This window comes from Staphylococcus pasteuri (genome assembly GCF_003970495.1).
Lineage (GTDB): Bacteria > Bacillota > Bacilli > Staphylococcales > Staphylococcaceae > Staphylococcus > Staphylococcus pasteuri.
Map to the genome: position 1 here is coordinate 1 of NZ_RXWW01000062.1, position 46,092 is coordinate 46,092.

Here is a 46,092-nt window from a genome sequence, read left to right on the forward strand (position 1 = left end):
TTTGTAGAATAAGCGTTTTGATATAACCACTAGATTGTAATAAATGTCTATCGAAATAGCACTGGAAAAAGTCGTCATGCTATTAAACTATTAATGACTACTAATTTATCAATTAACACTATATCAGAAGAATCTGGGTTTAGTAGCCATACTAATTTTACAAATCAGTTTAAAAACTATTTGAATTTTAGCCCAAAACAGTATCGCTCTTATATAGTCAAAATGGATACTTTGCCTCATTTAAATATAGAAGATAAGGATTATTCACCTTTTTTACCATTAATTAATCATTTTGATTTTAATAATCAATTAGCTACAGAGATTACTGAAATCAATATAGATAACTTTGATCCTAAAGATTATTCCAAACCCTCAAAAGCATTTATTAGACTTGATAATTTTAATGAATTATTTCATTTTACATTCAATGAATATTTTGATATTGATTTTTCATTTTTACCTGAACCAGTCATTCTTATTGAAAATGTTAGCGACGTAACTTCTAATCAAATTAACTATCATTTGTTACATAGATGCCTTGATAAATTATTTGAGAGACATATTGGTTTAGCAATAAAAATTAAATCTACAAATCAATTTAATGTAGTTAATCAATTTATTTTGAAGTTTTTACAAGGACATAATGACTATAAATTAAATAAAAAAGTCGTAAAATTAATGCTTATTTTTGATTCATCTAAAATGTCTACACAAGATATACATCTTTGTCATTTAAAAATTAAAAACAAAAATAAAGATATCCAATATGGTATGACTGTAGACGGTCTATTACGTCAAAATCAGACTGTAGAAAAAACATACGATACTTTAAAAAGACTTAATTTTGATTACTATTTAATTGATATTGAAAATATTGAAACGAAATTATCTTTGATTAATAAAAGAAGAACATATAATCATTCAACGACACATTTCGAAAATTATAAGCAATTCATTTTGGATTCAGGCATAGACTCCACTCATTTCGTGTATGATTATTTATCTTTGAAATGTTTCAAATATGCTAGCAATAGTTCTAATCCTTTACAATTAGCTGATTTAGTTTGTCATATCATTGCTTTACTACGCTATGGTGGTGGTATCAGTTACCAACTCATTGCAGACGAAACGAAGTACTTGTCATTATTTAATGAATTCGGTAATGCATTACCTCTGATTCACATTTATAAAATGACTCACCCTTTTGTAAATGAAGAATTACAAATTTGTAATAATTACATTATGAGTCGTAAAGATGGCAATTATCACTTCATATTATTTAACAAAATAAACGATCGCTATTTATCTGATAGTCAACAGAAATTTATTTTCAAAAACACATTGAAATCACATTCATTAACAATAGTTCAAACTTTGAATAGTGAGCATGGGACAATAGATAATTTATTACCGCAAACTAAAGAACAACTGTTTCTTGATAAAGATATTATTAATCAATTGGATCAATGCAATCATCCAAAAACAGAACTATTTATTCAAGAAAATGATAATCAAGATGTTAATGTTGTTCTCAAACATGATGAAGTAAAATATGTATGTTTCAAACCTATTTAGCCATCGATTGTAGAATGATGTTGTCATAAGTTTAACAATCTCTGATTAAGGATATATTTAGTATTAAGGAGATGATAGGATTGGATAATCAAAAAGCAACTGAAGCAATTGAAAATGTATTAGACCATTCAAAAGTGGGTGTATTATCAACCGCTTATAATAATAAACCTAATAGTAGATATATGGTATTCTATAATGATGAATTGACACTATATACTAAGACAAATATTAATTCTATAAAGGTTGAAGAAATTGAAGACAATCCTTATGCTTATATTTTATTAGGCTATAACGAAACGACTAACAATAGTTTTGTTGAAATCGATGCAACTATTGAAGTTGTTAAAGATGAAAAAACAATTGACTGGTTATGGGAAACTCAAGATAAATCATTTTTCGATTCTAGTAAAGACCCTGAATTATGTGTATTAAAAGTAAATCCTAAATCAATTAAATTGATGAACGACAAAGATTTAGACACACCCTTCACAATTGAGTTATAAATGAATGATTAATCTCAACTTAAATAAGTTGGGATTTTTTGATGTGATACAAATTCGTATATTTGATGAAAATTTCAAATTATAATATCCACTTATATTTTAAATTTAATTGCAAATCACTCTATTTTTCTGTATAAATAAAATAGTAGATAGATAAACAATATCAAAGGAGATTTTGCTAAATGAAAGGTAAAAAAGGACTCGCTTATAGCCTTATTGCAATCATGGTCATTATATGTATTATTCTAGTTATTGCTATGATGGCAGGCGGTAAAAAAGAAACATATTATGGCGTAATGAAGAATGGTACAACAATTGATAAAATGATTAGTGAAAAAGACGAAAAAATCGAAAAGAACGTTAAACTTCCATCAGATGCTGATGTATCTGTTAAAAAAGAGGATTTCGTAAGAATTACTAAAAATGAAAAATCTGGCAAAATTGCTAGTGTTAAAAAAGTAGATCATGATGATGTACCACATGGATTAATGACTCAAATCCATGATATGGGCGATATGCATATGTAATTTTAAAAGAAGCAAGTCGATAATGACTTGCTTCTTTTTTATGTTATACGAACGAATATGTTAAGTTATAATCTATCAACCACTGCCTCTAACCATTAAAATGGAAGTACTTTTAAGGGTCACAGTAGCTTTCGCTACTGCGTAAGAAGTACTAACCATTAAAATGGAAGTACTTCTTTATAATCGCTAAAGCGATTTTCTTCTTGGTTCGCCTTAGCTTTGCTAATGCATAAGAGCCCCTAATCGCTAAAGCGATAAGGGGCTCTAAAATGTCAGATTTATTATTTTATAATGTTTTTAAGTACTCTTGACCTTGTTTTTTATCATAAACGTTTTCCCATTTAGCAATGACAACTGTAGATAAAGCGTTACCCATAACGTTAACTACTGTACGTACCATGTCTAATAAACGGTCAACCCCTATAATTAAAGCAAGTCCTTGAGCTGGTAATCCCATTGCACCTAATGTTGTTAATAACACAACGATTGAAGTACCTGGAACTGCTGCCATACCTTTTGATGTAAGCATTAACGTTAACATTAAAACTAATTGTTCAGTTAATGTTAAATGCATGCCATACATTTGTGCTACGAATAATGCAGCGATAGATTGATATAAAGCTGATCCATCTAAGTTAAATGTATAACCAATTGGTATAACAAACGATGTAATATCTTTCGGCGAACCGAATCTTTCCATCTTTTTCATCATTACTGGTAATACTGCTTCTGAACTTGAAGTTGAGAAAGCCAAAAGTATTTCGCTTTTTAGTATTTTCATAATAGAGAAAATACTAATGCCACACATTCTAGCTACAATTCCTAATACTACAACTATAAAGAATACCATTGCGAAAATTACAACTAATACTAGTTTTAGTAAAGGAAGTAACGCTGATGCTCCGAATGTAATGATTGTTGTACAAATAAATGCAAAGACACCAAGTGGTGCTAATTTTAATATTTTATTAATCATCCAGAAAACTGCTTCTAAAGTTCCACTTAAGAAAGATTTTACTGGTTCTGCTTTTTCGCCAACGGCAGCTAAACCTAAACCGAAAAATACAGCAAAAAAGATAATAGGTAATAATTCACCTTTGTTTAAAGCTTCAAAAAAGTTTGTTGGTACAATGTTTACTATAGTATCAATAAAATGATTACCATATGTAGTTTGTTCTGCAGCATGTGCAGATGTTTGATATTTAGAAATATCGCCCTTTGGTAATTTTGATGGATCTAATCCAGAACCTGGTTTAAATAGGTTTCCGAAAATTAATCCAAGACCAATAGCGATTGTTGTTATAATTTCAAAGTATAATATTGTTTTCCATCCGTAGCGACCTACAGTTTTCGATTCCCCAACGTTCGAAATAGATAGTGCTAAAGAACAGAATACAACTGGAATAACAATCATTTTAATTAAGTTTAAAAAGATGTCTCCAAATGGCTTTATGTAGTTAGCCGCTTCTTCATTTCCATATAATATAAGTCCAACGACAACACCTAGAACCAATGCAATTAATACTTGCACAGGTAGACTGATTTTTCTCTTAAACAGAGCCATATTGCAAACTCCCCTTCATCTGACATCACTTAATTATATCAGATAAGTTAAAAATAGCTATAATTATTTATATAACAAATATAAATAATTGTATTGAAATGTTTTAACTTTTATGAATCAAGAGTAGTTTACTATGTTTATTTTTTATTTATTTTTAAAGGTTCTTCATTTCTATTCTTTAATTTTAACTGATACCCAAAATAAAAAAGTTACCAAATGTTTTTCAACTTGGTAACTCATCTTATTGCAATTATTTTGAAGGTTTATAGTTTTTATTAAAGTAATTATGCTTAGCACTTTTTATACTTTTCTTAGTTTCAGTATCAAAACCTTCGGCAAAAACACCTTTTCTAGTACTAATAGGTTGAATGACATAAGTTATTTTAGGTTCATCTTTAAAAATAACTTCCTTATAATAAACACCCTTTTTAGCGCTATAAAGAGTTTCTTGTTTTTTAACTTTATCTTTTAAATGGTGTTCTTTTAAATAACTATCAACCATTTCAATATTTTTGTGACCTTGATATGATTTAAGCGCGAAGAAAAACGCAAACGCAATCACTAATGAAATAATTAATATAATAATAATTCTGATTAATTTCTGCTTCTTACTCATTTTATAGACTCCTTTTGCCTTATCTTAATTAGTATGAACGAAATTTATGCATTTTTAAAGTCTTATAAAAATTTTGTAACAAAATATTCTTAACTCATTGATATAATGCAAAGATGATTCATATGTTAATTAAAGATACTGTCTTACATCGTCGAGTGGTAAACGTACTGATTCATGGGCTTCTTGTGTACCTTTACCTATAGCAATTGCTACAACTGGTACAAATCGATCGCTATCTATCCCTAACACATTCGCAATATTAGCTTTATCAAATCCGCCTATAGCATTAGTATCGTAGCCATGCGATTTAGCCACAAGCATTAATTGCATTGCCATTAAACTACTATCAATATTAACGATATCTTTCATACCTTCTCTAGATAATCCTTTATAATGAGGCAATACCCAACTTAACATCTTATCTTTAATTTCTTCTGTCATATGATTCTTGCTTACTGCGTCACCGTATATCTGTTCAGCTTTTTCATAATTTTTCAAGTCTCCAAATATGATTATCATAGCTGAAGAAGTATTGACTTGTCTCGAATTCTTACCGAAAGATGGTAATATTTTCTCCTTACCTTCATCAGAATCTACAACTATTAATCTCCATGGTTGCATATTCACTGAAGATGGTGCTTTTGTTGCTTTTTGAATGATATCATCCATTTCTTCATGGCTGATTTTATGTTCTGTATCAAATACTTTTACTGATCTTCTTCCTTTTAATACATCGTCAAATTGAGTGATTTTCTCCATTATATATACTCCTTATTTTTTATAAGTCATTGGATTTTTCAAATCAATAATCTTTAATTATGATTTTCTAATATTTAAATGAAAAGCAATTTAACTTTACTATCAAAATAGGCACTTGACAAGTCACACACTTCATAATATGGTTACCTTAACAAGGAGTGATTTAATGTATGTCGAAAATAGTTATTTAAGCAAACAATTGTGCTTTTTATTCTATGTTTCATCAAAAGAAATTATCAAAAAGTATTCCAATTATTTAAAGGAATATGAACTCACGTACACTGGTTATATAGTGCTAATGGCGATTGAAGAAGATGAGAAACTTAACATCAAAACTTTAGGTGATAGAGTTTTCTTAGATTCAGGCACTTTAACACCATTACTAAAAAAATTAGAAAAGAAAAATTACGTTGTTCGAACTCGTGAAGAAAAAGATGAACGAAATCTTCAAATTTCACTAACAGAACAAGGTAAAAGTATTAAAAAACCTTTATCAGAAGTTTCGCAAAAGGTATTTGGCGAATTTGATATAGATGTAAATGAAGCTAAGGAATTAGTTAACCACCTTCAACTTTTTGTTTCTAAAAACTTCGATAAATCCTCAGAAAAATAATCTTATATAGAGAAAAAAGGCAAAAGTAAACTTGCCCACTTTCATCCCTTTCTTATGCGTTGATAAAATCAAGTTTTGTAAACTTTTGTCTATATTCTCTAGTACGAATTATCACTCTATTAATAATCCATTTTACTTTACCTCATAACAAACACTTCATATAATGAATTTACAATAAAATATAGTTAATTTATAACTGTAAAAGGAGCTAATAATATGCCAAATAATGACTTCTTTAATAATTCATTTTTGAAAAATGATCCAACTGATTTATTTAGAGATTTAGGTAAACAAGTATTCAATCAATTTTCATCTCAAGCTTTCCCTGTTAATTTATATAATGAAAATGATCATTACTTAATTGAAGCTGAACTTTCAGGTGTGAAAAAAGAAGATATTTCATTAACTTTTGAGCAACATACGTTAACTATTAAAGCTAATAAATATATTGAATCACATAATGGACAAACGCAATTAAATGAACGTTCTAGTGGTGAATTGGTGCGCAGATTTGAATTCGAGGATATAGACAAGTCTCTTATCAAAGCAACATTTGAAAATGGCATTTTAAGCGTACGCTTGCCTAAACAACAGCAAGAAGCTGAAGATGCAACAACAATTTCAATTTCATAATATAAAATATTAGACCTTGTTATGGATTTACCATAGCAAGGTCTGTTTTTTTTAATTAATTGTTTTCGCGTCTTTTTTATTAACTAAAAACATTGTAATTACAGCAATAATAGCAAATATTGCTAATAATATAAATGCGAGATGGCTTGTACCAGTGATACTAGATACATAAGTGATTACTATTGGTGGGAAGAATCCTCCTAAGCCACCCATCATTGATACGATACCATTTGCTGTCCCAGCTTCTTTTGAAAAGTATGATGGTACAAGTTTAAATATTAATCCGTTACCAATACCTGCACATATACTAATTAATAAGCAACCTATTGTAAATAATACAATGTGAGAAGAAATGCCCAGGATTACTGCGCCTATAATCATAGCAATGAAATCTATAATTAATACTTTAACAGCATTTAATTTATCACCAAGCATGCCTCCGATTGGTCTAAGGAATGTTGCTAAGGCGATAAAAATACCTGACCGAATTCCTGCATCTACTTTATCAATACCAAAATGATTAACTAAAAAGTTAGGTAAGAATAGACCAAATGCTACAAATGAGCCAAATGTTATAAAATACCATAAGCTTGTATAATATAATTTAGGATTTTTAGCTAATATTTTAGTTTGTGCCACTAAAGGTACTTTAACTTTTGTTTCTTTATTATCACCAAAAATAAACATTAATATAGCAAATAAAGCAATAAATATTAAATACATTCTTACTGTTGTTTGCCAACCGATAATCCCGGCAATAGGTGGTGCTAAAAATGATGAAACTGCTGTCCCAATGTTCCCCATGCCGTATATACCATTTGCTAAACCTACTTTTTCTTTAGGGAAGTATTTAGGAATGGAAGTGACACCTACTGAAAATATAGCGCCCCCTACTCCTAAAAAGAACCCTGAAAGCATTAGCATTCCCGGAGATTTAGCTTGAGCTAAAAAGAATATAGGGAATAATAGTATTATGAAAGTACAGAAGAAAACCCATTTAGCTCCAATGATATTTGTGAGATATCCAAACGGAACACGTAAAATGGATCCTAAAATTACAGGTATTGCTAAAATAATCGATAGTTGTGATGCTGGAATTTTAATATCTTGTGATATGTAAGGCATCAAAGGAGATATGATACTCCAAGCCATAAATCCAACTACTAAACTTAACGTTTGTAAACCTAGTTGAAAACCACCTTTTCTTTTGTCCATGTCTTCACCTTCATAAATTATAATTATTTAGTACTTTAATGAATAAATCATTTAATAATTGTGAGTGTTACTACTTCTATGCAAAGTACTAACTATAACTATATTTTATGATGTTTGTGAAAAATTGAACATTAGTGTAATCCCTTATTTGTTTACCTTTTTCCCCTATAAAAATAAATGAGTTCGTTAAATTTTAAAGCATTTATTAATAGAACATATGAGGCATGTTCATGCGTTGGAAATACTAGTGGTTATAGTGGAGCACATGAGGTGAACTCATGTGTAAGAAATACTAATTTCTAAAGAAAAAGTATTTCTTTATCGTCTTTTCTCCCCGGCAAAGTTGACTAGGTTAATCATGAGTTTTATGAAATGAGTAACCAGTCAACCACTGTCTCTAACCATTAAAATGGAAGTACCTTTAAGGATCACAGTAGCCTTCGCTACTGCTTAAAGGATATATAGTTACTCTCCTGAATTAATTAGTCACTTTTAATCTATGGTGTTTATTAATGGAACACATGAGATGAACTCATGTGTAAGAAATACTAATTTCTAAAGAAAAAGTATTTCTTTAAATGCATAAGAGCCCCTAATCGCTAAAGCGATTTTCTTCTTCGGTTCGCCTTAGCTTCGCTAATGCATAAGAGCCCCTAATCGCTAAAGCGATAAGGGGCTCTAAAATTCTAATAGTTTCTTTTTCATAGCGTATTCAACTAATTCTGGTTTTGTTTTTAATCCTAATTTGTTCATAATATGTGTTTTATGTGCTTCTACTGTTTTTACAGAAACAAATAATTTTTCAGCAATTTCTTTATTACCGTACCCTTTAGCTATCAACGGTAATATTTCTAATTCGCGTTTTGATAAAATTTTAAAGGGATCAGACCCATCTGTAGGTTCTTGGTTGTTGTTATTAACGAATTCATTAACAAGTGATGTTGTTAATTTCATATCGACATAAGTATCTCCTTGATAAACAGTTCTAATCGCAAGAATTAATTGTTCATCAGGCGCATTTTTTAAAATATAGCCCTTTGCACCATTTCTAAGTACATGAAATAAATATTCTTCGTCATCATACATTGTTAATATTAATATTTTAGTCTCCGGAAAACTTTCATTGATTTTGCTTGTCGCTATTAAACCAGATTCACCTGGTGGCATACTTAAATCCATAAGAAGAACGTCTGGTTTATGTTCTAACACCTTTTGATATGCTTCAACACCGTCAGCAGCTGTAGCCACTACTTCCATATATTGTTGATAGTTTAATATCATGGAAAAACCTGTTCGAACAACTGCATGATCATCAGCTATCACAATTTTCAATTTAATTCCCCCAAAAATTTTCACAAAGGTACTTCTAATGTAACTATTGTACCTTTATCAATATGTGTTTCTATATCTACATGCCCGTACACTAATTCAGCACGCTCGCGCATACCGTATAAACCTAGTCCAGATCCTTTTGGTTGAGAATTTGGATTAAATCCGTATCCATGGTCAATAATTTCTGCAATTAAATTATCATTATTTTTTTGAATCATTACATCTACTTCACTAACCCCTGCATATTTTAACGCATTATAAATCGCTTCTTGAACTACACGATAAACAACTGTTTCAACTTCACTATCAAAACGTTGCTGTGAAATATTAGATGTGTAATTGATTTGAATTCCGAAATTTTCTTCAAACTGTTTAAAATAAGATTTAAATGCGGCTTCTAAACCTAAATCATCTAACGAAGCTGGTCTTAATTCAACAGATAAATTTCTAACGTCATCGACTAATTGAGACATGATGCCCTCAATATTTTCAACATCATTCAATATTTTTTCTCTATCCTGTTGATACTTTAATAAGCGTAATTGAACGTTTATATTTAATAGTTCTTGAACTAGACTATCATGTAATTCTCTCGAAATACGTTTACGTTCATTTTCCTGTGCAGAAATGGTTTTTCTCATCATCCTACGTTGGTTCATTTTTTCTTGACGTTCAATCTGAGGTGCAACATCTTGCAAAGTAAATGCATTGATACCTTTTTCTTTATCAATTGTTTGATATGTAGCAGTAAATGGTGCAATTTCTCTTTGATTAGTTTTCATAAAAACTTGAAATGTAGATCTATTAGGTTGTTCTACATCTAAAAAACAATTTTTACATGATTGCAAATCAAATTCATTGGTATAACCTTCACATCTACGACATATTGCATTGGTCATCGTACTATAATTATCTTCCATTGAAATCACTTCATTAGCTGCTTCATTCATAGCTATTACTTTGCCATCATTATTAACAAACACAATTTTCTCATTTGTGCACTCATAATATTTTTTCAATAAAGTTTCAAGTTTGATATCATCATGTCCCAACAATTTAATCACCTAATATCTTCTTTTAATTCACCTAGTCGCTCATTGATAATAATATTTTCTATATTATCAGGCAATGGTTTGTGATTTCTTTGGCCAAATAGTATTACACCATAAACTTGGTTATTAAAGCAAAGTGGTACTGCTATCACCGCTGTTAAACTTTCACTTAATAAAATGGGATATTTTACTTTTTCATCTGGTGACAGCGCCATATCTACATTAGAAATTAGCATTCTTTTCCCTGTTTTCATGACGTTACCAGCTAATCCACGACCTTTTCGTAGAACGATAAGTTTATATCTATCGTTGTTATTTCCGGATACATATTGCCATTTTATTGGGGAATAAGTACTTGAATGCTCACAAAATGCAATCGCTGCAAAATCGACGCCTTCTTCTTCTCTTAATTTATCAATATTGTATTGAATATTTTGCAGTTTCATATTTAAACCTGGAGTCATTATCATTCCACCTTTGGATTATTACAATTTATTTTTTCGATATATAATATATCTTCTATTAGTATAAGATAACGGTACACTCCATACATGAACTAAACGTGTGAACGGCCAACATGCTAATATTGTGAATCCTAATAATACATGAATTTTAAATTGAAGTGGTACCTCTAACATTAATTCGGCATGAGGTCTAAATAAAAATAACTGTCTAAACCACACTGAAATTGTTTCACGATAGTTAAATCCTTCATTTGTTATATTAGTGACAAGCGTTGAGTAACATCCCATAAAAATAATTAAAAGTAATAAAAAATTCACGAAAATATCAGAAAATGAACTCAAGCGTCTTACATTTTCAAATGTTATACGTCTTGCTGTTAACAATAACATACCAATCAATGTCATTATACCAAAAATACTTCCTATATAAACGGCACCAAAATGATAAATTCCTTCAGTAACACCTAATGCTTCCGTCCATGATTCGGGTACTGCCAATCCAACAACATGTCCAAAAAACACAGGAATAACTCCTAAATGAAATAATAGACTTCCCCATTTAAGTTGTTTCTTTTCAATTAATTCACTAGACTTGGCTGTCCAAGAAAATTGATCATATTTATATCTTGCAATATGTCCTATAATAAAAATCATCAAACATAAGTAGGGATAAATGACCCACAAAAATTGACTAATCATGTTGCGTCACTCCTTCTGGTGACTTTAGACATAATTTTAATGTCTTACGTAATGCTTGGATAACATATCCATAAGGATGATTATGTTTACCAAGCTCATTTGCCAATGCATACGTACCGTCTTCAATAATCATAATTACAAGTTGAATATTTTCTTCCGCTCTATCATCGCCATACCATTCGATAGTTTGTAGAAATTCTAACATTAACGGTAGATAATCAGATAATTCATTATCTACCATTTTTAATCCAAACATTTCGTATAATACTTTAAGTTTGGCTAACATTTGTCCTCGTTCTTTTTGAGTTTCAAATTTATTATATGTCATATATAATGGAGAATTTTTACTGAAATCAAACGTATCAGTATAAATTTGTTTTGCTTCAGACAAAGTATAATTCATCATAACTTCTCTAAAATTAACAATATCTTGATAACCAGGGTGTTGTGAAGTAATGGATTCATTAAACACATTTTCATTAAATGTTAATTTTTCTGGAAAGCTTAATAACATTGCTATATAACCAAAACTATCTTGATATTTTTTTAAATTATCGAAATTAATCACGGAATATCCCTCCATAAAAGCTTTCGTTATATATTTCTTGGCCTGTTTTTCCAGAACCAACTGCAACGCCGCATCCTTCACAATTTGCACCGAAGTTCTCTCCACCATATCCTTGAGATCCTTGAGCATGATAAGTATCTAAATATGTTTCTTTATGTGATGTTGGTATTACAAAACGTTCTTCATATTTTGCTAAACCTAATAATCGATACATATCAGAAACTTGTCTTTCAGTAAGATCTAAAGCATCTAGCTTTTTAACATCAAATGGTCTATTAGTCACTTTAGCTCTCATATAGCTACGCATCATTGCCATTTTTTGTAATGATTTTTTCACTGGTTCAGTATCTCCAGCAGTAAACATATTAGCTAAATATTCGATAGGTAATCTCATTTCTTCAATTGCTGGGAAAATCATGTCTGGATCTTGTTGTGTATTTTTACCTTCGAAATAACTCATGATTGGGCTTAATGGTGGACAATACCAAACCATTGGTAAAGTACGATATTCTGGATGTAATGGGAATGCTAATTTATATTCAATAGCCAATTTATATATTGGTGATTGTTGTGCTGCTTCAATCCATTCGTGGTTGATACCATCTTTTTCAGCTTGAGCAATAACATCTTCGTCATATGGATCTAAAAATAATTCTAATTGTTTTTCATATAAGTCTTGTTCGTTTTCAGTTGATGCGATTTCTTCAACGCGATCAGCATCATATAAAAGTACGCCTAAATATCTCATACGACCTGTACATGTTTCTGAACATACAGTAGGCATACCTGCTTCAATTCTTGGGAAACAAAATGTACATTTTTCTGCTTTATTTGTTTTCCAGTTGAAGTAAACTTTTTTATAAGGGCAACCAGTCATGCAATATCTCCAACCTCTGCATGCATCTTGGTCAACCAATACAATACCATCTTCATCTCTTTTATACATTGCACCTGAAGGACATGATGCTACGCAACTTGGGTTTAAGCAATGTTCGCAAAGTCTAGGTAAATACATCATAAATGTTTCATCAAATTGGAATTTAATATCTTCTTCAATTTTTTGGATGTTAGGGTCTTTAGGGCCTGTAACATTAGCACCTGCTAAATCATCTTCCCAGTTAGGTCCCCATTCAATATCCATATTTTTCCCAGAAATAACGGAATACGCTCTTGCTACTGGTGAATGGTTACCTTGTTTAGCTGAAGTTAAATGTTCATAGTTATAATTCCATGGTTCATAATAGTCTTGTATTAAAGGCATATCTGGGTTATAAAAGATTTTACCTAAAGCAATCTTAGACCATTTACTACCTGATTTAAGTTGTAATTTTCCTTTTTTATTTAAAACCCAACCACCTTTGTAATGTTCTTGGTCTTCCCATCGTTTCGGATATCCTGTACCTGGTTTAGTTTCAACGTTGTTAAACCACATATACTCAGCACCTGGTCTATTTGTCCATGTGTTTTTACATGTAACACTACAAGTATGACATCCTATACATTTATCTAAATTCAACACCATTGCGATTTGCGCTTTAATCTTCAAGCCAATTGACCTCCTTCATTTTTCTAACTGCAACGTAAACATCTCTTTGATTTCCTATCGGACCGTAGTAGTTAAAATGATAGCTAATTTGAGCATATCCGCCGACTAATTGTGTCGGTTTCAAATGTATTCTAGTTGGTGCGTTATGTGAACCACCTCTTGTATCTGTAATTTCAGATCCAGGTGTTTGAATATGTTTATCTTGAGCATGATACATAAACATTGTTCCTTGAGGCATTCTGTGAGAAATAACCGCTCTAGCAGTAACAACACCGTTTCGGTTGTAAACTTCTAACCAATCATTATCTTTAATATCATGTGCCTCAGCATCTACATTCGAAATCCAAACATTTGGACCACCTCTGAATAGTGTCAACATATGTTTATTATCTTGATACATTGAATGAATATTCCATTTACCATGTGGTGTAAGGTAACGTAATACTAATGCATCCGTGCCACCTTTAATTTTTTTATCTCTTGTACCAAATACCATTGGCGGTAAAGTTGGTTTATATATTGGTAGACTTTCACCAAATTGTTGGAACACTTCATGGTCTAAATAATAACTTTGTCGTCCAGTTAATGTTCTAAATGGTACTAAACGTTCAATATTAGTTGTAAATGGAGAATAACGTCTTCCATTTTTATTTGAACCTGGAAATACCGCTGTTGGTATAACTTCTCTAGGTTGCGATGTAATATTTAAAAATGTAATTTTTTCAGAAGCTCTTTCACTAGATATATCTGCTAATTTCATACCTGTTTGTTGTTCTAAATCTTGGTAAGATTTTTGAGATAATTTCCCATTAGTAGCTGATGAAATATTTAGCATGGCATCTGCAACATTTCGTGCTGAATGAATACGTGGTTTATCATTTTTAATTGAGTCTGGATCGGTATCATTCCATGTACCTAACATACTTTTAAGTTCTTCATATTGATCTTTAACGCTAAAGCTAACTCCATGTGCGCCTATTTTACCTGTCTCAAGTTTAGGTCCTACTGTAACGTATTTATCATAGATTAGTGTGTAATCTCTTTCTACGATTGAAAAGCTAGGCATTGTTTGACCAGGAATCGGATCAATTTCACCTTTAGACCAATCTTTTACAATTCCGAGTGGCGTACCTATTTCTTGTTTTGAGTCATGACCTAATGGTGATGTAACCACATCTTTAAATGTACCTGGAAGATAATCTTTAGCCATTTCAGATACTGCTTTAGCTAATGTTTTATAAATATCCCAATCTGAACGTGATTCCCATAATGGATCAATAGCCGGATTAAATGGATGAACATATGGATGCATGTCTGTTGATGATAAATCGTGTTTTTCGTACCAAGTCGCTGCCGGTAAAACAATATCAGAATATAATGGCGTTGCTGTCATTCTAAAATCAAGTGATACTAATAAATCTAATTTTCCTGTTGTTTCTTCTCTCCATTTGATTTCTTCAGGTTTGTCATCTTCGTTTGGTGAAGCTAATAAACCTGATTTCGTACCTAATAGATGTTTCATGAAATATTCTTGTCCTTTAGCAGAACTTGATATTAAATTTGAACGCCAAACAAACAATGTTTTAGGATGATTTTTTCTTAAATCTGGATCTTCTACTGCAAATTTAGTTTTCTTAGATGTCACTTCATCTATAGCGCGTTTAAGAATTGCTTCATTTGAATTGTCACCATTTTCTTTAGCTTCTTCACCAAATAACAAACTATTTTTGTCAAATTGAGGATATGATGGTAACCAACCTAATTTTGCTGCTGTCACATTATAATCAGCAGGATGTTTATGTTTAATATTTTTAGCTAAAGGTGATTTTAATTTATCTACATCTGATTCTTCGTATTTCCATTGATCAGTAGCAAAGTAAAACCAACTAGTTCCATTTTGTAAACGTGGTGGTCCTTGCCAGTCTTTTGCAAATGCAAGTGTATTCCAGCCTTCTATTGGACGACATTTTTCTTGACCAACGTAGTGAGCCCATCCGCCTCCGTTAACGCCTTGGCAACCACATAACATAACTAAATTGAGTATTGCACGATAAATAGTATCTGAATTGAACCAATGGTTTACGCCAGCGCCCATAATAATCATTGAACGACCTTCAGTATCAATAGCATTTTGTGCAAATTCTTTAGCTACTTGAGTGACTAAATTACTTTTAATACCTGTTATTTCTTGTTGCCATGCTGGAGTATATTTAGAATCTTTATCTTCATAACTATCTGCTTCTAAATCATGGTTAAATCGACGTACGCCATATTGACTTGCCATTAAATCAAATACTGTTGTGATATATGTTTCTGTTCCGTCAGCTAAAGTGACTTTTTTAGTAGGAATAGGTCTTTCAAATATTCCATCACCATTACTATCAAAATATGGAAATTGAATTTGCTGTAATTCATATTCACTATCAGCCATGGATAATGAAGGATCTATTTTGTTTCCTTCATCATCTTCTAATTTAAGATTCCATTGTTTGCCTTCTTCCCATCTTTGTCCCATTGTGCCGTTAGGTACTGTTAACTCATTTGAAATTTCATCAAAAATTAATGGTTTCCATTCCCCATTTTCAGTTTGTTGACCTAAATCAGTAGCTCTTAAAAATCTGCCTGCTTTAAATCCATTTTCATCTTTATCTAACATCAATACGAAAGGCATATCAGTGTATTGTTTAGCGTAATCGATGAAACGTTGGTTTGGTTTGTTTATATAATATTCTTGTAAAATGACGTGTGTCATTGCTTGCGCCACTGCTGCATCTGTACCAGGATTAGGCGCTAACCAATTGTCCGCAAATTTAACGTTCTCTGCATAATCTGGTGCTACAGAAATAACTTTAGTACCTTTATATCTAACTTCTGTCATAAAGTGAGCGTCCGGTGTACGTGTTAAAGGTACATTTGAGCCCCACATAATAATATATGATGCGTTATACCAATCACTTGATTCAGGTACATCAGTTTGTTCTCCCCAAATCTGTGGAGAAGCAGGTGGTAAATCTGCATACCAATCATAAAAGCTAAGCATTTCGCCGCCGAGTAAATTAATAAAACGTGCACCTGCAGCGTAACTCACCATTGACATTGCAGGTATAGGCGTAAATCCTGCAATTCTGTCAGGTCCATCTTTTTTTATTGTGTATAATAATTGAGCTGCTATGATATCAGTAACATCTTTCCAATTAGATCTTACATGGCCACCCATACCTCTTGCAGATTTATACTGTTTAGCTTTTTCTTCATCTTCAACAATAGATGCCCATGCCGCAATTTTATTACCTTGATTTTCTTCTAGTGCTTCTTGCCAGAGTTCTAATAATTTTCCTCTTATATATGGATACTTAACTCTTAAAGGACTATATTCGTACCATGAGAATGATGCTCCTCTTGGGCAACCTCTAGGTTCGTATTCTGGCATATCAGGACCACAGCTTGGATAGTCTGTTTGTTGGTTTTCCCATGTAATAACACCATTTTTAACAAATACTTTCCATGAACATGATCCAGTACAGTTAACACCATGTGTAGTTCTAACTTCTTTATCATGGCTCCAACGTTCTCGATACATTTTCTCCCATTCTCTGCTTTTACTTTCTAATACTGACCAGTTCCCGTTAAATTTTTCTGTTGGTTTAAAAAAATTCAATCCAAATTTCCCCATATATATCCTCCTACACTAGCAAAGTGATTATCTATGTCCGTTAATTAATTTCGCTACTTTTTCTTATATTCAAATTGTATATTTTTTCACAAACTTTTTATATTAGGGAAAGTCCTAATTGAAGGTATAAATCCCCTATGATTTTTTATAATCTTTCAATATTCTTTTTAATAAAAAAAGACCACCTCTTATAGGTGGCCATACTGAAGTCTAAGACAAAGATATAATGTACTCTCTTTTTATTATTGAGTTAGTCATATTTAGGGCTAGCTCCCAAAGGAACAATATAGAATCTAGACTTTAATAAATTGATGATAATATTGATTTTTGATTTTTTCATATAATTGTTGTTGTGAAATATGGTATTTGTCTTTATTTTTTACTTCAATTATGCAACCATATCCTTCATCACTTAATATTTCGCATTTTTCCATTGCTCTTCCTTTTTCCCCTTGGACAATGTAAAAAGGTTGGTCTGGTTTACTATCAATTTTAGATTCCACATAGTTAACGATATCTCCAATAATACAAACGCCTGGCATACCTTCAAGTTGATGAGATTTTATCTTTTGTTGAATATCGCTTAATGTTCCAATAATTACTTTTTCATCAAATAAGGAAGCTCGGAAAATAATAGCGATTGGAAAATTGATATCACTGAATTGTTGTATCTGATTTATTATTTTTGGAAGTCGTTTCACTCCCATATATATTGCTAATGTACCTTTATTAAGGAGCGGAGTAATATCCAACTGATTTTCTTGATTATCTTTAAAATGACCAGTTGAAAAAGTTACGTTTTTAGCTATACTTCTCATCGTCAACCCAATATTCATGGATTGTGCAGCAGCACTTGCAGAAGTTACTCCTGGAACTATTTCAAAATTGATATCTAAATCACTTAGTGTCTCAACTTCTTCATGTAAACGTCCAAATATCGCTGGATCTCCGCCCTTAAGTCTCACAACATGATTGTGTTCTGAAGCTGCTTTAACCATGAGTTGATTAATATTATCTTGTTGAATATGTTTGGTATAAGGTTTCTTTCCTACATCTACAATTTCTATTTCAGGTTTAGCATACTGTAAGATTAATGGATTTACCAATCTGTCATATAGAATAATATCTGCATTTTCTATAAGACGTTGTGCTTTCTTAGTTAGAAAATTAGGATTACCTGGTCCAGCACCTACTAAATATACTTGACCATAGTTACTTACAGACATATGAATATATCTCCATCGATAATTTCCACAGGATAAGTTTCTACACAACCGGTATCTGGTTCTTGCACATTACCAGTAGTTAAGTCTATTTTTTGGTCATGTAATGGACAATAAACAAAATCTCCACTTACTGTGCCTTCTGATAATGGTCCTTGTTTATGTGGACATACATTATTCACTGCAAAAATTTTACCTTCATTCGTTAAAAACAAACCAATTTCTTTATCTTTTACAATTACTTTTTTTCCAATGAGTGGTGTTAATTCATTCAAATTAGAAACTTTAATCTTTTCCATACTTTTCATAACTATACCCTCTCAACTTCAAAGATTTTTTGTGATGCTTTGTCATTTGCTATTGCTTGCCATGGTTCTTCTTTAATTGCTTGTTTAGCATCCATCACTCTATCGAATAAAGCTTGTTGGCGTTCAGGGTCCAATAAAACTTCTTTTACATTTTCAAATCCAAGACGTTCTAACCAAGGCGCTGTTCTTTCAGCATATATACCAGTTTCACGATAATATTGCATTAACGCACCGCACACACGTATTACGTCATCTTCGGTTTCTACCGTAGTTAAGAACTGTCCTTTTGTTACTTCAGTTCCTCCATTGCCACCAATATATAATTGGTATCCATTTTCAACAGAAATGACACCAAAGTCTTTCACACCAGATTCTACACAACTTCTAGGACATCCTGATACGCCCATTTTAAATTTATGAGGTGTATCAATATATTCAAAGGTTTTCTCTAATCTGATACCTAATCGTGTTGTATATTGCGTTCCAAAGCGACAAAATTCTTTACCAACACAACTTTTAACGGATCTTGTTTTTTTACCATATGCTGAAGCAGAACGCATACCTAAATCTTTCCATACTTGTGGAAGTTCATCTTTTTTCAATCCATATAACCCAACACGTTGTGATCCTGTTACTTTTACAAGAGGTACATCATATTTTTTAGCAACTTCACCAAGTCTAATTAATTGATCTGCATCTGTCACACCGCCACGCATTTGAGGTATTACAGAGAAAGTACCATCATTTTGAATATTTGCATGATATCTTTCATTTGCAAAACGTGATTCTTTTTCATCTTTATGTTCATATGGATATACCATATTCAAATAGTAATTAATAGCTGGACGACATTTAGGACATCCATTTTTATCTTTGAAATCAAGGACATGTCTAACTTCTTTTGATGTTTTTAAACCTTTTGCTCTAATTTGAGTTACAATTTGATCACGTGTTAAATCTGTACATGCACATATTCCTGAAGGTTTAGCGGCAACAAAATCATCACCTAAAGCATATTGTAAGATTTCTCCTATTTGACCTTTACATTTACCACATGAATTACCTGCTTTTGTTGCTTTAGTTACTTCATCTACAGAAGTTAGTCCGTTCTCTTTAATAGCTTTGACAATAGTGCCTTTGTCTACACCATTACATCCACATATTGTTTCATCATCAGCCATATCTTCTATAGAGTTACTAGCTTCCTCTCCACCTTTAGTTAATAATGAAACTAATGTATAATCTTCAATTGATTCGTGCTTTTTCATCATATTGTAAAATCGTGAACCATCATCTGTATTTCCATATAGTACTGCACCAACGACTTCGCCATCTTTTAGAAATACTTTTTTATAGTTATTATCTACACTATTAAAAATTTCAATGCCTTTAATTTCAGGTGATTCAACTATTTGACCGGCGCTGTATAAATCACAACCAGATACTTTTAATGACGTAAATGTTGTTGAACCTTTGTAACCTTCTGTGTCATTATCAGTTAAATAGTCAGCAAGTACTTTACCTTGTTCATATAATGGTGCAACTAATCCATAAACTTTACCTTGGTGTTCAGCACATTCTCCTACAGCATATATATTAGGGTCGCTCGTTTGCATCATATCATTGACTACAATACCTCTATTTACTTCTAAATCACTTTGTTTAGCTAATTCAGTATATGGTCTTATTCCAACAGCCATAACAACTAAATCCGCTTCTAAAACACGTCCATCAGCTAAACGTACAGCTTCAACATCTTCTTCACCTAAAATTTCTTTTGTATTAGCTTGTAATTCAAAATTCATGCCTTGCTTTTCTAAGTCAGCTTTTAACATTTGTCCAGCTTTTGCGTCTAGTTGCATTTCCATAAGCCATTCAGCTAGATGAATTACCGTTACTTCCATACCTTGGTCTAGTAAACCTCTTGCACATTCTAAACCTAAAAGTCCCCCACCAATAACAATTGCATGTTTTTTAGATTTAGCAATTTCCATCATGCGTTTAGTATCATCAATTGTTCTCCATCCAATGACACTTGGAAAATCAGAACCTTTGATTGGTAAAACAAATGCTTTAGATCCAGTTGCAAATATACATTGATCATAATCAACTTCGATGCCACTCTCTGTCATAACTTTTTGCTTATTACGATCTATTTTAATAGCTGGGTCATTATTAATAAGTTGGATATTATGCTCATCATACCAATCGTATGAATTCATTATCGTCTCTTCTACTGACATTTTATTTTGTAAAATATTGGATAACATAATTCGGTTGTAATTTGGATATGGTTCCTTACCGATAATAGTAATATCAAAACGTTCATCGTCTCTTTCAAGAATCTCTTCAATCGTTCTCAAACCTGCCATACCATTTCCTATCATCACTAATTTCTTTTTAGCCATAAATATGCCCCTTTATCACTTGTGAATAGTTTTTATTAAAGGATTGGATAATTAGGCACATAGATTTTTCTTATACATATAATGCTTCGAATCGTTCTCTAATAATTAATTTAAGTGAACCATGAAAGTTAATTGAAGGTGTGATGTGTAGATTGCAGTGAATAGGCATCTCATCAATCACTCCTTTCACTTTGTTGACTAATCTGCCGTCAAAAAAGAACAAAGGCACTATAATAAGTTCATCATATTGTTTTGATATTTCTTCTAAGTCATTTCTAAATGTTAATGCACCGTACAATGTGCGTGCATACACAGGTTGTTTCGAATCAACTGCTTCTACAAAGTCTTTAAGTTCATCATGAGCCTTTGTAAATCGACCACTACCATTACCATGTGCGATAATAACAACCGCTGCGTTAGAATCATCGGATAATTTAACATCATCAATTCTTCTTTCAACTAATGCTTTCATATATGGATGTGTTCCTAACGGTTCACTAATATGACTAGAGATATTCGGATACTTATTTTGCATTTTCATTAAAATATCTGGAATATCACTCATATAGTGCATTGCACTAAAAATAAGTAATGGTACAATTCTAAATTCTTTAATACCTTGATGAATCATTCTTTCCATCGTTAATTCTAAACTTTGTGTATCACTCTCTAAAAATGCTAATTCATAATGGTAGTCTTCGTCTTTCAATAAAGTTGCAATAAATTCTGCTAAGGCCTTATTCTGATTTCCTTTTCTCATACCATGTGCCACTAAAATATTGCCTACCATAAAAACCAATCCTTTCACCTTGAATTGTAAACTAATTTCATGTGTTTTTGTGATTATTTTCACATTTTAAGGAAAAATCAGGGAATCCCCTTATATAACAAGTATTATTTATATAGGTTTTTTGGTCTTATAAAAAGCTATGAATAAAGATTTATTTTACATGAAATAAGATATATAATTGAATAGTTGGTTGTTAATATATTACACAAGTAATCACTATTCTAAATGAATAGTCATATACATAATGATTCGCACCTAATTATTAATTAACAACTTAATCTATTTTCATATTAGAGAGGAGATATGTTCGTGAAAAGATTTACCTTTTTAATTATTATTGTATCTTTTATTTTAGCGAGCTGTAGTAATAATAACGCTTCTAAAAAGGATACTTTAAATGTTGAGATACCGTTAAAAACAACATCTATTGCACCTTATGAAACTGACGTACCTGTCAAAGTTGGAGCATTAGAATCTTTATTTAAAATGTCTAAAGACGGTAAAGTGAAACCTTTGTTAGTAAAATCATACAAGCAAAAATCTAATGACACATTAACACTTACACTTAAAGACAACATCAAATTCCAAAATGGTCATAAATTAACTGGTGATGCAGTGAAACGAAGTCTTGAACAAGGTATAGAAAAGAGTGATTTATTAAGAGGTTCATTACCAATAGATAACATTACTGCTAAAGGTCAAAAAGTGACTATCAAAACAAAAGAACCTTATCCTGAATTAAAATCAGAACTTGCTAGTCCATTTGCTGCTATTTATGATACGAAAGCAAAAGAAAAAGTCGCTGATCAACCTGTTGGTACAGGTCCTTATAAAATTGACAATTATAAACGTTCACAAAAAATTGAACTATCAAAATTCAAAGATTATTGGCAAGGTAACCCTAGATTAAGTAAAATTAACGTCACTTATCATGAAGATGGTAACACTCGTGTTAGTCACTTACTATCTGGCAAATCTGACTTAACAACAGACGTACCAATCGATCAAGTCAATGATGTAAAGAAATCTAATAAAGCAAATATCCAAAGTACTTCAGGTTTCCGAACTCATTTATTACTTTATAACCATGACAGTAAAAAAATGAATAAAAATGTTCGTGAGGCCTTTGATTCAGTCATCAATCGTAAAGAAATAGCGAAAACTATTTCAAAAAATTATGCTAAACCGGCATCTGGACCTTTCAATAGTAGATTGAAAAATATTGATGAAGGTAAAGTTCAACCTCAAGATATTAACAAAGCTAAAAAATTATTGGCTAAAGAAGGATATACTAAATCTCATCCATTGAAAATAAATATGGTAACTTATGATGGTCGACCAGAATTACCTAAAATAGGACAAGTCATTCAGTCTGAAGCTAAAAAAGCTAATATTGATGTAAAACTTCGAAATGTGGATGATATTGAAGGTTACTTAAAAGATAAAAATGCTTGGGATGCATCGATGTATAGTTATTTAACTGTCCCTAGAGGAGATACTGGTTACTTCTTTAACACTGCTTATTTACCAAAAGGTGCTAACAATAAAGGAAACTATGATAATAAAGATGTCACTCAACAAATCAAACAACTTAATCAAACATTTGGTCAATCTCAACGTGAACAAATGACTAATAACATTTTGAGAACATCCAACAAAGATATTCCAAATAGTTATATTACTTATAATGATCAAATTGATGGTGTAAGTAAGAATGTTAAAAACTTTAATGTTACACCAGAATCAATTTATTTAATTAATTATAAAGTAGATAAGAAATAAATATTAAAAGAAACTAGGACATAAATCCTAGAAAAATAGCCAGTAAATGAGTTTATCCAAAAAACTCATTTACTGGCTTCTTTATTTATAATACTTCGTATTATCGGCTCGCTTTCTTAGGGGACAGCTTCAGCCTGTAGTCTTCAGCTTGTCCTGTTCCCTCAAGAGTCTCGCCAAAATACATCGTATTTATATGTAATTTTACACCAAAACAATTTTAAAAAATAAGTCCCCTTCGTACAATTTAATAAACATCACTAAACAAACTTAACGAGATACCTTATGTATAAAAATCATAACATGACTCAACTTACACTACTAATGGAAACTTCAGTTCTTATCCCCACAAATTATATGTCACGACATGTTAATAAAATCGTTGAAACTATTCCACATAATGAATTCGATGAATTCAAACATCATCGTGAAACCATATCATATCATCCTAAAATAATGTTGAAAGTCATTTTATATGACTATACACAATTTGTATTTTCTGGTAGTAAAATAGAAAAATTACTTAACGATAGTATACGAATGATGTGGCTTTCACAAAATCAAACGCCTTATACATTTGTATGGAAAAAGAGTTTTCAAAATTATGAATCCAAAATGAATAAAGATTCTAAAGCACTTTATCATGAACTAGTGACAAATCAGTTCGGAACTTATTAGTTCCGAGCTTTTGAATTTTAAAATGGTGGTTGACCTAATATTTTTTCTTCAAAGCGTTCAGGAATTAAAATTTTTCTCATGATAACGCCTAAATCGCCATCGTCATTTTCATGCTTTGCATAAATTTCATAGCCTCTTTTTTCATAAATACTTAATAACCATGGATGTAAACGTGCTGACGTACCTAACGTCACCGCTGCTGCTTTTAATGTATCTCTTAAAAAATCTTCTTCTACATATTTCAATAACTGACTACCATAGCCTAGTCCATCAAATTCTGGTTTAGTTGCAAACCACCATACAAATGGATAACCAGAAATACTTCTAACACTTCCCCACGGATAACGAACCGTAATTGTTGAAATAATTGTATTATCTAATTCTAATACGAAAGTTGTATTATTCTTGATATTATCTTTGACCATTTCAATGCTAGCATTGACTGATGGCCAATCTATACCTAATTCTCTTAAAGGTGTAAAAGCCTCATACATTAATTGGTGAATTTCTTTAGTGTCTTTCTCGTTTGCAATTCTTATAATGACATTACTCATCTTATTCACGTCCCCATTTTTCTCATTTCATGATTTTAAGCGTAAAAAGAAATGAGTATATAGTCAATTAACTTGATTCAGCTTACATTAATTTCTAAAAAAAGCATAAGTCGTTCAATGTTTATTATGAACGTTTACGCTTTATTATCAATTTATTTTAATTGATTTCTTTGGCCATTTAGATACGCATAGACTAATCCTACAAAAATACCGCCACCAATGTAGTTACCAATTAAAGCAAATACGATATTTTTCAAAACACCTAAACCTGATAAGGCATCTATATTAAAAAATAACATCCCTGAAAATAGTCCTGCATTGAAAACAACGTGTTCATATCCCATGAATACAAAAACAACAACGCCACATGCAATAAAGAACGCTTTAGCCAATCCTTCTTTAAATTGCATAGAAACAAATATTCCAATATTAATGAAGAAATTACAGAAAATACCTTTAACTAGAATAGTTAACCACGTGGACGCTTCTGTTTTCTTATGTACTGTTTCAGTTAATGCACTTGTCATTTCTGGAGTCATAATATGTGCATATTTCATTAAGAAAAATAAAATGATGCCCCCAATAATGTTGCCAATAAAACAAAATGTAAATATCCAAATCATCTTATTTAAGCGAATCGCTTTATAATACCAACCTACAGTTAAATACATAAAGTTACTAGTAAGTAATTCTGAATTGGTCAATACGATTAATACTAAGGCTAAACTAAATGCAATAGCGCCTAATAAATTAATCAACCCATCAATATGTGTAGATGCAAATTGTGTTTTAATGGCAAGCATAAACACAGTAACAATGGCTAACAAAAAACCAGCCATCATTGATTTTAAAGCATATCTCATAGGTGTTTTATCAGCCATCACTTCTTTCATTTGTGTTTGGCCGACGATTGTTTCTATAATCTCTTTCGTCACATATGTATCCTTAGTGCTTTTACGATTTTCTATCATTTCTATCCTCCATAAATATCTCACTCTTTATTCTAACCACACTTATTATATGTGGAATTAAAGATAAAAAATAGAGGCAAATCTACTAAAAATTAAAGTTTCACTATAATTAAACTACTTTTCATTTTGATAAATAGCAAAAATACTACCTACATCAACAACTATGACGTAGGTAGCTAATATTCTTATGTTTAGTAATTAATACATTATTTTGCTTTTCTTTTTAATTTAGCAAAGTAATGTAATCCTGTAGCAAAAATACCATATCCTAATAATGTTCTTAATACAAAGCGTAAATAACGATTAGATATACATTTTGAACTAACAGTTATAGCTGAGACTAAATGTGTTAATGAGTATAATACTAATACAATAAGATATCTTTTCTTCATTTAAAATCTACCTCTTCTTTTGATTTGTTTATACCTATATTATACATCACTCATCCAACACTAAATGGTACAATTCGTTAACAATTATGATTCTAATAATTTTTCTAGTTGATCTAATGTTGAATTCATACCTTGTTCGACACCCATATCAAGCGCTTGTTGAGCAGCATCTTCTGTTGGGAAGACTGACGTCGATGTTACTGTTGTTTGATTGGGTTTTTCTTCGTTAAATTCGATAACAATATGCATACCTGGCATACTTGTATCCTTTTCCCCATCAGGTGTAGCAAAGAAGTCTAAATACTCTATATAATTCGGTTTCTCAACTTTTTTATACTCGGACAAAGTGTAACTTGTCATGCTAGGTGTATGAATTGCGAAAAACGCGTGCCTACCTTCTTCGACATTAAATTCAAATACTTCAGTTGAAGCGCCTGCAGGGTGAAACCATTGCTTAAATAAATCCTCTTGAGTATAGGCATTGAACACTTCATGTATTGTACCTTTAAATGTTCTTGAAAAAATGATTTTATTTTTATCAATGTTAATAGTCATAGTCCATCTCCTAATTCATTATGTTTTAACCAGTTTAATCATAGCAAAATATAGATATGGTTACTAAAGAATTTATTTATTAAAAAAGCACTTCAAAAGTTAAATGCTTGGCTAACTTTTAAAGTGCTTAATATAGGTTTAGGGGGTAGATCTATTAGTGATGATGCTCATGCTCATCGTCTTTGACTTTAATCTTACTATCTAATGCTTTTTTAATATTTTTAATATTTTCTTTCATTAGGGATTGATAAGATAGTCCTTTTTCATTTTGTTGTTCTTTTGTCACTGATTCCATATTATTAAATTTCAATGGTTTAGCATCAGTTTCTTTTCGAATCGTTTCAGTGATTTTATTTGATACATTTTCTTCATATAAAATATATTCCACTTTATTCTTTTTAATTTCTTTTACTATGTTAGTTAAATCTTTTTGAGATGGATCTTCAGCACTCATATTTTGTACACCTACTTGTTTAAATCCATATCTATTAGATAAGTAACCTAAAGATTCATGTGATATAAATACTGCATTACCTTTTTTACCTTTAGTAGCATCTTTCATATTTTTATCAATATTCTCTAAATCTTTATTTAATTTCTTATAGTTCTTTTCATAATATTCTTTATGATCTGGATCTTTTTTCACAAGTTGGTCTTTAATTTCTTTAGCAAATGTTTGGTCCATTTTTGGATCTAACCAAATATGTGGATCATATTTACCATGATGGTGTTCTTCTTCTCCATGATCTTCCTCTTCACCCTCGTGATGATGGTGATCTGCTAATAAATCGTTCTTGCTAATTTTATCTTGTAAAGATAATTTTTTATTATCATTTTTGATTGTTGAAGCTACTTTTTTTGCGACTGGATCTAAATCATCGCCTGTATAGATGAATAAATCTGATTTAGCTGCATTCAACATGTCTTTTTGTGTTGGTTCATAACTATGTAAATCAGCACCTGCTGGATAAATTGATTTTACATCAACATGCTTTCCACCAATTTGTTCTGTAAACGACTTAAGTGGATATACCGTCGTGCTAACTTTGAGCTTATCTCCTTTGTTGTTAACACTATCGTTGCTGCAGGCTGCTAGTGCAAATATCATTAGAGGAATAAGAATTAATAAACTTAGATTTTTTTTCATATCGCTTCTCCTAAATAGTAATTATTACGATTAATTATTATATACCTTCTTTCTTTAAAAAACAAGTCCCTGAAAATACTTTTATATACTTATTATGTCTTTATGTATATTTAAATTTATTTATTCGAATACTCAATTTATTTTTGATATATAAAAAACTGCTAGCAAAGCAGGTCGCTTTGTTAGCAGTTCAATATTAATTCTCTTTTAAGACTTTATCATATTCTTTGAAATGATATGGATCTTCAATTTTCTTTCCTTTTATAAATACTGTAGGTGCTGTAGAAATATGATGTTCTTTGGTATCTTTTTTATCTTTTAAAGCTGCTTTCCATGATTGACTATTCTTGGTTTTATATTCCTCTTTGATTTTCTCTTTTTGATCTGAGGTAATATTAAGATGATTAATTTGTTGGTCAACCACCTTTTCAGTAATCCACTGTTTCTTTTCATCTTTTTGGTGTTCGAACATTAATTTTTGAAATTCTAAATAAGATTTAGGGGCAATTTGTTGGACAGCATGCCCTGCTCGGGATCCTATAATTGAGTCTTTACCTAAAAATGCCATATTTACATATTTAATTTTAGCTTTATTTTTGTCTAAATAATGGTCTTTAAGTTTAGGCATGACATTTTTCTCTACTTTTTTACAGTAAGGGCATTTAAAGTCACCATAAATGACGATAAGTGGTTTGCCATCTTTTGTTGCCTCGGGTGCTTTTTCTTGTTCTTTACCGCAACCACTAATTAACACAACAATTAAACATGCGCTTATTATTCCTATTAACTTTTTCATTGTTGCTCCTTATAACTAATAGCTAATGCATATTTTCTTCTTTGTAATCAGGATCATGTTGTTGATAATAACCTTTTGAATTGAAATTTTCTTTATATTTAGCTTTCTTGCCTTTAAATTCATAAGTGTAGTAATGTACTTCTTCATCATCGTTTAAAGGTTTATAAGCCAAAATGACATATTTTCCTTTATCGTACACATAAATGTTAGCATCCTTTTTATCAAAGTGTTTAACTTCGTCGCCAGCATCTCTTTTAGCTATTTTTGATTGTTTCTTTTCTTGTAATTTAACTGCTTTATCAATTTTGTCAGTATACTTACCGCTACTACATCCAACTAATACAAGCGTCAATACAGCAATAACTGCCACTATCTTCTTCAATATATTCACTCCCGATAATATGAATCACTTTATATGAAATCTTGTTTTAAATCCGTGTCATCTTTCACTTTAAATTTTATCACAGAATTCATAGCATCACAGTAATATTTAACGTAAAAATAACGATTTTAAAGCTTTTTTTAAATTTAATTAAATACTTAGTATTTGTTTTATCGTACAAAAGTATGACGCTATTTTTTATGTTATGATGTGTAATGTTTGCAGGAATTTGATAATATGAATATTAACGATTCATTTAATAGTTCTATTTCTAGAGGGGAAGATATATATTGAAATTTGTTAACTTAACATCAGAGGAGTTTGGTAAATTTACAGCCGAACATTTCTCACATTATACACAATCAAGTATCCATTACGATAATCGTAGTGAGATGAAAGGAGACGTCCATCTTGTCGGCGTAAAAGACGATCAAGATGAAGTTATCGCTGCTTGTCTTTTAACAGAAGCACGTACGTTAAAATTCTTTAAATATTTTTATACACACCGAGGACCAGTGATGGACTTCAAAAATTTATCACTTGTTCGTTTCTTCTTTAAATCTTTAACATCATATTTAAAAAAACATAATTGTTTATACGTACTTGTAGACCCATATATTCTTGAAAATGTTAGAAATGCTGACGGTGAAATTTTAACATCTTACGATAACCGTGCATTTGTTAAGACAATGGAAGACCTAGGTTATAAACATCAAGGTTATACTGTTGGATATGATTCAATGAGTCAAATTCGTTGGCTTTCTGTATTAGATTTAAAAGATAAAACTGAAGATCAATTGATGAAAGAAATGGATTATCAAACACGTCGTAATATTAAAAAGACTTACGAAATGGGTGTTAAAGTAAGAACGTTACCTATTGAAGAAACAGATACGTTCTTTGATTTGTTCAGAATGGCAGAAGAAAAACACGGTTTCAAATTCCGTGAAAAACCTTATTTCGAAGAGCTACAAAAGACATACGAAGATCAAGCTATGTTGAAACTTGCTTATATTGATTTGCAAGAATATCTCACTACTCTAGAAGATAAACATAAAGAATTATCAAAACAACTTCAAGAAGTAGAAACAGCGTTACAAGAAAATCCTAATTCTAAGAAAAACAAAACGAAACATACTCAAGTTAAACAACAACATGATAGTAATGAAAGAAAAATCAATCAGACAAAAGATGAAATTGCTCAAGAAGGCCAAGTATTGAATTTAGCTGCTGCAATATATATTTATAATGACCATGAAGTATATTATTTATCAAGTGGTTCTAATCCAAAATATAACCCTTATATGGGTGCATATCGTTTACAATGGGAAATGATTAAATTCGCTAAAGAACATAACATTGATCGCTATAATTTCTATGGTATCACTGGCGACTTTAGTGAAAATGCTGAAGATTTTGGTGTGCAACGCTTTAAAGAAGGCTTCAATGCTGATGTCTATGAATATATTGGCGACTTCATCAAACCTATTAAACCAGTATTCTATCAAGTAAAAGAACTTCTTGAAAAAAGAAAATAGCACGTTTATTTCCAACTTAATAACATATAAAAACCCAGTGAGATTAAATTCACTGGGTTTTCTATATCGTCATTTATTGTATTACATTTAAAAAGCGTTTAAGTTCGTCCGTTTTCGGATGATTGAAGATATCTTCTGGGGAACCTTGTTCACCAATTTTACCTTCATGAATAAACACTATTTGATTTGAAACTTCTTTCGCAAATCGCATTTCGTGAGTGACAATAACCATTGTCATACCTTCTTGTGCTAAATCTTTAATAACTTTCAACACGTCATTAACAAGTTCAGGGTCTAATGCTGATGTTGGTTCGTCAAACAACATCACTTTAGGATTCATAGCTAATGCTCTTGCTATCGCTACACGTTGTTGTTGTCCACCAGACAATGCATGTGGTCGTTGATCTTTAACGTGGGTTAAACCAACTTTTTCAAGTAAATCTAACGCTTTATTTTTAGCTTCTGATTTACTTTGCTTTTTAACTGTGACTAAACCTTCCATCACATTTTCTAATGCTGTTTTGTGCGGAAATAGATTATAACTTTGAAATACCATTCCAGATTGTTTTCTAACTTCTATTTGTGACTTTTTATCCTTTTCAGTGTATGTCTTGCCATTTACATAAACTGTTCCTTCAGTAGGAATTTCAAGTGCATTCATCATACGTAAAAGAGTCGTTTTACCTGAACCGGAACGTCCAACTAATGTCACAACTTCGCCCTGATCTACTTTTAAATCAATACCTTTAATCACTTCTGTTTGATTAAATGATTTATGAATATTCGATAATTCAATCATGAGCGATACCCTCTTTCAATGTATGATTCATAAAAACTTTGGATTACAGATATAATGAAACAAATTACCCAATACATTAATGCAACAAGAATATAAATTGTTAAATATTCATAAGTTGTTGAAGCTACTTCTTGAGCTTTACGGAACATTTCAGCCACTAAGATAAATCCTAATAGAGATGTATCTTTAATTAGGCTTAAGAACGTATTACCTAGTGCAGGGATGGAAACTCTTATCGCTTGCGGTAAAATAATACGTTGCACAGTTTGGCGGTAATTCATTCCGATTGAATATGCCGCTTCTGTTTGACCTTTTGGTATAGAAATAATTCCGCCACGAATGATTTCTGATGCATATGCACCTACATTGAGTGACAAACCAATAATTGCTGCTACAACAGGAGCTAATGTCCATTGATTATCAGCATCATTGGTTATTAATCTGCCTAATTCTGGAATACCATAAAATATAATAAATAATTGAACAATCATCGGTGTACCACGAATAATCGATACATAAACTCTTGCTACACCTTTTAAAAATTTACTTGTAGAGATACGCATTAATGCTGTAAATAAGGCAATTATTAAACCTAATACGAATGTAACAAGTGTAATCGGGATAGAATATTTAACTAACCCTTCTAACATTGGTCCAAATGCTTGCTTTGCAGCGTCTAATGCATGAAGTTGCTCACTATTCAGGTTTAGAGACATCTTGACCAAACCATTTCTTACCTATTTTTTTAAGTTCGCCACTCTCTTCGATTTTTTTCAATCCATCGTTGAATTTTTGAACTGTTTTATCATCAACTTTTTTAGAGAAGGCAAATGCTGATTTATTTTTCTCTGCGTCACCTTTGATTGCTTTGATTTTAGCATTAGACTTTTGTTTTTTATAATCTAAATAAGATAGGCTATCATTAAATGTAGCATCTACACGTTTAGATAATAATAAATCCATAGATTGGTTAAAACCATCTACTTTAGTAATTTTAGCACCTTTATCTTTTGCTAATTGACCGTAATTAGAAGTAAATGTTTGTGCTAATTTTTTACCTTTAACATCATTAAAAGATTTAATATTCTTTTCGTTATCACGAACTACTAACACTGCGCTTGAATAAGTATATGGATTAGAGAATTTATATTTTTTCTCTCTATCTTTATTAATACCTACTTGGTTAGCTATAACATCAAAACGACCTGCGTCTAATCCAGCAAACATAGAATCCCATGATGTTTCATTAAATTTTAATTTAAGTCCTTCTTCTTTAGCTACTGCTTTAATAACGTCGATATCATAACCAGTTAATTTGTCTTGTTTATTGTGGAACGAGAATGGTGCATATGTACCTTCTGTACCCACTTTAATCGTATTATCATCTTTACTGCTTGATTTACTGTCTTTACTAGAATTATTACCACATGCTGCTAGTACGAATACTAATGCAACGACACAAAATAATAGTCTTTTCATTAAACATTTCTCCCTTATCCTTATTATTCTAATCGGAATAAAAATATTTTAATCCTTAATGGGTGTGAAGTCAATAACTTGTTTCGTGATTCTTACTGTCATTTCAACTTTCAACCACTTATTTATCATTTGGAGTTTGAGCATTTCTTTTTAACATAAACGAACATAAGAAACTTACTATTGTAATAATAACTGCAAATAAGAATCCAGCATGATAACCATGTAACATTGTATCTATTTTAATTTGACCTAACATTTCACTGCGTTTCATACCATCATAATCACTCATATTAGGCGTATAGTTTTTACTAGCTTGGCTTAAGATTGTAATTAAGACTGCTGTCCCTATTGAGCCGGCAATTTGTTGAGCTGTATTCGTCATAGATGAACCATGTGCATTCATTTCATATGGCAATTGATTCATTGTATGTGTCATGACAGGCATTAAACCAAGCGCAATACCAATCATGCGTATACCATATACCGTTGCCAACATTGTCGAACTTGTATTTTCATCCATCACAACAAAGTAAGTAGTTGTGATGACTACAATTAACATACCTATTAATGCTAAAGGTTTAGCACCAAATTTTTCATAAAGTGATCCTGAAGCAAATGACATAATTGCCATTACAATTGCACCAGGTAATAAAATTAAACCAGAATCTAGAGGCGTACGATTTAGTAAGTTTTGGACAAACATAGGTAAAACAGTTTCTGAACCAATCATTGAAATCATCGTTACTGCCATAATTAAAATACCAATTGCGAATTGTGAATTTTTGAAAACATCAAAGTTTAACAATGGGACCTCGAGTTTTGATTGTCTCCAAATAAATAACACGACTAAAATAACGCCACCAATAATAGTGGTTAATACAATTGGATCGTTCCAGCCATCGTGTGATATAGAACTAGTACCATACAGTAAGCCTCCAAATCCTAAGACAGACAATATGATAGACAATACATCAATTGGGGCCTTAACAATTTGTCCTACATTTTTAACTGTAAATATTGCGATAATAAATACGAGTGCCGCGATAGGCGCAACAACATGGAATAATGATCTCCAGTTAAAATATTCAACTAAATATCCTGATAAAGTGGGACCAATTGCCGGTGCCAAACCAATCACTAAACCAAACATCCCCATATACTTACCGCGTTCATGTGGTTCAAATATATTTAAAATACTAGTCATCATGAGGGGCATCATGATACCTGAACCTAACGCTTGAATAATTCTTGCAATTAATAAAATAGTGAAATTAGGACTAAATCCACCTAATATTGTTCCAATAAAGAATACTAAAATAGCTATTAAGAAGACCTGTCTAGTGGTATATCTTTGAATAAATAAAGCTGATAGTGGAATGACTATGCCGTTCGTTAATAAAAAGGCGGTTGTTAGCCATTGCACTTGTGAATATTGGATATCAAAATCTTTCATAATACTAGGTAGAGCTGTTGTTAATAATGTTTCATTTAGTAAACCAAAAAAGCCACCTAGTAACATCGTAATAATCATTACCAATTTTGCTTTAAGTGTCACGTTAATTCCTCCTTACTTTCCTTTTCAATTATCACAACATTATACATAAGTTATATGCAATATGCATTTTATTAGTTTAAAATTAATTTTTTCTTACAAATCGTAATAATTACTATTTACATTTTCGAAACTTTAATTCATAATATTACTACATAAAGGAGGTCATTTTATGAAAACTGATTTACAAACTGCACGCCGTAATTTGAACAGCCCAAACATTAAAACGAGAAAACGTGCTTTAAAAATTATTAAACAACATAAAAAAATAAAATAATTAGACATATCTGTTTTTGCAATGCTCATATATTTAATTTCTAATCATACTAAGCATCAAGTTAGATAATAAAATGCTTAAATTCTTATTTAAATTACTCCACAAAAAAGGTCACTTATTGATGCTTTTCAACATCAGTAAGTGACCTAATTTTTTATTTTATAAGTAATATTTATCTTTAACTTCTAAATCATCAGTCAATTCGTAAACAAGTGGTGCACCTGTTTTAATTTCATAACCAATAATATCTTCATCAGAAACATTTTCTAAATATTTGATTAATGCTCTAATGGAATTACCATGAGCTGAGACAAGTACAGTATTACCATCTAATAAATGTTGAGATATTTGATCTGTCCAAATAGGCACCACACGTTCTAAAGTATCTTTTAAACTTTCAGAATATGGCATCATACGATGATCTAAATGACGATATCTTCTATTTTTTAGGTATTCATTACGTTGTTCTTCACTTTCTGCTGGTGGCTGTACATCATAAGAACGTCTCCATTGATGAACTTGTTCTTCACCGAATTGCTCTTTAGCATCGTCTTTATTTAATCCTTGTAACGCGCCGTAATGACGTTCATTCAAACGCCAGCTTTTATTAACAGGAATCCATTGTTGTTCAGATTGAGCTAAAATATGTTGTGTTGTTTCAAGTGCTCTAGTTAATAATGAAGTATATGCAACATCTATTTCTAATTGGTTTTCTAATACTTTTTTACCTGCTGTAGTCGCTTCTTCAATTCCTTGTTCAGATAATTTCACATCTGCCCAACCAGTAAATAAATTTTTCGCATTCCATTCACTTTGACCGTGACGACATAATATAAGTTTTGGCATAATTTAACACCTTCCTATTTATATAACGAACTAACTTGGATGTTAGTTGATACAATTAATGATTTAAATATAAAATAGATGACATTCATTACTAAATGATGACATGATTCTATTTATATTTTTACTGTATATCTTTATTATAGAACGCACTTGTAGATTTTCAATCAATAACGTTTGCTTTAGCTTTTGTAACTTTTGAAATATTCCTTTTTAAATTTGAAATGCTTGTATTCTAACTAAAATGTGTGTCATTACCTTTTTATATTCATGTAACCTATGCAATACCTATAGATGATATAGTATGAACACACCTTAAGAAATCAACACATTCAAATATGAACAGACACATATCCTTGGGATTATTTTTAAGTCTGATTGAAATCACATACTAAAGGAGTTAACTATTATGAAAAAATCAATATTAGCAATTATCGCTACAGTTTCTATAGGAGCAACAGGTTTAGAAGCGCATCAAGCACATGCGGCTGAAAACAATCAACCTTCACAATGCTCACCTCAACAAAATCAATCGTTTGGTAACCAACAACAAGATAAGTCTTCATCAGTTTCTTCAAATTACCAAACAACTCAAACGTCTACACAAAGCACTAGTTCGGAGAGTAAATCATCAACTAGTGAAGATTCATCATCAAGCAGTGAGTCATCAAGTGATGTCTATAAAGAATTTATAGAAGCAGGTGGCACAAAAGAATTATGGGATAGCGTAGTAATGCCAGAATCTGGCGGTGATCCTGATGCTTCAAACGGACAATATCATGGTTTAGGTCAAACGAACCAATCATGGGGCTATGGTTCTGTAGCTACTCAAACTAAAGGTATGATTAACTACGCAAAAGAACGTTATGGTTCAATTGATGCAGCTATTTCTTTCCGTGAATCAAACGGTTATTGGTAAGATTACTTTATATAAATAATAACAAGCGCCAAACAGAAATCGACGTTGATTTCTGCTTGGCGCTAATTTTGTTTAAATTTCTAGACTCAATTATGTATCTTATTACTTAAATTATCATTCATATTAGGTTCAGGATGTACATATACAGAAGAAATTCCCTTTTCATGTAGATGATCTTCAACTTTATCGCAAATTAAATGTGCTTGACTAATAGATAAATTGGGCTCTACCACTATCGTAACGTCTAAGAAAATACTACTTCCATGATAACGTCCCTTAATACTTCTAATATCTAACACATCGTCCACTTCTAATATATCATTTCTGTATTCTTCCAAATCTTTTTCATTAAAACCATCACTCAATGTAAAAATAGACTCTCTAAAAATTCCAAATCCTGTATAAATAATAAGCAAACCTAGTAAGGTTGCTAAAATAATATCCACGATTGGAAAGCCAATCTGAGTGAAAACCAAACCAATTGCTGTACCTATACTAACTAAACTGTCGGATAAATTATCTTTAGCGGCTGATTTTAGTGAACTACTTTTAGTTTTCTTTGCTAATTTTTGATTCACTAAAAATACACCTAGCATGATTAAACCACTTATAATACTTACTAAAATAGTAATTGGACTTGGTACATTTTTATCTTGTGTTAGAAGTCTTGGCGCATTTTCAATAACAACTTGTATACCTACAAACATGATTATAAATGAAACCAACAATGTAGATATATTTTCTGATTTTAAATGGCCATATGGATGGTTTCTATCAGCTGGTTTAATTGATATTTTTAATCCAATAATCACAGCAATAGAGACAACTATATCTGTCATATTATTTAATGCATCGGCTCTCACGGCAGCTGAATTAAAAACGAATCCTGTAACATATTTTGCTATAGATAATATGATATAAACGACTAAACTTAAATATGCACCTCGTTGTGCAATCTTTAAATTTTCATTTTGAGACATGACCTTTGACCACCTTGAATTCCTTTAGTAATCATAGTATGAATCATAAAAAATATTTTTACAACGTTTTTTAATTTCTATATTTTTTATATAATTAAGCTAATTATTTTTTTAGACTTCCCTAAAAAATTAACTCTTTTCTATAGAATAAACACCATAGGGTAACATCAAGATCCAGTTAAGAAAAAGTATCCGAAACATTAAGTTTTTGGACAAGTGGAAAAGAGTGATTTTTATTGAAATAATATAGAAATTGTCTTTTTCATTATTTTTTAGTCTTTTAATATAAAATTACATATAAATACGTAGTATTTATGGCAAGACTCCCGAGGGAACAGTACTAGTTGAAGACCTTAGAAATTCTCACAGATTTATCTGTGTAGTATTTCTGGCTGAAACTGTACCATGGGAAGGGACCCAACACAGAGAAACTGATTAAATCAGTTTCTACAAACAAAGCAAGTTGGGCATAGCGTAGCCATACAATACGAAGTATTGACAAAAAGAAAGCACTAAGATGATGAAAATAGGTCATCTTAGTGCTTTTTATTTCGAGATTTATGTCCGTCTATTTTAATTATGTATTTCATTTTTAGCATTAATCTTTTAATATCCATTTAGATAAAATAAAGGTTATAGGTATCGTAATGATTAATCCCGCAAATGGTGCAATTTCTGACGGGAAATGAAACCACTGTACAAAAACATATAATAGTAACGTTTGCATTCCCATATTCACAATTTGTGTCAGTGGAAAACTTATAAATTTACGTAATGTTGGTTTCACTTTATACACAAAATAACAATTTAAATAGTAAGAAATGATGAAACTAACTAAAAATCCAGTAATATGACTAATTAAATAATTCACATCTAGTAATTTTAATAATAGTAAATAAACGATGTAGTAATTTAATGTGTTCAAGCCACCGACTATTATAAATTTAATAATCTCAATATGCGTTTGAGTTAATTTCATACTTAATCTCCTTCAAGTCTCGCCAAGCTTGAACCATAAGGTACTATTTTCAGCTTAACATTCTGAGGTATATCATAATACATTTTAAATGATTTGTGTTGCATATTAGAAGTTGGTGTGACCTTATTTAAGATATTTTCAAATGGTAACCTCTCTAACACGACAACATGTTTGTATCGATGTGTATCAAGTTGTTTGTTTATCATATCAATGCGTTGAATATTATTAAAATATATCACACTCATTGTAACAATAAAAATAAATGCCAATGCTATTGAAAATCCTTTTAAACCAATCCATATTGACTGACACTGTATTTTATATTGAGAAATTAATAATAATAAGTACAAACACCACAATACATAAATAGTATAAAAATTACCTGCCCCTAATGGAGATACTAATAATAACGGCAATGTTACCAGTGGTATCGATCCAAGTGCATAATAACCTAGATTCCTTATAACTTGTTCTTTAAAAATAAAACGAACTGAAATTACTAATGCTATAAAAAACCATCCACATATGAATGTGTTTAGCAACGCAACCGCTAATGAACCTTTTAATAGATTAAATTGAAGAAAATCATAAACAAAAAGTTTATAAAAAGGCAATATCGCTATACTTAATATTAGAAGTATCTTCCAATATAATTTCGTATGAGCAAACAACTGATTTTTAATAAGAAAACCAATTGTGATAAATCCAATCATACTTACAATTAAAAATTGATCGATAAATATATATTCTGGTATTTGCTTTAACAATGTATAACCTATTTTATGTTTTAACCCGAGTTTATCTGAGAAACGAAAATAACTATCTCCTCCTCGATAAATACTAATGTAAATAGGATTGATAAACATTAACATGGCACCAATTAAACTCAACATAAAACCTATAATTAAATAATAATTAAAATTACGATGTCTTATCATAAATACAATATTACCAATAAGTAATATCAATATATTGTAAAGGGTTATATTTTCTACAAAAAATTGCCCTAGCAATGTACAAATCAAGAATAAGACTATCCATTTTGTTGATAGCATTTCTAATTTATATATCGTTAATACGACAATAAATAATATAAATACAGAGATTAAAGTACTTGGCACATATCTAAAAAACCCATCAAAGCCCCCGTATGTTTCTCTGTAAATCACTCTTGGCATTATTAATAGAAATATAAATGATACTACGATATAAAAATTGAAGTGTTGCTGTTGTTGCTGTTGTTGCTGTATTAGTGCTAGTAAATAGACAAGTCCAAATGAAATAATCGCATATAATATGTAGCGTAAAATATTAATCTTCATAGCTGTCATTGCTAATAAATGACATAAATACCTTCCATCCGTATATTCAATCATTTCTCTATAATTAGATGCTTTATTTACAACAGACCATTTAAAATCATCTGCTGACAAAGGCGTTAATATACTGATTAATAAATAAAATAAAAAAATGAAAATACATCCAACGTATAATTCATTCATTCTAAACTTTATCATGTTGTACATTTCTGGTTGTTCTCCCTACTCCTAATAATTACTAAGTTATTTTATTATACTATTATATAATAAAATTTTCATATAGACGTTTCCATAGTAGCAACGTTATCTCATATATAAATACTTATATTTTGTCTTTTGTTTTAACCTGACCTCTTATAAAATAAAGATAAATAAAACGATGAGGAAGTGTTGATTCATGAAAATAGTCATCGCACCAGATTCTTTTAAAGAAAGTATGTCTGCAAGACAGGCAGCCGAAGCTATACATCAAGGCTTTTCAAAAGTATTACCATCTTCAACGGTTTATGATCTGATTCCCATGGCCGATGGTGGTGAAGGTACTACTGAAGTTTTAATGGAAGCATTAAAGGCAAGTACTATTGAAGTTGATGTTAAAGATCCACTCCTTAGAGATATACGTGCACGGTACGCTTATGCACAACACAATCAAACTGCGATCATTGAAATGGCAGCCGCTTCAGGGTTAGATTTATTATCTACGAATGAGAAAAATCCAATGACAACTAGTTCTTATGGTACTGGACAACTTATCAATCATGCTTTAGAACAAGGCGCTAAAAAAATTATACTTGGCATTGGTGGCAGTGCTACAAATGATGGGGGTGTCGGCATGTTACAAGCATTAGGCGTAAAATTTTCAGATTCAAATCATAGTAGTATTGCACCAGGAGGCATTCATTTACTTGATATAGACAATATAGATATTTCACAGTTAAATCCAAAACTTAAAGACGTTGAAATTAAAGTTGCTTGTGACGTTACTAACCCTTTACTAGGAGACAATGGTGCTACTGCCATTTATGGCCCTCAAAAAGGCGCAACTGCAAAGATGATACCAAAGTTGGATACCGCATTAAGTCATTATCATGATAAGATAAAATTACAACTAGAAAAAGATGTCAAAGATGTACCTGGTGCAGGTGCAGCTGGTGGTATGGGAACTGCATTATTGGCTTTCCTAGATGTAGATTTAACTAAAGGCATTGATGTTGTCTTAGAAGAAACCCGTTTTACATCTAGAATTGAAAATGCCGATCTTGTAGTAACTGGTGAAGGAAAAATTGATAATCAAACAATATTAGGTAAAACGCCTATTGGTGTTGCTCGAGCGTCAAAACAAATCAATATTCCAGTTATAGCCATTGGAGGAAGTTTAGGAGAAAACTACGAAGCTGTTTATGATTATGGTATTGATAGTGCCTTTAGTATTATGAATCAACCCAGCGACCTTAAAAATGCTTTAGATAACGGATATGAACTTTTAACTAAAACAGCCCACAATATAGCCCGTACACTAGTGTTAAATTTGCCATTAAATTAATAATCCAGAAATGCCATTAAAAATGAGGTGGACAGTATGAAAAGAACTGATAAGTATAAAGATTCTTATCGATATGATGATCAATATCAAAATCATCGTAGACAAAGTGAAGAACGAGATTATAGAAACCAAAGCCAATATGATGATCGACGTGAATATAATGAAAATGAATATGAACAAAATCCAGAACGCTATTACAACGGTAGAGATTATAGAAGAGAACAAGAGCTACAGGAAGAAAACCAAAAAACACGTAAATCTAAAAAATGGTTGATAGCCATTATCGTTATTCTGTTAATTATTGTAGCTATCTTCGTAACCAGAGCTGTATTAAATCATAATAATGATAAAGTAAGTAATGATCCTGACGTATCACAAAACTATAAAAAAGAAGTCGAAAGTCAAAACGATGATATTAATAATAAAGTTGACTCAGCTAAAAATGATATTAAACAAAATAAAGATAGCCAATCACAAATCAACCAATTACAACAAGACATCAATAATTTAAAACAAAAAGAAGAAACAAACTCAGATTCTAAACTGACTAAATTTTATCAAGATCAAATTGATAAACTGAAAAATGCTAACACTGCTCAACAAAATAATGAAAATCAAAGTAAAGTAAACAGTATGTTACAAGATATTAATACAAAGTTTGATAGCATTAAATCTAAAATTGAAGAATTAATAAATAGCTCTAGCTCAAACGGTCAATAAATAATGTTGTAATAATTTAAAACCAAAATAACAGGCTTGTATTCCCTAATTTGATAGGTATATACAAGCCTGTTAGTTATTACATTTATATTCACTGCACGCTTTAAAAGCAAATTTTCCCCTTATAAATAATATTGATGATATAAAAAGTGAAATAACTACATACAAATATGTGTAAAACGTATATAATTTGTTCTATAAATTCTTAAAAAGGAGAACGCTTATGCAAAATTCAAGTGCCAAGCACTTTCCATTCATATTAATTATCATTTTTGGGGTGATGACGACTTTTGGTCCCTTATCAATTGATATGTATTCACCATCATTGCCAAACGTTCAACATGACTTTGGCTCAACAACTTCAGAAATTCAATTAACTACATCGTTTGCGATGATTGGCTTAGCACTTGGGCAATTCTTCTTTGGCCCGTTATCAGATGCTTTTGGTCGCAAGAAAGTCGCATTAACCATTTTAGTTATATATTTACTTGCATCTTTAATTGCTGTTTTTACAACTAGTCTATATTTCTTTTTATTCTTAAGATTAATTCAAGGATTAATGGCAGGCGGTTCTATAGTTATAGCTAAAGCTTCAGTTGGAGATAAATTTAGTGGTGACGAGATGGCTAAAATGTTAACTTCACTTATGGTAGTTAATGGAATTATTACAATTATAGCACCATTACTTGGCGGTTTTGCTTTAACGATATCTACTTGGAGAAGTATCTTTATCATCTTAACTATTATTACACTTATCGTCATTATTGGTGTATTTATGAAGATGCCACCATCAAATAAAGCTGAACAGACTACATTAAACTATTCACGAATATTTAAAGACTTTGGTACATTATTAAAAAAACCATCCTTTGTTATTCCAATGTTGTTACAAGGTTTAACTTATGTCATGTTATTTAGTTATGCATCTGCATCACCATTTATTACGCAAAAAGTTTATAATTTAACACCTCAACAATTTAGTGTTATTTTAGCCGTTAACGGTATAGGTTTAATTTTAGTAAGTCAAATCGTAGCATTATTAGTAGAAAAATTAAGCCGACATACTTTACTTATTTACTTAACTGTCATTCAAATTATAGGTGTAATACTGATTATTATTACATTATCTATGCACTTACCTATTTGGTTACTTATCATAGCATTTTTCTTAAATATAAGCCCTGTAACGTCTATAGGACCTTTAGGCTTTGCATTAGCTATGGAAGAAAGAACTGGAGGTAGCGGTAACGCTTCAAGTTTGTTAGGATTATTCCAATTTATTCTTGGTGGTGTTATTTCTCCTTTAGTTGGACTAAATGGCGAATTTGATCCGACACCGTATTTAGTTATTATTTCAATCACAGCAATCTTGTTAGTGTTATTACAATTCATTTATTTCAAACTTAATCCAACAAAATACCGTTCTTAAACTAAAAACGCAAATGTAAGGCATTAGTCAGGTTTAATATCTATTCTATGCCAAACACTTGCGTTTTTTATTATTTATTTTGCTCTATTGGTAACCAAAGTTCAGTTACATAGTTATCGTCTTGAGTATCGCCATTAGGATACAATTCGAAAAATGGTGCCTGTTTTAACTGAATATGTTCCTTAGGCAATAACTCATTATGAATGTGACGCATCGCATGTCTAATAGAATAAGGCACTTTACCTACTGCATTAACAACAAGATAGTCATTATCCTCTAACTGGTACGTTTCTAATCCATCATTAGGTGTTTTGTCACTAGGAACACCAATCATATAATTCATTTTTCCATCCTGTTGTGGTATACATAGACCAACTAAGCCTTCAAATGATTCATCACTTTTCTCTGACAATCTACAATCTAAACCTATTGTCGTCACATCTTCCCAAAAGTCCGGGATATTACTTTGTGCATGTCCCCCACTCTTAAATTGGCGTTTTACACCAATAAGATTAATAGCTTCCATACTTTTTATTTGATAATTCATTTTTGACTCCCCTTAAAAAATTCTGCTTTCTACTATTTATAACCTTTCTGATTCTGAAATAACATTAAAATGAACATTTCCAAACAAATAATTATCCAAAATATAAAGACTCAGTATATAATATTGAATACTATATAAACGTATATCAGCTTAAGGAGATTACCGATGAACAAAACGATTCTACCTGTTAAACCCATTAGCCAATTGTTTCCTATCCCTATGGTCATGGGATGTGAAGGCGTATCTGCTTCAATGATGTTTCAATTTAATCAACAGCCTATTAAAGCAACTGACATAATGAAAAATTGGCCAACACACCCAAATAACCCTTATAAAGGTTATGTAGGCAATCATTTGCTAGTTAAATTTGGCTACCATCAAACTATTTTTCCAGAGGCTTTTGTTCCATTTTTACAAAAATATAATTCAAATGTCATTAACGGTACAGGTACAAGTTTAGCCGAATTGGAAAAAATTATTGACCAACAACAACCAGTAGTTATGTATCATACAAGTTTAGGCGCTAAACCAATGCGTCGTAGTTTTAAATTTGACGGCTATAAAATTCGACTTGTATCAAATATTCATGTCACACTTCTTATTGGCTATGATAAAGACTACTATTACTACATCGATCCACTTTGGAGTCATATCAGTAAAGGAATTGTATTCCCTGCAATTATTCCAAATAGTAAACAAATCATTAAAATCAAAAAATCAAAAATGGAACGAAGTTTTAATTCGCCAGGCCGTATGTGTCTATATATTAAACCTAATAACTAAATCTCCTTAATTTATACCGTCATCATATTTTCATATAAATAGATTGACGGTATTTTAAATAATAAAGTCAACTAAAGTATGATTTATTTCCTGAGAAATATCATCTGTACGCCATTGACGCGGATAACCTAAACAAGGACAAATATATTGTATGTTATTTTCAATTAAATTTTTTCTAAAATGAACATGCCCCATAATACTATACTGAATATTGTTTTGTTGATAAATATGGTTAAAATCACTTGTTCCAATATATGCATTAAAGAAATCAAAAATGCGATGAGGTGTTGGCACGACAAAGGCTGGATGCGTAACGATATGAGTAACTAGAATAACTTGTCGATCGCCTATTGCTGCTATATCCTGTTCAACTTGATTAGCTGCTTGTAATGAACGCTCTCTATCAGATAGATTACAATCTATTCTTACTTTATCTTGCCATGTTGCACCATAATGTTTTCCCTTTTGTAATTTTTCCTTTGAAAATTTTGTATCGGCAAAAGAATAATCATACCATCCTGTGTGACCAACAATTGCCCAATTTTCATTAATCATATAAGGGCTCTCGATTAAACAATCTTCTTGTTGTTTAAATATTTCAAAAATCTCTTTAGAACTTTTATCTGTACTATCCGACCATAAATCATGATTACCTGGTACAAATAACACAGGTATTTCAAGTTTATTTCTCAAATCTTTAATAAATTGGATAGATTGACGATAATCATTTGAAATATCACCTGCAATAATGAGTAATTCGATTTCTCTCTTCATTATTACATTTACTAATGTTTCAAAATAATATTGTGAATTTAATTTTGGGTTTCGATCAACATGTAAATCAGAAATAGCCCCTATTTTCATTTTAGATTCCTTCTTCATATATTTTTCATTGCTATTCATTATTACACATCCCTATTTATATTTAAAATGACAATGTTTGAAACTTAATTTCACAAATCATTTCAAAAATAATTGACTTATCATTATAATAGTTATGTTTTCCGTAATTAATAACTAATGGTACTACCCCTGATTTACAGAATAATGTGATTTTTCAAAA

Annotated in this window: 43 protein-coding genes and 3 pseudogenes; 14 read left to right on the top strand and 32 right to left on the bottom strand. The window is 31.0% G+C overall.

Going from position 1 to position 46,092, the window contains the following annotated elements:
* Positions 1-78: 78 nt before the first annotated feature.
* The 3 genes and pseudogenes from rsp to CD121_RS09265 all read left to right on the top strand — a co-directional run.
* Positions 79-1,575, top strand: a pseudogene (gene rsp / locus CD121_RS09255) (AraC family transcriptional regulator Rsp); the annotation flags it as partial.
* A gap of 71 nt (positions 1,576-1,646) precedes the next feature.
* A complete protein-coding gene (locus CD121_RS09260; RefSeq protein ID WP_371683225.1) occupies positions 1,647-2,078 on the top strand; it encodes a pyridoxamine 5'-phosphate oxidase family protein in 432 nt (143 codons plus the stop codon).
* 182 nt (positions 2,079-2,260) lie between these two features.
* Entirely contained in the window at positions 2,261-2,605 is a 345-nt protein-coding gene (locus tag CD121_RS09265; protein WP_126568015.1) for a DUF4889 domain-containing protein, read from the top strand.
* A 286-nt stretch (positions 2,606-2,891) separates the two neighbouring features.
* Here the strand turns inward: CD121_RS09265 and CD121_RS09270 are convergent, their stop codons facing one another.
* The 3 genes from CD121_RS09270 to CD121_RS09280 form a co-directional block, all read right to left on the bottom strand.
* Entirely contained in the window at positions 2,892-4,169 is a 1,278-nt protein-coding gene (locus tag CD121_RS09270; RefSeq protein WP_017637747.1) for a dicarboxylate/amino acid:cation symporter, read from the bottom strand.
* A 250-nt stretch (positions 4,170-4,419) separates the two neighbouring features.
* Positions 4,420-4,785, bottom strand: coding sequence for a DUF3139 domain-containing protein (locus CD121_RS09275; RefSeq protein WP_017637746.1), 366 nt, complete (start codon positions 4,783-4,785; stop codon positions 4,420-4,422).
* A 129-nt stretch (positions 4,786-4,914) separates the two neighbouring features.
* Positions 4,915-5,544, bottom strand: a complete 630-nt coding sequence (locus CD121_RS09280) for a nitroreductase family protein (RefSeq protein WP_126568018.1) — start codon at positions 5,542-5,544, stop codon at positions 4,915-4,917.
* 166 nt (positions 5,545-5,710) lie between these two features.
* Here CD121_RS09280 and CD121_RS09285 point away from each other — a divergent pair, with 166 nt between their 5' ends.
* Positions 5,711-6,157 carry a MarR family winged helix-turn-helix transcriptional regulator gene (locus tag CD121_RS09285; protein WP_017637744.1) on the top strand — a complete coding sequence of 149 codons (447 nt, stop codon included), beginning with the start codon at positions 5,711-5,713 and terminating at the stop codon, positions 6,155-6,157.
* Positions 6,158-6,373: 216 nt separating this feature from the next.
* Positions 6,374-6,790 (top strand): Hsp20/alpha crystallin family protein, encoded by a 417-nt coding sequence (locus CD121_RS09290; RefSeq protein ID WP_029055764.1) that lies wholly within the window; start codon positions 6,374-6,376, stop codon positions 6,788-6,790.
* A gap of 51 nt (positions 6,791-6,841) precedes the next feature.
* Here CD121_RS09290 and CD121_RS09295 read toward each other — a convergent pair whose 3' ends face one another.
* The 12 genes from CD121_RS09295 to CD121_RS09350 form a co-directional block, all read right to left on the bottom strand.
* The gene (locus CD121_RS09295; protein WP_126568020.1) at positions 6,842-8,005 is read right to left on the bottom strand and encodes a nitrate/nitrite transporter; all 1,164 of its coding nucleotides are present in this window, start codon (positions 8,003-8,005) and stop codon (positions 6,842-6,844) included.
* 678 nt (positions 8,006-8,683) lie between these two features.
* Positions 8,684-9,337 (bottom strand): nitrate respiration regulation response regulator NreC, encoded by a 654-nt coding sequence (gene nreC / locus CD121_RS09300; RefSeq protein ID WP_126568023.1) that lies wholly within the window; start codon positions 9,335-9,337, stop codon positions 8,684-8,686.
* Positions 9,338-9,357: 20 nt separating this feature from the next.
* Positions 9,358-10,389, bottom strand: coding sequence for a nitrate respiration regulation sensor histidine kinase NreB (nreB, locus tag CD121_RS09305; RefSeq protein ID WP_371683226.1), 1,032 nt, complete (start codon positions 10,387-10,389; stop codon positions 9,358-9,360).
* An 8-nt stretch (positions 10,390-10,397) separates the two neighbouring features.
* Positions 10,398-10,853: a nitrate respiration regulation accessory nitrate sensor NreA gene (gene nreA / locus CD121_RS09310; protein ID WP_029055761.1), complete on the bottom strand. Its 456-nt coding sequence runs from the start codon at positions 10,851-10,853 to the stop codon at positions 10,398-10,400.
* Positions 10,854-10,874: 21 nt separating this feature from the next.
* On the bottom strand, positions 10,875-11,552 hold the full coding sequence (gene narI / locus CD121_RS09315) for a respiratory nitrate reductase subunit gamma (RefSeq protein ID WP_126568025.1): 678 nt from the start codon (positions 11,550-11,552) through the stop codon (positions 10,875-10,877).
* Positions 11,545-12,120: a nitrate reductase molybdenum cofactor assembly chaperone gene (gene narJ / locus CD121_RS09320; protein WP_017637737.1), complete on the bottom strand. Its 576-nt coding sequence runs from the start codon at positions 12,118-12,120 to the stop codon at positions 11,545-11,547. The genes narI and narJ overlap by 8 nt, the downstream gene beginning before the upstream one ends.
* Complete coding sequence (gene narH / locus CD121_RS09325) at positions 12,113-13,666, bottom strand: nitrate reductase subunit beta (RefSeq protein ID WP_126568028.1); 1,554 nt, start codon at positions 13,664-13,666, stop codon at positions 12,113-12,115. The genes narJ and narH overlap by 8 nt, the downstream gene beginning before the upstream one ends.
* Positions 13,656-17,339: a nitrate reductase subunit alpha gene (locus CD121_RS09330; protein ID WP_017637735.1), complete on the bottom strand. Its 3,684-nt coding sequence runs from the start codon at positions 17,337-17,339 to the stop codon at positions 13,656-13,658. The genes narH and CD121_RS09330 overlap by 11 nt, the downstream gene beginning before the upstream one ends.
* A 293-nt stretch (positions 17,340-17,632) precedes the next feature.
* Complete coding sequence (gene cobA, locus CD121_RS09335) at positions 17,633-18,565, bottom strand: uroporphyrinogen-III C-methyltransferase (protein ID WP_017637734.1); 933 nt, start codon at positions 18,563-18,565, stop codon at positions 17,633-17,635.
* Positions 18,556-18,870 (bottom strand): nitrite reductase small subunit NirD, encoded by a 315-nt coding sequence (gene nirD, locus CD121_RS09340; protein ID WP_017637733.1) that lies wholly within the window; start codon positions 18,868-18,870, stop codon positions 18,556-18,558. Before nirD ends, cobA begins: the two co-directional genes overlap by 10 nt.
* Before the next feature lie 2 nt (positions 18,871-18,872).
* Positions 18,873-21,278 (bottom strand): nitrite reductase large subunit NirB, encoded by a 2,406-nt coding sequence (gene nirB / locus CD121_RS09345; protein WP_126568030.1) that lies wholly within the window; start codon positions 21,276-21,278, stop codon positions 18,873-18,875.
* 70 nt (positions 21,279-21,348) lie between these two features.
* Entirely contained in the window at positions 21,349-22,068 is a 720-nt protein-coding gene (locus CD121_RS09350) for a sirohydrochlorin chelatase (protein ID WP_126568032.1), read from the bottom strand.
* A gap of 303 nt (positions 22,069-22,371) precedes the next feature.
* Between CD121_RS09350 and nikA the strand changes: the two genes are divergently transcribed.
* Positions 22,372-23,850 (top strand): nickel ABC transporter substrate-binding protein, encoded by a 1,479-nt coding sequence (gene nikA, locus CD121_RS09355; RefSeq protein WP_371683227.1) that lies wholly within the window; start codon positions 22,372-22,374, stop codon positions 23,848-23,850.
* Between the two features lie 282 nt (positions 23,851-24,132).
* Positions 24,133-24,510, top strand: a pseudogene (locus CD121_RS09360) (transposase); the annotation flags it as partial.
* 32 nt (positions 24,511-24,542) lie between these two features.
* Here the strand turns inward: CD121_RS09360 and CD121_RS09365 are convergent.
* The 7 genes and pseudogenes from CD121_RS09365 to CD121_RS09395 all read right to left on the bottom strand — a co-directional run bounded on the left by CD121_RS09365 (position 24,543) and on the right by CD121_RS09395 (position 29,322).
* A complete protein-coding gene (locus tag CD121_RS09365; protein WP_017637728.1) occupies positions 24,543-25,079 on the bottom strand; it encodes a GNAT family N-acetyltransferase in 537 nt (178 codons plus the stop codon).
* Positions 25,080-25,231: 152 nt separating this feature from the next.
* Positions 25,232-26,050, bottom strand: a complete 819-nt coding sequence (locus tag CD121_RS09370) for a formate/nitrite transporter family protein (protein ID WP_017637727.1) — start codon at positions 26,048-26,050, stop codon at positions 25,232-25,234.
* A gap of 206 nt (positions 26,051-26,256) precedes the next feature.
* The gene (locus CD121_RS09375; RefSeq protein WP_017637726.1) at positions 26,257-26,442 is read right to left on the bottom strand and encodes a hypothetical protein; all 186 of its coding nucleotides are present in this window, start codon (positions 26,440-26,442) and stop codon (positions 26,257-26,259) included.
* 84 nt (positions 26,443-26,526) lie between these two features.
* A complete protein-coding gene (locus CD121_RS09380; protein WP_119623082.1) occupies positions 26,527-26,997 on the bottom strand; it encodes an SRPBCC family protein in 471 nt (156 codons plus the stop codon).
* Between the two features lie 157 nt (positions 26,998-27,154).
* Positions 27,155-28,144 (bottom strand): annotated as a pseudogene (locus CD121_RS09385) (metal ABC transporter solute-binding protein, Zn/Mn family); the annotation flags it as partial.
* A gap of 196 nt (positions 28,145-28,340) precedes the next feature.
* A complete protein-coding gene (locus CD121_RS09390) occupies positions 28,341-28,940 on the bottom strand; it encodes a DsbA family protein (protein ID WP_017637723.1) in 600 nt (199 codons plus the stop codon).
* 22 nt (positions 28,941-28,962) lie between these two features.
* Positions 28,963-29,322, bottom strand: a complete 360-nt coding sequence (locus CD121_RS09395) for a DUF4467 domain-containing protein (protein WP_017637722.1) — start codon at positions 29,320-29,322, stop codon at positions 28,963-28,965.
* Positions 29,323-29,612: 290 nt separating this feature from the next.
* On the opposite strand from CD121_RS09395, the gene CD121_RS09400 reads away from it, so the two are divergent.
* Positions 29,613-30,860, top strand: a complete 1,248-nt coding sequence (locus CD121_RS09400) for an aminoacyltransferase (RefSeq protein WP_046467059.1) — start codon at positions 29,613-29,615, stop codon at positions 30,858-30,860.
* A 73-nt stretch (positions 30,861-30,933) separates the two neighbouring features.
* Here CD121_RS09400 and CD121_RS09405 read toward each other — a convergent pair whose 3' ends face one another.
* From CD121_RS09405 to CD121_RS09420, 4 genes are all read right to left on the bottom strand, one after another.
* Positions 30,934-31,659 carry an amino acid ABC transporter ATP-binding protein gene (locus CD121_RS09405; RefSeq protein ID WP_017637720.1) on the bottom strand — a complete coding sequence of 242 codons (726 nt, stop codon included), beginning with the start codon at positions 31,657-31,659 and terminating at the stop codon, positions 30,934-30,936.
* Positions 31,656-32,375: an amino acid ABC transporter permease gene (locus tag CD121_RS09410; protein ID WP_017637719.1), complete on the bottom strand. Its 720-nt coding sequence runs from the start codon at positions 32,373-32,375 to the stop codon at positions 31,656-31,658. The genes CD121_RS09405 and CD121_RS09410 overlap by 4 nt, the downstream gene beginning before the upstream one ends.
* Positions 32,356-33,138 (bottom strand): transporter substrate-binding domain-containing protein, encoded by a 783-nt coding sequence (locus CD121_RS09415; protein ID WP_017637718.1) that lies wholly within the window; start codon positions 33,136-33,138, stop codon positions 32,356-32,358. Before CD121_RS09415 ends, CD121_RS09410 begins: the two co-directional genes overlap by 20 nt.
* A 118-nt stretch (positions 33,139-33,256) precedes the next feature.
* Positions 33,257-34,693: an MDR family MFS transporter gene (locus CD121_RS09420; protein ID WP_017637717.1), complete on the bottom strand. Its 1,437-nt coding sequence runs from the start codon at positions 34,691-34,693 to the stop codon at positions 33,257-33,259.
* Positions 34,694-34,862: 169 nt separating this feature from the next.
* Between CD121_RS09420 and CD121_RS09425 the strand changes: the two genes are divergently transcribed.
* Positions 34,863-34,967, top strand: coding sequence for a putative metal homeostasis protein (locus tag CD121_RS09425; protein WP_017637716.1), 105 nt, complete (start codon positions 34,863-34,865; stop codon positions 34,965-34,967).
* Between the two features lie 159 nt (positions 34,968-35,126).
* Here the strand turns inward: CD121_RS09425 and CD121_RS09430 are convergent, their stop codons facing one another.
* On the bottom strand, positions 35,127-35,813 hold the full coding sequence (locus CD121_RS09430) for a 2,3-diphosphoglycerate-dependent phosphoglycerate mutase (RefSeq protein WP_017637715.1): 687 nt from the start codon (positions 35,811-35,813) through the stop codon (positions 35,127-35,129).
* 406 nt (positions 35,814-36,219) lie between these two features.
* Here CD121_RS09430 and CD121_RS09435 point away from each other — a divergent pair, with 406 nt between their 5' ends.
* Positions 36,220-36,729 carry an aggregation-promoting factor C-terminal-like domain-containing protein gene (locus tag CD121_RS09435; protein WP_046467057.1) on the top strand — a complete coding sequence of 170 codons (510 nt, stop codon included), beginning with the start codon at positions 36,220-36,222 and terminating at the stop codon, positions 36,727-36,729.
* Between the two features lie 86 nt (positions 36,730-36,815).
* On the opposite strand, the gene CD121_RS09440 is transcribed toward CD121_RS09435, so the two are convergent.
* The 3 genes from CD121_RS09440 to CD121_RS09450 form a co-directional block, all read right to left on the bottom strand.
* Positions 36,816-37,709 (bottom strand): cation diffusion facilitator family transporter, encoded by an 894-nt coding sequence (locus CD121_RS09440; RefSeq protein ID WP_126568037.1) that lies wholly within the window; start codon positions 37,707-37,709, stop codon positions 36,816-36,818.
* A gap of 598 nt (positions 37,710-38,307) precedes the next feature.
* Complete coding sequence (locus tag CD121_RS09445) at positions 38,308-38,688, bottom strand: GtrA family protein (protein WP_017637712.1); 381 nt, start codon at positions 38,686-38,688, stop codon at positions 38,308-38,310.
* Between the two features lie 2 nt (positions 38,689-38,690).
* On the bottom strand, positions 38,691-40,214 hold the full coding sequence (locus CD121_RS09450; protein ID WP_126568039.1) for a hypothetical protein: 1,524 nt from the start codon (positions 40,212-40,214) through the stop codon (positions 38,691-38,693).
* A gap of 190 nt (positions 40,215-40,404) precedes the next feature.
* Here CD121_RS09450 and CD121_RS09455 point away from each other — a divergent pair, with 190 nt between their 5' ends.
* From CD121_RS09455 to tcaB, 3 genes are all read left to right on the top strand, one after another.
* Positions 40,405-41,550 carry a glycerate kinase gene (locus CD121_RS09455; RefSeq protein WP_119622941.1) on the top strand — a complete coding sequence of 382 codons (1,146 nt, stop codon included), beginning with the start codon at positions 40,405-40,407 and terminating at the stop codon, positions 41,548-41,550.
* Positions 41,551-41,586: 36 nt separating this feature from the next.
* Positions 41,587-42,270: a hypothetical protein gene (locus CD121_RS09460; protein WP_126568042.1), complete on the top strand. Its 684-nt coding sequence runs from the start codon at positions 41,587-41,589 to the stop codon at positions 42,268-42,270.
* 223 nt (positions 42,271-42,493) lie between these two features.
* Positions 42,494-43,699, top strand: coding sequence for a putative multidrug effflux MFS transporter TcaB (gene tcaB / locus CD121_RS09465; RefSeq protein ID WP_126568044.1), 1,206 nt, complete (start codon positions 42,494-42,496; stop codon positions 43,697-43,699).
* Positions 43,700-43,769: 70 nt separating this feature from the next.
* Here the strand turns inward: tcaB and CD121_RS09470 are convergent, their stop codons facing one another.
* On the bottom strand, positions 43,770-44,246 hold the full coding sequence (locus CD121_RS09470; RefSeq protein WP_017637585.1) for a GyrI-like domain-containing protein: 477 nt from the start codon (positions 44,244-44,246) through the stop codon (positions 43,770-43,772).
* Between the two features lie 165 nt (positions 44,247-44,411).
* Here CD121_RS09470 and CD121_RS09475 point away from each other — a divergent pair, with 165 nt between their 5' ends.
* The gene (locus tag CD121_RS09475; protein ID WP_017637584.1) at positions 44,412-45,029 is read left to right on the top strand and encodes a C39 family peptidase; all 618 of its coding nucleotides are present in this window, start codon (positions 44,412-44,414) and stop codon (positions 45,027-45,029) included.
* A 54-nt stretch (positions 45,030-45,083) separates the two neighbouring features.
* On the opposite strand, the gene CD121_RS09480 is transcribed toward CD121_RS09475, so the two are convergent.
* Positions 45,084-45,893, bottom strand: a complete 810-nt coding sequence (locus CD121_RS09480; RefSeq protein ID WP_126568049.1) for a metallophosphoesterase — start codon at positions 45,891-45,893, stop codon at positions 45,084-45,086.
* Positions 45,894-46,092 lie beyond the last annotated feature (199 nt).

Bases quoted from the DNA above. Each gene is read 5' to 3' on its own strand.
- CD121_RS09350 (WP_126568032.1), bottom strand. From the start codon at position 22,068: ATGGTAGGCAATATTTTAGTGGCACATGGTATGAGAAAAGGAAATCAG.
- CD121_RS09390 (WP_017637723.1), bottom strand. From the start codon at position 28,940: ATGAAAAAGTTAATAGGAATAATAAGCGCATGTTTAATTGTTGTGTTA.
- CD121_RS09430 (WP_017637715.1), bottom strand. From the start codon at position 35,813: ATGCCAAAACTTATATTATGTCGTCACGGTCAAAGTGAATGGAATGCG.
- CD121_RS09285 (WP_017637744.1), top strand. From the start codon at position 5,711: ATGTATGTCGAAAATAGTTATTTAAGCAAACAATTGTGCTTTTTATTC.
- CD121_RS09265 (WP_126568015.1), top strand. From the start codon at position 2,261: ATGAAAGGTAAAAAAGGACTCGCTTATAGCCTTATTGCAATCATGGTC.
- CD121_RS09375 (WP_017637726.1), bottom strand. From the start codon at position 26,442: ATGAAGAAAAGATATCTTATTGTATTAGTATTATACTCATTAACACAT.
- CD121_RS09405 (WP_017637720.1), bottom strand. From the start codon at position 31,659: ATGATTGAATTATCGAATATTCATAAATCATTTAATCAAACAGAAGTG.
- CD121_RS09295 (WP_126568020.1), bottom strand. From the start codon at position 8,005: ATGGACAAAAGAAAAGGTGGTTTTCAACTAGGTTTACAAACGTTAAGT.
- CD121_RS09480 (WP_126568049.1), bottom strand. From the start codon at position 45,893: ATGAAAATAGGGGCTATTTCTGATTTACATGTTGATCGAAACCCAAAA.
- CD121_RS09445 (WP_017637712.1), bottom strand. From the start codon at position 38,688: ATGAAATTAACTCAAACGCATATTGAGATTATTAAATTTATAATAGTC.
- tcaB (WP_126568044.1), top strand. From the start codon at position 42,494: ATGCAAAATTCAAGTGCCAAGCACTTTCCATTCATATTAATTATCATT.
- narI (WP_126568025.1), bottom strand. From the start codon at position 11,552: ATGATTAGTCAATTTTTGTGGGTCATTTATCCCTACTTATGTTTGATG.
- CD121_RS09370 (WP_017637727.1), bottom strand. From the start codon at position 26,050: ATGATAGAAAATCGTAAAAGCACTAAGGATACATATGTGACGAAAGAG.
- CD121_RS09410 (WP_017637719.1), bottom strand. From the start codon at position 32,375: ATGTCTCTAAACCTGAATAGTGAGCAACTTCATGCATTAGACGCTGCA.
- CD121_RS09455 (WP_119622941.1), top strand. From the start codon at position 40,405: ATGAAAATAGTCATCGCACCAGATTCTTTTAAAGAAAGTATGTCTGCA.
- nikA (WP_371683227.1), top strand. From the start codon at position 22,372: ATGTTCGTGAAAAGATTTACCTTTTTAATTATTATTGTATCTTTTATT.
- CD121_RS09435 (WP_046467057.1), top strand. From the start codon at position 36,220: ATGAAAAAATCAATATTAGCAATTATCGCTACAGTTTCTATAGGAGCA.
- CD121_RS09450 (WP_126568039.1), bottom strand. From the start codon at position 40,214: ATGTACAACATGATAAAGTTTAGAATGAATGAATTATACGTTGGATGT.
- CD121_RS09380 (WP_119623082.1), bottom strand. From the start codon at position 26,997: ATGACTATTAACATTGATAAAAATAAAATCATTTTTTCAAGAACATTT.
- CD121_RS09365 (WP_017637728.1), bottom strand. From the start codon at position 25,079: ATGAGTAATGTCATTATAAGAATTGCAAACGAGAAAGACACTAAAGAA.
- CD121_RS09290 (WP_029055764.1), top strand. From the start codon at position 6,374: ATGCCAAATAATGACTTCTTTAATAATTCATTTTTGAAAAATGATCCA.
- CD121_RS09260 (WP_371683225.1), top strand. From the start codon at position 1,647: ATGATAGGATTGGATAATCAAAAAGCAACTGAAGCAATTGAAAATGTA.
- CD121_RS09280 (WP_126568018.1), bottom strand. From the start codon at position 5,544: ATGGAGAAAATCACTCAATTTGACGATGTATTAAAAGGAAGAAGATCA.
- CD121_RS09470 (WP_017637585.1), bottom strand. From the start codon at position 44,246: ATGAATTATCAAATAAAAAGTATGGAAGCTATTAATCTTATTGGTGTA.
- nirB (WP_126568030.1), bottom strand. From the start codon at position 21,278: ATGGCTAAAAAGAAATTAGTGATGATAGGAAATGGTATGGCAGGTTTG.
- CD121_RS09425 (WP_017637716.1), top strand. From the start codon at position 34,863: ATGAAAACTGATTTACAAACTGCACGCCGTAATTTGAACAGCCCAAAC.
- CD121_RS09330 (WP_017637735.1), bottom strand. From the start codon at position 17,339: ATGGGGAAATTTGGATTGAATTTTTTTAAACCAACAGAAAAATTTAAC.
- CD121_RS09275 (WP_017637746.1), bottom strand. From the start codon at position 4,785: ATGAGTAAGAAGCAGAAATTAATCAGAATTATTATTATATTAATTATT.
- CD121_RS09270 (WP_017637747.1), bottom strand. From the start codon at position 4,169: ATGGCTCTGTTTAAGAGAAAAATCAGTCTACCTGTGCAAGTATTAATT.
- CD121_RS09475 (WP_017637584.1), top strand. From the start codon at position 44,412: ATGAACAAAACGATTCTACCTGTTAAACCCATTAGCCAATTGTTTCCT.
- nirD (WP_017637733.1), bottom strand. From the start codon at position 18,870: ATGAAAAGTATGGAAAAGATTAAAGTTTCTAATTTGAATGAATTAACA.
- cobA (WP_017637734.1), bottom strand. From the start codon at position 18,565: ATGTCTGTAAGTAACTATGGTCAAGTATATTTAGTAGGTGCTGGACCA.
- CD121_RS09460 (WP_126568042.1), top strand. From the start codon at position 41,587: ATGAAAAGAACTGATAAGTATAAAGATTCTTATCGATATGATGATCAA.
- CD121_RS09440 (WP_126568037.1), bottom strand. From the start codon at position 37,709: ATGTCTCAAAATGAAAATTTAAAGATTGCACAACGAGGTGCATATTTA.
- nreA (WP_029055761.1), bottom strand. From the start codon at position 10,853: ATGACTCCAGGTTTAAATATGAAACTGCAAAATATTCAATACAATATT.
- CD121_RS09415 (WP_017637718.1), bottom strand. From the start codon at position 33,138: ATGAAAAGACTATTATTTTGTGTCGTTGCATTAGTATTCGTACTAGCA.